Origin of the sequence: Paenibacillus sp. Root52, from assembly GCF_001426865.1 — a bacterium.
Classification (GTDB): domain Bacteria; phylum Bacillota; class Bacilli; order Paenibacillales; family Paenibacillaceae; genus Paenibacillus.
This window is the reverse complement of sequence record NZ_LMFO01000031.1, coordinates 230,686-288,356: the sequence shown is the minus strand read 5'-3', so window position 1 is coordinate 288,356 and position 57,671 is coordinate 230,686. Positions and strand designations below refer to the sequence as shown.

The 57,671-nt window shown below is 47.2% G+C and carries 47 protein-coding genes (2 of these 47 only partly in view); 18 read left to right on the top strand and 29 right to left on the bottom strand.

From position 1 onward, the window contains the following. The 6 genes from ASD24_RS26140 to ASD24_RS26115 all read right to left on the bottom strand — a co-directional run. A protein-coding gene (locus tag ASD24_RS26140) for a lysophospholipid acyltransferase family protein (protein ID WP_056702154.1) crosses the window boundary here: on the bottom strand, positions 1–638 show its 5' portion. The gene continues 130 nt to the left of window position 1, outside the view; 638 of the gene's 768 nt are visible here — the first part of the coding sequence; its start codon is at positions 636–638; its stop codon lies off the left edge, out of view. Then, positions 607–1,374: a carotenoid biosynthesis protein gene (locus tag ASD24_RS26135; RefSeq protein ID WP_056702152.1), complete on the bottom strand. Its 768-nt coding sequence runs from the start codon at positions 1,372–1,374 to the stop codon at positions 607–609. The genes ASD24_RS26140 and ASD24_RS26135 overlap by 32 nt, the downstream gene beginning before the upstream one ends. Then, positions 1,374–2,246: a phytoene/squalene synthase family protein gene (locus ASD24_RS26130; protein ID WP_056702151.1), complete on the bottom strand. Its 873-nt coding sequence runs from the start codon at positions 2,244–2,246 to the stop codon at positions 1,374–1,376. The genes ASD24_RS26135 and ASD24_RS26130 overlap by 1 nt, the downstream gene beginning before the upstream one ends. Continuing rightward, a complete protein-coding gene (locus ASD24_RS26125; RefSeq protein WP_056702149.1) occupies positions 2,243–3,706 on the bottom strand; it encodes a phytoene desaturase family protein in 1,464 nt (487 codons plus the stop codon). Before ASD24_RS26125 ends, ASD24_RS26130 begins: the two co-directional genes overlap by 4 nt. Next, positions 3,703–5,253, bottom strand: coding sequence for a phytoene desaturase family protein (locus tag ASD24_RS26120; protein WP_056702148.1), 1,551 nt, complete (start codon positions 5,251–5,253; stop codon positions 3,703–3,705). Before ASD24_RS26120 ends, ASD24_RS26125 begins: the two co-directional genes overlap by 4 nt. A gap of 337 nt (positions 5,254–5,590) precedes the next feature. Beyond that, positions 5,591–6,535, bottom strand: coding sequence for a MerR family transcriptional regulator (locus tag ASD24_RS26115; RefSeq protein ID WP_235540861.1), 945 nt, complete (start codon positions 6,533–6,535; stop codon positions 5,591–5,593). Positions 6,536–6,794: 259 nt separating this feature from the next. Here ASD24_RS26115 and ASD24_RS26110 point away from each other — a divergent pair, with 259 nt between their 5' ends. The 8 genes from ASD24_RS26110 (at position 6,795) to ASD24_RS26075 (ending at position 16,555) form a co-directional block, all read left to right on the top strand. Next, positions 6,795–8,312 (top strand): phospholipase D family protein, encoded by a 1,518-nt coding sequence (locus ASD24_RS26110; RefSeq protein WP_056702144.1) that lies wholly within the window; start codon positions 6,795–6,797, stop codon positions 8,310–8,312. Positions 8,313–8,486: 174 nt separating this feature from the next. After that, positions 8,487–9,110, top strand: coding sequence for a TetR/AcrR family transcriptional regulator (locus tag ASD24_RS26105; RefSeq protein WP_056702143.1), 624 nt, complete (start codon positions 8,487–8,489; stop codon positions 9,108–9,110). After that, positions 9,107–9,448, top strand: coding sequence for a DMT family transporter (locus ASD24_RS26100; RefSeq protein WP_056702140.1), 342 nt, complete (start codon positions 9,107–9,109; stop codon positions 9,446–9,448). The genes ASD24_RS26105 and ASD24_RS26100 overlap by 4 nt, the downstream gene beginning before the upstream one ends. Further along, the gene (locus tag ASD24_RS26095; RefSeq protein WP_056702138.1) at positions 9,448–9,762 is read left to right on the top strand and encodes a DMT family transporter; all 315 of its coding nucleotides are present in this window, start codon (positions 9,448–9,450) and stop codon (positions 9,760–9,762) included. Before ASD24_RS26100 ends, ASD24_RS26095 begins: the two co-directional genes overlap by 1 nt. A gap of 285 nt (positions 9,763–10,047) precedes the next feature. Beyond that, entirely contained in the window at positions 10,048–10,188 is a 141-nt protein-coding gene (locus ASD24_RS26090) for a hypothetical protein (RefSeq protein WP_156395557.1), read from the top strand. A gap of 151 nt (positions 10,189–10,339) precedes the next feature. Continuing rightward, the gene (locus ASD24_RS26085) at positions 10,340–11,269 is read left to right on the top strand and encodes a TetR/AcrR family transcriptional regulator (protein WP_235540859.1); all 930 of its coding nucleotides are present in this window, start codon (positions 10,340–10,342) and stop codon (positions 11,267–11,269) included. Between the two features lie 36 nt (positions 11,270–11,305). Further along, positions 11,306–14,566: an efflux RND transporter permease subunit gene (locus ASD24_RS26080; RefSeq protein ID WP_056702132.1), complete on the top strand. Its 3,261-nt coding sequence runs from the start codon at positions 11,306–11,308 to the stop codon at positions 14,564–14,566. A 294-nt stretch (positions 14,567–14,860) separates the two neighbouring features. Then, on the top strand, positions 14,861–16,555 hold the full coding sequence (locus ASD24_RS26075) for a PucR family transcriptional regulator (protein WP_056702128.1): 1,695 nt from the start codon (positions 14,861–14,863) through the stop codon (positions 16,553–16,555). A 5-nt stretch (positions 16,556–16,560) separates the two neighbouring features. On the opposite strand, the gene ASD24_RS26070 is transcribed toward ASD24_RS26075, so the two are convergent. The 11 genes from ASD24_RS26070 to ASD24_RS26020 form a co-directional block, all read right to left on the bottom strand. Then, entirely contained in the window at positions 16,561–16,788 is a 228-nt protein-coding gene (locus ASD24_RS26070; RefSeq protein WP_056702126.1) for a hypothetical protein, read from the bottom strand. A gap of 5 nt (positions 16,789–16,793) precedes the next feature. After that, positions 16,794–18,230, bottom strand: coding sequence for a dihydropyrimidinase (gene hydA / locus ASD24_RS26065; RefSeq protein WP_056702124.1), 1,437 nt, complete (start codon positions 18,228–18,230; stop codon positions 16,794–16,796). Further along, positions 18,227–19,522, bottom strand: a complete 1,296-nt coding sequence (gene preA / locus ASD24_RS26060; RefSeq protein ID WP_056702122.1) for an NAD-dependent dihydropyrimidine dehydrogenase subunit PreA — start codon at positions 19,520–19,522, stop codon at positions 18,227–18,229. The genes hydA and preA overlap by 4 nt, the downstream gene beginning before the upstream one ends. A gap of 101 nt (positions 19,523–19,623) precedes the next feature. After that, complete coding sequence (locus ASD24_RS26055) at positions 19,624–20,991, bottom strand: NAD(P)-dependent oxidoreductase (RefSeq protein ID WP_082560578.1); 1,368 nt, start codon at positions 20,989–20,991, stop codon at positions 19,624–19,626. A 98-nt stretch (positions 20,992–21,089) separates the two neighbouring features. Beyond that, positions 21,090–21,971, bottom strand: coding sequence for a nitrilase-related carbon-nitrogen hydrolase (locus tag ASD24_RS26050; protein ID WP_056702121.1), 882 nt, complete (start codon positions 21,969–21,971; stop codon positions 21,090–21,092). 17 nt (positions 21,972–21,988) lie between these two features. Further along, the gene (locus ASD24_RS26045) at positions 21,989–23,257 is read right to left on the bottom strand and encodes a M20 family metallo-hydrolase (protein WP_056702119.1); all 1,269 of its coding nucleotides are present in this window, start codon (positions 23,255–23,257) and stop codon (positions 21,989–21,991) included. Next, the gene (locus ASD24_RS26040) at positions 23,229–24,677 is read right to left on the bottom strand and encodes an aspartate aminotransferase family protein (RefSeq protein ID WP_082560565.1); all 1,449 of its coding nucleotides are present in this window, start codon (positions 24,675–24,677) and stop codon (positions 23,229–23,231) included. The genes ASD24_RS26045 and ASD24_RS26040 overlap by 29 nt, the downstream gene beginning before the upstream one ends. Before the next feature lie 17 nt (positions 24,678–24,694). After that, positions 24,695–25,759, bottom strand: a complete 1,065-nt coding sequence (locus ASD24_RS26035) for an ABC transporter substrate-binding protein (RefSeq protein ID WP_056702117.1) — start codon at positions 25,757–25,759, stop codon at positions 24,695–24,697. Positions 25,760–25,838: 79 nt separating this feature from the next. After that, the gene (locus ASD24_RS26030; protein WP_235540858.1) at positions 25,839–26,780 is read right to left on the bottom strand and encodes an ABC transporter permease; all 942 of its coding nucleotides are present in this window, start codon (positions 26,778–26,780) and stop codon (positions 25,839–25,841) included. After that, positions 26,777–27,610, bottom strand: a complete 834-nt coding sequence (locus tag ASD24_RS26025) for an ABC transporter permease (protein WP_235540855.1) — start codon at positions 27,608–27,610, stop codon at positions 26,777–26,779. The genes ASD24_RS26030 and ASD24_RS26025 overlap by 4 nt, the downstream gene beginning before the upstream one ends. Continuing rightward, complete coding sequence (locus ASD24_RS26020) at positions 27,570–28,391, bottom strand: ABC transporter ATP-binding protein (protein WP_056702112.1); 822 nt, start codon at positions 28,389–28,391, stop codon at positions 27,570–27,572. The genes ASD24_RS26025 and ASD24_RS26020 overlap by 41 nt, the downstream gene beginning before the upstream one ends. Before the next feature lie 439 nt (positions 28,392–28,830). On the opposite strand from ASD24_RS26020, the gene ASD24_RS26015 reads away from it, so the two are divergent. After that, positions 28,831–31,053, top strand: a complete 2,223-nt coding sequence (locus ASD24_RS26015; protein ID WP_056702110.1) for a methyl-accepting chemotaxis protein — start codon at positions 28,831–28,833, stop codon at positions 31,051–31,053. Positions 31,054–31,195: 142 nt separating this feature from the next. Here the strand turns inward: ASD24_RS26015 and ASD24_RS31465 are convergent, their stop codons facing one another. Continuing rightward, positions 31,196–33,907, bottom strand: coding sequence for an S-layer homology domain-containing protein (locus ASD24_RS31465; protein ID WP_056702238.1), 2,712 nt, complete (start codon positions 33,905–33,907; stop codon positions 31,196–31,198). Positions 33,908–34,264: 357 nt separating this feature from the next. On the opposite strand from ASD24_RS31465, the gene ASD24_RS26005 reads away from it, so the two are divergent. The 4 genes from ASD24_RS26005 (at position 34,265) to ASD24_RS31460 (ending at position 40,676) form a co-directional block, all read left to right on the top strand. After that, positions 34,265–36,574: an AraC family transcriptional regulator gene (locus ASD24_RS26005; protein WP_056702109.1), complete on the top strand. Its 2,310-nt coding sequence runs from the start codon at positions 34,265–34,267 to the stop codon at positions 36,572–36,574. A 141-nt stretch (positions 36,575–36,715) separates the two neighbouring features. Further along, positions 36,716–38,254 (top strand): extracellular solute-binding protein, encoded by a 1,539-nt coding sequence (locus ASD24_RS26000; protein WP_327205260.1) that lies wholly within the window; start codon positions 36,716–36,718, stop codon positions 38,252–38,254. A 169-nt stretch (positions 38,255–38,423) separates the two neighbouring features. After that, a complete protein-coding gene (gene moaA / locus ASD24_RS25995) occupies positions 38,424–39,425 on the top strand; it encodes a GTP 3',8-cyclase MoaA (protein WP_056702105.1) in 1,002 nt (333 codons plus the stop codon). 414 nt (positions 39,426–39,839) lie between these two features. Continuing rightward, positions 39,840–40,676, top strand: a complete 837-nt coding sequence (locus ASD24_RS31460) for a methyl-accepting chemotaxis protein (protein ID WP_056702103.1) — start codon at positions 39,840–39,842, stop codon at positions 40,674–40,676. A 148-nt stretch (positions 40,677–40,824) separates the two neighbouring features. Here the strand turns inward: ASD24_RS31460 and ASD24_RS30480 are convergent, their stop codons facing one another. Then, entirely contained in the window at positions 40,825–41,019 is a 195-nt protein-coding gene (locus ASD24_RS30480; RefSeq protein ID WP_156395555.1) for a hypothetical protein, read from the bottom strand. Here ASD24_RS30480 and ASD24_RS25985 point away from each other — a divergent pair. After that, positions 40,947–41,576, top strand: a complete 630-nt coding sequence (locus tag ASD24_RS25985; RefSeq protein ID WP_327205261.1) for a PLP-dependent aminotransferase family protein — start codon at positions 40,947–40,949, stop codon at positions 41,574–41,576. The genes ASD24_RS30480 and ASD24_RS25985 overlap by 73 nt on opposite strands. Before the next feature lie 141 nt (positions 41,577–41,717). Here the strand turns inward: ASD24_RS25985 and ASD24_RS25980 are convergent, their stop codons facing one another. The 6 genes from ASD24_RS25980 to ASD24_RS25955 form a co-directional block, all read right to left on the bottom strand. Then, on the bottom strand, positions 41,718–42,545 hold the full coding sequence (locus ASD24_RS25980; protein WP_056702100.1) for a carbohydrate ABC transporter permease: 828 nt from the start codon (positions 42,543–42,545) through the stop codon (positions 41,718–41,720). Continuing rightward, positions 42,542–43,426, bottom strand: a complete 885-nt coding sequence (locus ASD24_RS25975; protein WP_056702097.1) for a carbohydrate ABC transporter permease — start codon at positions 43,424–43,426, stop codon at positions 42,542–42,544. Before ASD24_RS25975 ends, ASD24_RS25980 begins: the two co-directional genes overlap by 4 nt. Before the next feature lie 225 nt (positions 43,427–43,651). Beyond that, positions 43,652–44,932: an ABC transporter substrate-binding protein gene (locus ASD24_RS25970; protein ID WP_056702095.1), complete on the bottom strand. Its 1,281-nt coding sequence runs from the start codon at positions 44,930–44,932 to the stop codon at positions 43,652–43,654. Positions 44,933–45,090: 158 nt separating this feature from the next. Further along, positions 45,091–46,188 (bottom strand): response regulator transcription factor, encoded by a 1,098-nt coding sequence (locus tag ASD24_RS25965; protein WP_082560562.1) that lies wholly within the window; start codon positions 46,186–46,188, stop codon positions 45,091–45,093. Continuing rightward, entirely contained in the window at positions 46,185–47,975 is a 1,791-nt protein-coding gene (locus tag ASD24_RS25960) for a sensor histidine kinase (RefSeq protein ID WP_327205259.1), read from the bottom strand. Before ASD24_RS25960 ends, ASD24_RS25965 begins: the two co-directional genes overlap by 4 nt. Positions 47,976–48,069: 94 nt before the next feature. Next, the gene (locus ASD24_RS25955; RefSeq protein WP_056702092.1) at positions 48,070–50,079 is read right to left on the bottom strand and encodes a beta-galactosidase; all 2,010 of its coding nucleotides are present in this window, start codon (positions 50,077–50,079) and stop codon (positions 48,070–48,072) included. Positions 50,080–50,569: 490 nt separating this feature from the next. Between ASD24_RS25955 and ASD24_RS25950 the strand changes: the two genes are divergently transcribed. Then, positions 50,570–51,553, top strand: a complete 984-nt coding sequence (locus ASD24_RS25950; RefSeq protein ID WP_082560561.1) for an AraC family transcriptional regulator — start codon at positions 50,570–50,572, stop codon at positions 51,551–51,553. Positions 51,554–51,619: 66 nt separating this feature from the next. Here the strand turns inward: ASD24_RS25950 and mobA are convergent, their stop codons facing one another. After that, on the bottom strand, positions 51,620–52,231 hold the full coding sequence (mobA, locus tag ASD24_RS25945) for a molybdenum cofactor guanylyltransferase (RefSeq protein ID WP_056702090.1): 612 nt from the start codon (positions 52,229–52,231) through the stop codon (positions 51,620–51,622). A gap of 106 nt (positions 52,232–52,337) precedes the next feature. Between mobA and ASD24_RS25940 the strand changes: the two genes are divergently transcribed. Beyond that, on the top strand, positions 52,338–53,579 hold the full coding sequence (locus ASD24_RS25940) for an MFS transporter (RefSeq protein ID WP_397338603.1): 1,242 nt from the start codon (positions 52,338–52,340) through the stop codon (positions 53,577–53,579). 965 nt (positions 53,580–54,544) lie between these two features. Here the strand turns inward: ASD24_RS25940 and ASD24_RS30475 are convergent. From ASD24_RS30475 to ASD24_RS25930, 3 genes are all read right to left on the bottom strand, one after another. Then, complete coding sequence (locus tag ASD24_RS30475; protein WP_156395554.1) at positions 54,545–54,682, bottom strand: hypothetical protein; 138 nt, start codon at positions 54,680–54,682, stop codon at positions 54,545–54,547. 154 nt (positions 54,683–54,836) lie between these two features. Further along, a complete protein-coding gene (locus ASD24_RS25935) occupies positions 54,837–54,992 on the bottom strand; it encodes a hypothetical protein (protein ID WP_162248977.1) in 156 nt (51 codons plus the stop codon). 278 nt (positions 54,993–55,270) lie between these two features. Further along, positions 55,271–57,010 (bottom strand): glutamine--tRNA ligase/YqeY domain fusion protein, encoded by a 1,740-nt coding sequence (locus ASD24_RS25930; protein WP_056702086.1) that lies wholly within the window; start codon positions 57,008–57,010, stop codon positions 55,271–55,273. 263 nt (positions 57,011–57,273) lie between these two features. Here ASD24_RS25930 and ASD24_RS25925 point away from each other — a divergent pair, with 263 nt between their 5' ends. Together ASD24_RS25925 and ASD24_RS25920 are read left to right on the top strand one after the other, a co-directional pair. Next, positions 57,274–57,531, top strand: coding sequence for a DUF2164 domain-containing protein (locus ASD24_RS25925; RefSeq protein ID WP_056702083.1), 258 nt, complete (start codon positions 57,274–57,276; stop codon positions 57,529–57,531). A 34-nt stretch (positions 57,532–57,565) separates the two neighbouring features. Next, positions 57,566–57,671 carry the 5' portion of a GNAT family N-acetyltransferase gene (locus ASD24_RS25920; RefSeq protein WP_056702081.1) on the top strand. The gene runs 443 nt beyond the window's last position, so the window shows 106 of its 549 coding nt (coding positions 1–106); the start codon lies at positions 57,566–57,568; the stop codon falls past the right edge of the window.

Genomic DNA, 57,671 nt, shown 5'->3' with positions numbered 1-57,671 from the left:
TCTAACTGCTGTTCTAACACCAATCGAAGTTTGGCCGCAATCTCTTCACTCTTCCAAGCATGCCAGTTTTCCATGATTGGCAGACCTGCACGCATAGAGATTTCCGGTAAATCATACTGAACCATGCCATGACACAGAGTCACAGGTACAGCAATAGCCTCTGGCGAGCGCCGAAGTAGCAGCCCAATTCCCGGACGGAATTGGATCGGTCTTATATCTTGATGCAGAATCTCACCTTGCGGAAAGATCCACACCCTTTTGCCTGCATTCAGTAGTTCTGACGTGTATTGCATAGACTCACGGATCGCCGATGCACTCTCCCTGTTGATGGAATAAGCACCTAGCTTACGAAAAAAAGCAAACCGCTGTAGCTGCTGTTCTTCCATCATAACGTAGTGATCGCCTACCGAGGTCTGCTGCGTTGCATGATAGAGCAGCAGACCATCCCACCAGGAACTGTGATTCATGAAATAGATCACGGGTCTCTTCGGCTCGATCTTCATCTCATATCCGGGAACCCGGTGGGGATCAAGCGAGCCTGAGAGTGTAAACGAACGAAAACGCCGACGCAGTAAATAATAGTGGTTATATCGTGAGAACACATGGTTAAACGATTTGGACTTTGCGGCGCGAATCATACAGCCAGCTCCCTTCTGCCAGAAGCACGCCAGCAAGTGCAATCACGAAGCTACCTGTAATGCCTTCCTTCAGTGCAAGCACACCGAACAGAAGGATGAACAATTGATACAACCATTTGGCACGCAGCAGGGTGCTGCGATCTCCAGGCATAGCCGGCAGGAACAACGAAAGAAAAGCGCCCATAATGAACCAGCTTACGTAGTTACTCCACGGAACGCCGTAGAATCCACCCCCAGCTCCCCAATGCCAGAATCCGCGAGCATGAGCTACTGGGTCTAGCACGAGATCCAGCACAATCGCCCAGAATCCGGTTTTGACTGCACGGATGAGCTTGCCAGACCACGTTGAACCACCACCACTTAGGATCGCCGAATTGCCAACAACAGCAATCCAAGCGAAACCTAACGTCACGGGTACGTTGAATAGATGGATGCCGAAGTAGTCCGAATACGCATACTCACCGAATGGCCACTCCGTATGAACGCCCAGCCATTCAATGCCCATTCCGCCAAGCCAAATAATGAATGAGGCCAGCCAGAGACTGGATTCTTTCCAAATGACTGACCGGTCGGACATTCCAGTTCGGTACCGTCCCTTGTAGATTAGGTCTAGCACATATAGCGCATAGAAGATTAAGAAAAGTCCGTTGGAGAAGGATAGAACATCCGGCACACCAATCGTAAGCATCAGTACAGCGCCGATCGTATACCACACCCAATATAAACCTTGAATCATTAGGAAACCGCCGTTCGGGAAGCCTGAAATGCCAGCATTGGATAACGCTTCACAATCGCTCCCAGCATCTCCAATTTCAGTTCATCGGTAACATAAGCACGTTTCGAATATACATCATATTCATTACGCTCCACCGCATGTAAGATCGTTGAATAAAATGCAGCAGCCAGTTCAATCGCAAACGCACTATCCACCGGATACGTATCAAGACGATCCATCCCCACGCGGAACCAGTCCAGTGCTGCGACCTTCAATTCATGAACGATCGCGATCCAGCGTTCGTCAATCACACCATTTTGCCAATCAAGCTCCGTATATCCATGCTTCTCCATCACTTCAAGTGGAACATAACGTCGTGCTCTTGCCCGATCTTCGCCCACATCCCGAATAATATTCACGATCTGCATGCCTTTGCCCAGAGCAATTCCGTTGACAGCCACTTCTGCACCATTATCATCACGTAGCACAGGCAGCAACATCTCGCCTACCGTTCCGGCAACAAGATAACAATAATGCTCCAATTCCTTCATTGTTGTGTAATGCGTAACTTCCAGATCTGTGAGCTGCCCTTCCATCTGACGGAAAAACGGTCCTTTATCCAGATGTGGAAAGCTTGCAAATAACCATCTCAGCGCTGGCCATATGAAATGTCCTTCTGCTTCGTCCAGTTGTGTAAACAAATCACGAATCTCATGGATGGTATATGCCGATTGTTCCGGCTCATCCACGCTATCATCAATCATGCGACAGAACGCATAAATGACATAAACTGCTTCACGACGCGGACTGGGAAGGCCTTTAAAGGCTTGATAAAAAGAAGTCGAACCTTTCTTCATCAACTCTTCGCACCTGCTCAAAATTGCTTCGTTCATGTTCCCATCTCCTTCATGAGTTGATTTACAGCCATACGCGCACCCTGCATCACGATCGGCACTCCGCCACCTGGATGTACTGATGCTCCCGCAGCATATAGCCCCTTAATTGCAGGAAACGGCTTAGGTTGTGGTCGATATACCCCGGATTGAAACAGAACCGGCGCAATACCGAAGCTTCCACCGCCATATAGTCCATCGCGCTCTGCATCTGCTGGCGTTCTTACTTTTTTCCATTGGATGGCAGCACGCAGTCCCGGGAACCCACGTTGTTCTGCTTCTTCAAGCACACGCTCTACGAGCAGCTCACCTTCCTGTGACCAATCCACGCCTTCCGCATCCGGTACTGGAATGAGGAAATATAATACGCTCTGACCTGGAGGTGCAGCTGTCTCATCTAATGCAGCCGGGTTAAACACGTAGAATGAGGACTTATCTGGAATTCGGCGTCGCTCGAACACTTCACGTAAACTCCCATCAAGGCTTGGAGGTAAGAAGAATTGATGTGTCGTAGCATCCTCCCATTTTTTGTCTACTCCTAGATAGATTAACACACATCCAGAAGAAGGACGATACGGCTTGCGTTTGCGTGGAGCTTCAGGGATCTCTCCAAGTAAACTGGATAAGTGGGGAAAGTCGCCATTGTAGATCACAGCGTCCATAGGCTCGAAACCGTCTGCAGTCTCGATTCCTTCACATTTTCCTTGGTTAATCTGGAGTCCGGTCACTTCGGTGTTCAATACAACGCGTCCACCGCGCGCAATCAGTTCCTTTTCCAATATACCTGGCAGTGCGGCATAACCGCCTTTGACCATCCATATTCCATATTCGTGCTCCGCATAAGGTAACAACGAATAGATGCCAGGTGTCCCGAACGGTGATCCGCCAATGTATAGGCTTTGTAGCGAATACGCGTCGAGTAGTTCCTCGTGTTCAAAATAATCGCCTACAGCCTTCCGCACACTTTTGTGTGCACGCAGTCTGCCCATCAACGACATGAGGGACGGAGTGAAGAAATCTCTTTTTCGAGGAAAAGCTCGCTCTAGAAATGCTGCACGTCCTGCCGGAAAGAGTGTATCCATATCCGTCATGAATCGGTAAAACCCTTTACTCTCACCAGGAAACAGACGTTCAATCTCTTCTGCCTGAAGTGAACGGCTGGTCATTTTGGTCATGACTCGACCACTGCTGTAATGAACCCTGTAGAGGGGGTCACAGCGTAACAACTCCACCTTGGAACGATCTACACCCGCTTCTTCCAAAATGCCTAATAACATCTCTGGTAGAAGTACAATGGTTGGCCCTTGATCGATCCGATATTCTCCCTCTTGTTCGAATCCTATACGTCCACCAACACGTGAACCGCGCTCATAAACCGTAACATCCCAACCTTGGCGATTCAGCAATAATGCTGACGTTAATCCTCCAATGCCTGCACCTATAATCGCCGCGCGCTTCATGAATGACCTCCAGCTTCTGCCGACTGTTGTACATAAGGGGTTGGGCGGGACTGTGTGCGTGCATCTTCTTCTTGAATAAGTCTCACGCTAATTCGTGCGGATTCAAAAATCGTAGGCAATCCGCTACCCGGATGCGTTCCACCACCAACGAGCCACACTTGCTTCAGCTCTTCGAATTGATTATGTGGTCGCAGATACATCATTTGACCAAGATTGTGAGCCATATTAAACGTTGCTCCGTTGTATACATCCAGTTCATTTGCCCAATCAAGCGGCGTAAACAGCATCGATTCTTCAATGCGACTACGAATGTCTGCCAGCTGAGGAATCGCCTCCATCCGCTTCATCATCGCTTCGCGAACGTTCTCCCGTTCCTTCTCCCAATCAATGTCTCCTGTAAGGTTCGGAGTGGGCATAAGAACATAAATTGCAGATTTTCCTGCAGGAGCTAGCGTCGAATCGAGCTTGGAGGGGTTATGAATATATAGAGATGGATCAGCGGACAACACTTTGTGCTTCGTAATCTCGTCTACGTTAACTCGGTAATCGTCAGGGAAGTACACGGAATGATGCGGCAGATCGATCTCGCCATCTACACCGAGATACAGCATCGCTGTGGAACAGGAGTACTTTTTCTGTTTCATCTTCTCAGGTGTATATTTCTTAAGGACGCCTGGCTCGAACAGATTCGTTACAGCATGTGCGAAGTCTGCATTCACAACAACATGATCTGCTTCAATGCGTTCACCGTTCTCAAGCAATACACCTTCTGCACGACCATTGCGGACAATGACCTGATCTACGGGGCAGGATGTATGTATTCTTCCGCCGAACTCTGTGATCACATCAGCCATCGCATGGAACACACGGTTCACACCACCAATTGGATGATACAGTCCATACTGATGCTCTATAAATGATAAAATGGTGAATGTGCCAGGACAATCCCAGGCAGACATACCCAAGTATTTGGATTGAAAAGTAAATGCCCAACGCAGTCGCTCATCTGTAAAGTAACGTGATAAAATCCCGTAAACGGTATTGTGGATATCAAGCTTAGGAAGAGCTGTTATCGCATCCTTGCGCAGATAGTCCGTCAACTTACCAAAGGGTCTACGAAGTAATGGCATCACTTTACCGAATTTCACTTCTTCATCTTGCATGAACCGATGATAGTTATCTTCATTACCGGGAAAAAGTTCCTTAATCTGCGCGGCTGTTTGCTCGCGATCCCGAGAAGGCGTGAATACCTTATTACCAAAGTTCAGTGCATATAGCGGTGTCAGTTCCTTCATGTCTACATAATCGGATAGCTTGCGTCCAACGACATCGAACATTTCTTCAAGCAATTGGGGCATCATCAGAAACGTTGCACCTCGGTCAAACTTATATTCGCCGAGTTCGAGTCTGGAAGAGCGTCCACCAATTACGGGTTGTTTCTCATAAACATCCACTTCGTATCCTTGACCGGATAACAACATGGCTGCTGCAAGCCCCCCTGGGCCTGCGCCAATGACAGCGGCACGTTTACGTTGCTGATTGGGCATTAAGCCACTCACCTTTCTTCATCTCGCTACTCTATTCTTATAGCTTCTAACCTACTATTAAACCATTCAACACCATTCTAAGCGGATAAAACACCAAACGTTATACAAATATAATACAAATATTATACGACCTTGTAAACTGTACATTCTACACTTCCTGTTTAATGCACATAACATCGCATTGAATGCAAAAAAACACCCTTACCGCAGCTGCGTTCAAGGATGCTTATGATCAAGCTTATCTATGGAATGTTGATACATATGACGCAAATTCACATAACTTGATCGTTTGAGCCATACATTAAACCTGTCCATTACAACATGTCGCTCTACTAAGTTAATACTGTAATCCTGGTGGCATATCAACCAAGTACTCCCGCTCTAACCAACCTTGCCATTCTGACGAATGCTCCGGCATAATCCAATCTGGATAGGTTGCTTGTTCGGCACGCTCATATCCTTTTCCTCCAAGGACAAAGTGCATATGCGGGAATTCATCTTTAATCCGACTCACCAACTGATCACAACGCTCCATCAATCCTGGGCTCGTAATGGAGAGACAGACCAGCTTGATCTTCTGCTCACGAATAATTGGAAAGATGCCCTCTTCCGGCGTGTTGGCTCCAAGGTACAGCACCTCAGCTCCATTTTTACGCATAAACAGGGAGAATAGCAGCAACCCCACCTGATGATGCTCCCCTTCTGGGCACAATGCTAGGACTTTGGGTAAGTGCGGATAGATCGGGAACAGATGGAAAAACTGATAAAACCGTTGTGAAATCAGTTGGGTCATGAAATGCTCTTGCGCTACAGAGGCTCTCCCCTGCTCCCAAGCATCACCAACCCGAACTAGAATGGGCACAAGTACATGATAGAACATCGAGTCGTATCCATACATCGTAAAGCCAAAATCAATCAGACCGTTGGCTCGTTCACCCTGGAATTGATATAGGGAGTCGTAAATTTGATCCGCAATCCGTTGGTACGATTCTTCCATGGTGGGAACAGGAGTCGTACTCGGGGTGGGAATGAACGGTTCCGCTGGCTTGGCTTTGTTCGCCTTCAACATCCGCACTGCTTCTGAAATATTGGTCTGATGTTGCTCAACCTGCTGTTTCAACCAGCGCAGATCTTCAACATTTTCATCTGTATATAACCGATAACCCGATTCCGTTCGTTCAGGAGTGACCGCGCTGTAACGATTTTCCCAAGCTCGGAGCGTTACCGTTGGAATGTCCAGCATGGCAGCGACCTGTTTGATGGAATACACTTTAGTCCCCACTCTCTTTCTTAAAATATCCAAATAAAACACGCTCTGAAATGCTTGACGTGGCCTTATCCGTCTCCGCCAGGTTCACATTTCGAGATTATATGAAATTTAAAACATTCTACAAAAATAATACACTCATTATACACAACAGCTACACCCCTGTCGATTCATCAAGACAATTTAGTAGCACCTGGCTTGTCCAATTTTTCTTCTATACCCAGTCCTGTGCGTCAACATTCATTCCAACGTGGTAATAGTAGTCAGCTAATTTATGAAAGGGGGGCATTGCTTGTTTTCTTCTCGCCACACATCAACCAAACCCAAGGCATCCGGACGCCGCTTCCCATACATACGCGCAGCGCTAGGTCTCCTTATTCTATGGCTCATCGCAGTCATGCTCTATCAGACGTATAAACCGCTGCCACCAGGCATCTCCTATGAAAGTCCGGAGTATCGTACAGATCAAGTGCAGTTTCTTCATGATCTGACGTACCCTTCCGAAGATGGACTGATGGAACATGAGCAGCAGATTTACCAACGTATGCTGCAGATCGTTGAAGATGCTGAACAATTCGTTCTCGTGGATATGTTCTTATTTAATGATTATCAGCACGAAGGGCAACGATTCCCGCCGATCAGTGCAGAATTCACAGATGCGATGATAGCCAAAAAGAACCAACATCCAGATATGGACATCTGGTTCATTACCGACGAAGTAAATACGAACTATAATTCAGCGCCGAACCCGCTATTTCAACAAATGAAACAAGCGGGAATTCACGTGGTCATCACCAATGTCGATCCACTCCGCGACTCTACGCCGGTATACTCGGCAGTGTGGCGTACCTTCTTCCAATGGTTCGGACAGTCCGGCAAAGGATGGATTCCTAACCTAATGGCAAGCGACGGCCCGGATGTTACCTTGCGGTCTTACTTAAAACTATTAAATGTAAAAGCCAATCACCGCAAAGTCGTCGTCAGTGAGAAGACAGCGATTGTATCCTCAGGCAATATCCATGACGCGAGTGCCTATCATTCCAACATTGCCTTTGAAGTCTCTGGCCCCATCATTGAGGATATCCTTCGCTCAGAACAGGCGGTATTAGACATTTCTGGGGGTGGAACTGTACCCGTATATTCTCCCACTGCCAACGATTCGTCCGTGGATTCGAGCACTAACTCCAACGAGGGCGACCTGCGTATCCGCTATTTGACCGAAGGCAAAGTAAATGATGCAGCCTTGCATGAGATTAACGCAGCCGAAAAGGGTGACGTGTTATGGATGGGCATGTTCTACATTGCCTCACCTAAAGTGCTGGATGCACTTCTCGCAGCGGCAGAGCGCGGAACAGAGATTCGGCTTGTACTCGATCCAAACGAAAATGCATTTGGTCAGGAGAAGATCGGCATTCCGAATCGGCCAGTAGCTGCTGAGCTACATGGCAAGTCAGACGGCAAAATCCAGATTCGTTGGTATAACACAACCAAGGAACAATACCATACCAAAATGATGTACATCGCCAAAGCAAGCGGTGATCACATCGTTATTGGCGGGTCGACCAATTTCACACCACGAAACTTGAATGATTACAATTTGGAAAACGACCTATGGGTTGCTGCCCCTCCAGATAATGAATTCACCCAAAATGTTGCGAATTATTTTGATCGCATTTGGAATAATGATGATGCGGAGTTTACGTTGAATCTTGATGAATTTCAGGAGAAAACAACGTTCTTGAAAGGAATTTTGTATAAGCTTCAACTCATCTTGGGCTTTACGACCTTTTAATCCACCCTCTAAAGGGTCTTTCTGTCCTCTCTGTTCTGGTGTAAATGTTAGTTCGTTTCAAATAACTATAGCTAATCCGCCTGTGTGCTATCGTGCAGGCGGATTTTCACATCTTGACACGGGATGTAAAATGTGAAAATATAATTACCTAACGCCCGTTAGGAAGGTGATATTATGACTGCACATTCGATTCGGGATGCCGCGCTCTTTCATTTTGCTAGAGATGGATATGAAGGAGCATCACTGAGAGCCATCGCAGATGAAGTCGGGATTAAGAAACCGTCGATATATGCACATTTTAGCAACAAGGATGACTTATTTTTGCACACCCTCGCCTTTGCTTTTCAGGAGGTACGGCGGCACACAATCGAATATTTCCGTGACCATGCAGATATACCACTAGAGCAACGGCTGAAGGGTTTACTATTCTGGTTTGAGGAAGAGTACCATGCCCATGCATCCGCACGTTTTATGCTGCGCAATTGTTATTATCCACCACTGAATCTCTATAGCGAAGTGATGGATCTTGTGTATCCGTTTCTAGATGGTATGGAACGCGCATTGATCCGGCTATTCGAGCGTGCAATACGTCATGGAGAACTACCGTCTGTTCCAGCAGAACAAGCAGCTATTGCGTTTATGACGTTCCTGGACGGTATTACGGTGGAAATTATTTATGGAAGCTCACGTCGATACAAACGACGCCTTGAAGCATCCTGGCCTGTCTTTTGGCATGGCATACATCATATGAACGAAGAAGCACGAGCTATCGCGCTGGAAGGAGATTCACCATCATGAACCGCAACTGGTTATATGTTTTTATCGGAGGAATTATAGAAATCGTATGGGTGAGTGGGCTAAAGCATGCTTCTAATGCATTAGAATGGTCGCTGACGGGGATCGCCATCGTGATTAGTTTCGGACTCATCATTGCCGCTTCCAAGAGACTGCCTGTCGGTACCGTATACGCCGTCTTCACGGGGATTGGTACAGCAGGTACCGTCCTGACGGAGATGGTATTATTCGGCGAGGAGTTCCGTCTCGCTAAAATACTGCTGATCGGCTTACTGCTCTGTGGTGTAATTGGATTGAAACTTGTCACAGACCAGCAATCCGCGAAAGAAGGTGCAGCATAATGGCATGGTTAGCAATCGTCGGTGCAGGCATCTGTGAAATTTTTGGCGTCATCGGTATCAATGGTGCTTCCTCCAAAAAAGGCTGGCCTTATATCGTGCTGATGTTGGTTTCATTTGTCTTCAGCTTCTCTCTTCTGTCCTACGCAATGACTTCAATTCCTATGGGCACAGCCTACGCTGTGTGGACAGGAATCGGTACAGTAGGCAGCACGCTGACAGGCATGTTCCTGTTCGGTGAACGCAAAGAAGCGAAGCGGCTCCTATTTATTGCGATGATTCTGGTCGCAGCGGTTGGTTTGAAATTAATTACGTAGTCGGCAAGAAACAGCGATATCGTATGGATCATTTTTAATGAATTATTGAATCAATTTCATAACTCATTAGAACGTGTTTTATGTAACTAGATATAGACAAATTAAACCGTTTTGATCTATATCTAGCCTTGATTTAAGCAGCAAAAGGTATTATGAAATTGATTCTATTATGTAAAATTTAATATTTTACATAAAAAAACAGGCGACTTCATCAGGAAGTCGTCTTTTTGAGATATGATGGAAGTAGAAGATATCATCATTTCGAGAAAAGAGGAGGCTGAATGGATGAAAAAAGTATGGAGACGTATCGGCGCATTCACAGGGTATACCTTCTTGATTCTATTAGCTACGTTCTTCCTCTTCTCCCTCGTGGCAGTGATCCTACTCGTCATTTATGATTTTCAGGGTGGAACGTTACCTCATTAAATAGGTATCCCCATCTTCATTTCTTCCAATTTCCTCCCATTTGAATTTAACCTTCCAGATCGTTTATACTTGTTTTGACCTTGAAGTCAATCTGAGAACTCACAAGTTCCGCAACGAGGTGAATGTATCGTTAATGAACCCTATCCATGAAATGAATGAGAAGAAAAAGCTGATTATTACCACAGCTCTTAAGCTGTTCTCTGCCAAAGGCAGTGCCGCAACGTCGATGCAGGAGATTGCTGAACTATGCGGAATGTCGAAGGGCAGCCTCTACCTCATGTTCAAATCCAAGGAGGAATTAGAGGCCAGCACGTTGGAATACTGCATGTTTGCTCTGATAGATGAAATGACCCAGATTGAACATGAAGCTGGTCTTACTTCGAGAGAACGTCTGCACAGGCAGATCGAGACATTGCTTATTCATGTATCTGAACTGAAGGAATTTCTACGTGTACAACTACGCAGCATGATGATGGATGATGAGCAGAAGCATGGCGACAAATGCAACCCGCAACATCGAGATCTAGAGGTTCGTACCCTGCATTGGTTCAAGGGAAAACTTGAGGATCTATATGGCCCGGAGATTGAACCCTACACGATTGACCTTATTATTCTCACGCATGGTCTATTTCTCTCCTACGTCAAAATCTGGTTTACAGAGATGCCCTCCCTTACGGTTGCCAAGATGGCTACTAACATGCTGCAAACGATTGATTACACAGCGCAGGGACTGCTGGAGCACAAGCCTGCACCACTCATTCTGCTAGAACATTGGCCGGCATGGACGAGTGAGTCCTATGCAGATTCCCCCATGTTGCGGCATCCGGTTCACATTATCAAACAGATGCAGGATATCATCACTTCTGATCTGCAACCAGGACAATTACGTACCGATGCGCTGGAGACCATCGCCATTCTGAAACAAGAGATGATGGAATTCACGCCAAGGCGCGCGATTATTCTGGGCATGATGCACAATCTGAATCACATTCCTGCCATTCAGCCATTGCACTCCGAGCTTCAGCATATTATGGATGCCATGTATAGCCGGTTTATCCAAGCTGACTCGTCAAACCAATAAAAAACAGGGAGAACAGAGAGGAGAAGAAACCAACGTATGAAAGGGATTATTAACTTTTCACTGAACAACAAGTTTGCGATCTGGATTCTGACCATCATCGTTTCCGCCACCGGTCTATACAGTGGACTAACGATGAAGCAGGAGACGATCCCAAACATCAACGTTCCATTTCTGGCCGTTACTGCTATTGATCCTGGTGCCGCACCAGAAGGAATTGTTGAGGATGTCACCAAACCACTAGAACAGACATTGAGGAACGTCGATGGGATTAAAACACTCACCTCTACCTCCATGGAGAATGCCTCTTCCATTACACTTGAATTCGATTATGGAACCGATCTAGACAATGCCACAGCAGCAGTTCGTGAAGCACTGAACGAAGTGCAACTGCCAGATGGCGTACAGAAACCGACCATTTCCAAATTCAGCATTAACTCATTCCCAGTTGTATCACTGAGCTTGTCCGATAAGGATGGCGGGGATCTGGAACAACTGACGAGACTCGCACAGAACGATATTCAGGCTGCACTTGAAGACATCGACGGTGTCGCTCAGGTACAAGTTTCCGGTCAATACGTTAGAGAGGTTCAACTTAAATTTGATCAGGACAAAATGAACGAACTTGGTCTGACGGAAGACACAGTCAAAGGCATCGTTCAAGGTTCCTCTGTCCGTGTACCTCTTGGATTGTTTGAACTGGATAAAGCACAGAAGGCTGTCGTTGTTGATGGTAACATCATTGATATGGATGACCTGAACAACCTGGCTATTCCGGTTATCCCAAGTGGTGCAGGCGCATCTGCAGGTAATGGTGCAGCTACTGCCCCACAAGGCACGGGAGCACCAACAGATGGCTCATCGGCTCAAGCTGGTGAAGCGGGTCAAGGTACAACACCCGGCGCTGCACAAGGATCTGACCAGGCTGCAGGGCAAGCTGGTGGCGGTAACGCTGGCGCTGGTAATCCTGCGGGCGCAGCTAATGCAGCACCTGGCATTCCAACGGTTAAATTAAGTGATATTGCGAAGATCGAAGTTATTGGTCAAGCAGAATCCATCTCTCGGACAGACGGTAAGGAATCCATCGGGATCTCTATCGTTAAGTCCAATGATGCCAATACAGTTGATGTAGTCAATGCTGTTAAGAAAAAAGCAGAAGAACTGCAATCCCAATTCAAAAACGCGGAACTGACGGTCTTACTTGACCAAGGTAAACCTATCCAAGATTCCGTAAATACCATGTTGTACAAAGCGATGTTTGGTGCTTTGTTCGCCATTCTGATTATTCTGTTGTTCTTGCGTGATATTCGCTCTACGATCATTTCGGTTATTTCCATTCCGCTCTCCTTGCTCATTGCACTGACAGCGCTGAATGTAATGGACATCACGTTGAACATGATGACCCTCGGCGCCATGACGGTTGCTATTGGGCGGGTCGTGGATGACTCCATTGTTGTTATCGAGAACATCTATCGCCGTTTAACGCTCAAAGGAGAGAAATTAAAAGGTCGTGAATTGATCCGGGAAGCAACCCGTGAGATGTTTGTACCAATCCTTTCCTCCACCATTGTTACCATCGCCGTGTTCCTTCCACTCGCACTTGTGAGCGGTATGGTCGGTGAGTTGTTCTTACCGTTTGCCTTGACGATGGTCTTTGCCCTATTGGCATCCCTTGTTGTTGCGGTAACGATCGTACCCATGCTGGCACACAGCTTGTTCCGCAAAGGGATCAAGAACAAGCAAAATCATGAAGAAAAACCAGGTAAGCTTGCGGATACGTACAAACGACTCTTGAACTGGACGTTATCTCATAAACTTATTACTGTAAGTGTCGCTGTACTCGTATTGGTCGGTAGTTTATTCCTGTATCCGTTCATCGGAGCAAGCTTCCTGCCAGAGCAGCAGGATAAATATGTAATGGTTACGTATAGTCCGGAAACGGGAGCTCTGCGTGAAGATGTGGAAAAAGAAGCTCTTGTCGCTGAGAAGTGGCTGTTGCAGCAACCAGGTCTGGAGAAAATGCAATACTCTATCGGTGGCAGTAACCCACTGAGCAGCATGGGTGGAGGAAGCTCCAACTCTGCACTCTTCTATATTGAATACAACGAAGATACCAAAGAGTTCACCCAAGTGAAGAAAGATCTTGTAGAAGGTTTGAAGAACGAAGTTACCGTAGGAACCTGGAACGAGCTTGATATGTCTGGGGGTCTGGGAGGCAGCAGTCTGAGTCTTTCCATCTATGGCGACAGTGTAGAACAGATCAAACCTGTCTCCGATGAGATTCTGAAGCTTGTACAAGCAGATACGGATTCATTCGAAAAAGCAGATACAACACTCTCTGATACCTACGGGCAATATACGCTTGTTGCAGATCAGGAGAAACTAAGTTCGCTTGGTTTGACTGCAGGTCAACTGGCTATGGCACTGAGCCCAGTGCGGGAACGCCCTGTGCTTACCGAAGTAGACATCGAGAATAAAACGTATAAAGTATATGTCGAAACGGACAAAAAGACATTTAATAGCCTTTCAGAGATTGAAAACGAAACAGTCACTTCACCGCTCGGCATCGAAGTACCCATTAAAGATGTCGCTAAAGTGGAAGAAGGCACTTCACCGAACTCCATCATGCGAATTGATGGTAAGGTCGTTGTTCAGGTATCAGCTAACATTCTCGCTTCTAATGTAGCGCAAGCTTCACAGGATCTGCAGGCTAATATCGACAAAATTGACCTGCCAGATGGTGTGGAAGTGAAGTTTGGCGGAACGACTGAACAAATTAATGACACATTTACACAGCTGGGTCTGGCCATGTTGGCAGCCATCGCTATTGTATACTTTGTGCTCGTTGTTACATTTGGCGGCGGACTTGCGCCATTTGCCATCTTATTCTCCCTGCCGTTCACCGTTATCGGTATTATGGTAGGTCTGTTCGTAACAGGAGGTACAATCGACGTATCTGCCATGATGGGTGGACTGATGCTCATCGGAATCGTGGTCACGAATGCTATCGTCCTCATCGACCGCGTCATTCACAAGGAAAACGAGGGATTGTCTACTCGTGAAGCCTTGCTGGAAGCTGGAGCAACACGTCTTCGTCCAATTCTGATGACCGCTCTTGCTACCATTGGTGCATTGCTTCCACTTGTTACAGGGCTGGAAGAGAGCGCGGGGATTATCTCCAAAGGTCTCGGAATTACCGTGATCGGTGGTCTGATCAGCTCTACGCTGCTCACACTGGTAATCGTACCGATTGTGTATGAATTCCTGATGAAGTTCAAAAAGAAAAGAATCGAAGATTAATTTGTCGCAAAGATAGACTCATAATCTAAGCTAGATTAACAATTCACACCCCTTGGGATGTATTGGAATGATTTTATATTCCAACATCAGACCAAGGGGTGGTTTTTTGTAGTCAGAGTATTTTTTGTAGTTAGAACGATGGCAATTTTGAATTAGATGACAAAACAAACTACCCATTTTGGGAAATCACACAAATGCGTGTAAGAGATCATCTCATCTGTGCTGAATGGTTTTATACTAAGGTTTACGGATCTGGGTATTGCTAGGACATACCGTGGGAAGGACGGTGAGGGTATGGGGGAAACAACGCTCCATATTCAGATGAGGGATATGTTGAAACGTCCGGTATTTCGCAAAGCAGAGGTACTCGCCAGTGAACGTGCGCTGACGAGGTACGTAAGATGGGTACATATCATGGAGGTGCCTGAAGTAGGGAACCTGCTCAACGGCGGTGAACTGGTGTTAACCACAGGCATTGGATGGCAGGATAATGCGCAGCAAGGCCTTTCTTTTCTACGTCAGTTAATTGCACATGGGGCTGCGGGGTTATGTATTGAACTTGGAGCACATACCAAATCCCAGCTTGGGGCAATGAAAGAAATCGCTTCTGCCGAGGATTTTCCACTCATCTGGTTCCATGAACAAGTTCGTTATATCGATATTACGCAAGATCTGCACTTCACTTTGCTCCGCAGTCACCAACGGTTGATCGCTGAACTCGATACCCTAACCACCTCATTCAACCAACTTCTGCTCAATGGCGATGGTGTACAGCCACTACTTCGATTGTTGTCACGTACGACGGGTTATGATGTAGCTCTCTATCCACTTGAGGGTGAGGCAAGTGCCGTGCCCTATAGTGCACCAGAACAGCTGGAAGCGCGCCGCCAGTCCTGGTTCATGCATCGGAAGTCTGAGTCACTGAGAACGGAAATTCATACGGAACCCGCGATGTTAACCGAGTTCTGCTCCTCACCGGGTACGCTCTCCCTGTCTGTGCAAGCACTAGAGTATACCTTTGCCGACCTCGTACTCACCACAGCAAAATCATCTAATCATGATCTGGATCTGGAGCACCCGCATCAACCTTCCAAGGAATTCGTCCTTCAAGCCATCGAGCGTTGTGCCGCAGCCATTGCCCAGGACTGGATGCGCACCAAATACATGGAGGAGAAGCGCCGATACAAGGAAGATATGTGGGTCATCGATTGGCTCAACGGCCATCATTCTGCCAAAGAAATACACGAATATCTATCCACCGCTAGTCCCCTTCTTGCAACAGGCACAGGCACCGTCATTTTGTTCGACCGTATCCCGGGTTATTCAGATAGCCTCAAGCTTCAGAAGCTCCTCATTCAGCGTAACATCGTCTCCCGCTCGATCTTCTCAAGAGAAGGCTTCACCCTCTATAGTACCGTGCTTAACCATCAGATCATTCTCATCATCATCGACCCTCAGCCTGGAATTCAACGCAAAAGCCATCTATGGAGCTGCATTCAACAACTCCAGCATCATGAAGCAGATCAAACGCATCGTCTATTCTCAGGTCTGTTAGGCATTGGTCAGAGCTGCGCTAACCTCGCTCGTATCAAAGACAGCTTAGATTCAGCCAAGGAAACCCTGTCGATTCAAAAGGATATCGGAGCGATGCAGCAGCCCTTCTACAGCAACCTTCACTGTTACCGTATTATTGCGGGTATGAAGCAGAGTGGCAGTTTGGAGGATTTTATTGAGGAATATTTGGGGCCAATCATTCGATATGATGCAGATAAAGGTGGGCAGCTCCTGCATACGCTCAAGCAATATTTCGTGCTGTGTTGTTCCAAACAAGAGACCGCTACCCGTCTGTTCATCGTAAGGCAGACCCTATATCACCGATTACACAAAATCGAGTCCCTTCTAGGAGAAGACTATGTTCTTCCTGAGAAAAGAGTTGCGATCGAGCTTGCCATCTATGGTTATGAATATGTCCACGGCCCGATCGCATAACTTCACTATGCACCCTGCTGCTCTCGCAGTTGCTGCACGAGAAAGTATCCAAACCACTTTCGGCCGGAGGCAGTGCCTACGTGTTGCTGCTTCCACTCTCCCGGCTGATCCGGATGCTCCCAGACGACATCCGCTCCCTCCAGATGCTCTTGCACCGTATAGATGCGGTAACCCAGAGCGACCATACGTTCAATCGCTATTTTTTCTGCTTCAAATGCCTCTGTCTCGGACATGCCTCTCAACCCCTCGTTGTTGTCGCTACTTTCTTCGCTGGAACGGGTACGCCAGCATCGTATTTGGCACGCTTCACATATTGACCTGCACCCGGCTTGCCAGCAAACTGCTGATCACGAATCACATATTCTCCCCGACACAGCACCGTAACGGGACATCCCTGAACCTGCATTCCTTCAAAAGCACTGTAATCCACGTTCATATGATGCGTAGGAGCAGAAAGTTCTCTCTCCATCGCTGGGTCAAAAATAACGATATCTGCATCCGTTCCTACAGCCAGCGTACCTTTCTGCGGAAATAACCCGAATAGCTTGCTCGCCCGAGTAGAACATAGATCCACCCACTGATTCAGGGATATGCGTCCTTTGGCGACGCCTTCTGAATACAGGATGCTGAGTCGATCCTCAATCACAGGCCCGCCATTCGGAATTTTGCTAAAATCATCCTTTCCCAGATCCTTCTGTCCCTTAAAGTTAAACGAGCAGTGATCTGAGCCAATCGTCTGGAGCTGACCATTCTTCAGTGCATTCCATAATGCATCCTGATGAGAAGCTTCCCGCAAAGGCGGTGACCAGACATACTTAGCACCCTCAAAATTCGGCTGATCCATGATCGATTGATCCAACGTTAAATACTGCGGACACGTCTCGCCCCAGATTCGATACCCTAACTCCCGCATACGAGCAATCTGCTCAACCGCTTCGGCACATGTAACATGCACAACATAGAGCTGAGAATCAGCGAGCGCTGCCAGTCGGGCCGCCCGACCTGTTGCCTCTCCCTCCAAGATCGACGGGCGGGTAAGTGCGTGGTGTATCGGCTCCGTGCGACCAGCCGCGAGCGCTTCACGCACCAGCAGGTCAATCACATCACCATTCTCGGCATGCACCATGACGAGAGCGCCGTACTCCTTTGCTTTTTGCAGCGTCTGATACAGGATGGCATCATCGGCTTGGAATTGGTTTTTGTATGCCATGAATACTTTAAAGGAAGACACACCTTCTTCTTCAATCATCTGAGGCAACTCTTCCAGCACCTGATCATTCATCTCGCCGATCATCAGATGGAAGCCATAATCAATAGCTGCCTTACCGTCTGCTTTGTCATGCCATTGCTGGAGGGATTCCAGCAGAGGTCGCCCTTTTTGCGTTAAACAAAAATCAATAATCGTAGTCGTGCCGCCAAATGCAGCAGCAGCCGTACCTGTCGCAAAATCATCGGCAGTAACCGTTCCGCCAAACGGCATATCCAGATGGGTATGTGGATCGATGCCGCCAGGAATAACGTAACAACCTGATGCATCCACAACCTCTGTCCGTTCGTCCGGCAATAGCCCTATGCCGATCTGTGTGATTTTGCCATGCTCAATTAGAATATCTGCCTCAAATGTATCTGACGCTGTAACCAACACACCATTACGAATCAATTTGCGGACACTCATGATATCGCCTCTTTCGTTGATTGATCTCGCGTCCACTGTAGCGTCGCTATTGCCGATTGGCGTTCGTTCCAGGTTAACGGTGCTTGTTCATGCTCGATCTCCACCATCTGGATTGCGCCATCCACCGGACACACAATGGAACAAAGGTTACAGCCTACACAATCCTCCTCAACCACCTCAAGATATGAACCCGAAGGGTCTGTCAGCATATCGATACATTGATGTGAAGTGTCTTCACAGGCGATATGGCATTTGTTGCAATTAATACAGACATCGCGGTCAATACGAGCGACCACTTTGTAATTCAGATCAAGGTTGCCCCAATCCGAATATTTAGGAACCGTCTGACCGATTAACTCTGTTACACTTTGCAAACCCTTCTCATCCAAGTAATCATTCAGCCCATCGATCATTTCCTCCACGATCCGAAAACCATGATGCATTGCAGCCGTACATATCTGAACGCCGGTGGCTCCCATTAATAGAAACTCAGCTGTATCCCGCCAATTGGATATGCCTCCAATACCGGATATCGGCACGCCTACTTCAGGATTACGCGCGCACTCTGCAACCATATTCAGAGCGATCGGCTTCACGGCTGGGCCACAGTACCCCCCATGCGCTCCTTGACCACCTACATGCGGAACGGTATTCCACGAATCCAGGTCTACACCCGCAAGAGAGTTGATGGTGTTAATCATGGAGATCGCATCTGCACCACCACGCACGGCGGCTTTGGCTGTTACCGTAATATCCGTAATATTGGGCGTAAGCTTCACGATGACCGGGGTCGTTGCTACTTCCTTCACCCACATGGTCTGGAGCTCTACCAGATCAGGCTGTTGTCCCGAGGCGGCTCCCATACCACGTTCAGCCATGCCATGAGGACAGCCAAAGTTCAGTTCCAGCCCATCGACACCAACTGCCTCTACTTTCTTCACAATCTCATGCCACTTCTCCCGCTTCGGCTCAACCATTAGTGAGGCAATCACCGCTCGATCCGGGAAACGCTTCTTGGTCTCCGCAATTTCTCGCAGATTCACTTCTAATGGACGATCCGATATCAACTCAATATTGTTAAAACCGGCAACACGCTGCCCACCGAAATGAATTGCTGCAAAGCGTGACGATGTATTGATAATTGGCTCGCCCAGTGTCTTCCACACTGCGCCACCCCAACCTGCCTCAAAGGCTCGCTGAACCTGATATCCCGTGTTCGTTGGTGGTGCTGATGCCAGCCAGAATGGATTCGGCGATCGAATACCTGCCAGATTAATAGATAAGTCAGCCATAACGATCCCTCCTAGATGTGGATTGATATCTTTGGATTAGTTCTTGGTTTGCGATTGATTGATGCTGGTGTCATTAAACCGAGCGTAGCGTGATTCCGAACTCATGCCGTCTCTTCTACCTTTCCAGGCCATGCCTTCATGACCGCCGCTGCTACCATCTTTCCTTGCTGCGCTGCTGATACGACCATCGCTTCACCCTGTCCCTGACCAAAGATAACATCTCCAGCAGCGTAGACCTGAGGGCGGGATGTGCGATAAGTGTGCGGCTCCACCTCCACTACACCTCCCTGGTGCTTCAAGCCAAACGCTTCAATAAGCGGCAACAACCGATTCTGCCCAATTGCGCGCACGACAGTATCACATTCAATCGTGAACTCTGACCCTTCCACCGGTACAGGCCATGCGCGTCCCCCGCCGGGCGGTGTCTCCAGTCGCATTTTCACGCATTCAATCGCGCGAACTCGGCCGTTCTCATCTCCGATAATACGCCTCGGCATCGTAAACCAACGGAACTCGACTCCCTCCTGTTTCGCAAATGTATATTCAAACGCATACGCCGTCATCTGACCCTCTCCGCGTCGATAGAGCATCTGTACTCGCTCAGCACCCAAACGTACAGAGCACGTTGCCGCATCCACGGCTGTATTGCCTGCACCAATCACAGCAACATTCAATCCATGGAGCGCCGGCGGCACACCCTGCTTCGTCGATTCGACCAGCTCAATGGCATCATAGACTCCTTCTAGTGTCTCGCCTTCAATGCCAAGCATCGGCACTGCTCCCATGCCACAAGCGAGAATCACTGCGTCATATTGCTCCATAAGCTCATCTGCCGAGAGGTCTACCCCAATACGAACTCCATAGCAGATCTGTACGCCCAATGCTTCCACTTGCTGTACTTCCCACAACGCGACGGATTCAGGTAAACGGAACGATACAATGCCATACGTGTTCAGTCCGCCACCTTTCGCCTTCGCTTCATAGATCGTCACCTCATACCCTGCACGCCCCAGCTCTCTGGCTGCGGACAACCCTGCCGGGCCGGCTCCCACAATTGCAACAGTACGTCCATTCGAAGGTGCCGGATGGAACAAAGGTTCATTCTTCGTGCGTGCCCAATCCGTTGCATAACGTTGCAGGTCACCGATGCGAATAGGCTTTGACGAATCGTTCAGAACACAGGCACCTTCACATAACTCTTCTGTTGGACAGACCCTCGCGCAACTGGCCCCCACCGGATTCGCATCCATAATGGTTCGAGCCGAGCCCTTGAGGTGACCTGTGGAGATTTTCCGTATAAACGAAGGAATATTAATATCTGTTGGACACGCCTTAATGCAAGGTGCATCATAACAATATAGACAGCGGTTGGATTCCTCCATCGCCTCTGCACCTGACATCGCAGGTTTCATCTCCGTGAAACGACTCTCCCATCCATAATCAGACATGGGGGTTCCAGGGCTGTTCATCATGCGTATGCACCTCCAAAAATTATTCATTGAGCTGTGTATCCTGTTCGTGCCTCAGGGCATCCTTTGTAATCAAAAGCGGACTTTTTGAACAACCTCTACAAGTGCACGAGGTGCTCATACGTTTCAGGCCGACGATCCCGGTAAAATTGCCATACATTGCGCACTTCCCGGATCACCTCGGTATCCATCTCCCCAATAATTACTTCATCCTGATCCCTGCTACCGATGGCAACCATCTTGCCACGCGGATCAACGAGATAGGACTGACCGTAGAACTCTCCCATATTCCAAGGTGATTCCACCCCTACACGATTGATCGCAGCAACATAATACCCATTGGCTACCGCATGTGCGGGTTGCTCCAGCTTCCACAGGTATTCCGACGTGCCTGCCACCGTTGCCGAAGGATTGAATACAATCTCAGCACCCGCTAAACCAAGCAGACGTGCTCCCTCCGGGAAATGACGGTCATAACAGATGTACACGCCCACTCTAGCGTAAGCCGTATCAAACACCGGGTATCCAAGATTTCCAGGTTTGAAATAATACTTCTCCCAGAATCCATTCGTACCCTCACCTGCTTCCACATGCGGGATGTGATGCTTGCGATATTTCCCCAGATACGATCCATCCGCATCGATTACGGCTGCCGTGTTGTAATACGAAGCAATGCCTTCCACCTCATACACCGGCAAAATAATGACTACCCCAAGCTCCTTCGCCAATGCTTGGAAACGTTGTGTAGTTGGCCCCTCTGGTACCTGCTCCGCAGAGGCATACCACTTCGGACTCTGTTCCGTGCAGAAGTACGGACCGTAGAATACTTCCTGTAAGCCAATAATCTGCGCTCCCTTGGCGGCAGCTTCCCGCACCATGGCGATATGCTTCTGTATCGCCGCTTCCTTATGTACCTCAACGGAAGCGGTGCCTTCAATGGCGTGTGAAGCTTGGATCAAACCAATCTTGATTTTGCTCATAATATTGGAACGCCCCCTTATGAAAATGTGTCGATAACTGTGTGACCATTACACATCTGCCGAACGGTACGGTATAAGACCTCGGTGCCCAGTGTAATATCTTCTGGCGAAGAGTATTCACTCGGATGGTGACTAATGCCATCCTTACTGCGGACAAAGATCATGCCGTAATCACACACATGTGATAATGCCAGCGCATCATGGAAAGGCCCACTCATGAGCTCGGGTAACGTCAGTCCCATCGCTTCTGCCGACGAGTGAATCGCAGATTTAATTCGATCCGCGCAATAACGCGGTTCACTGTTGGTATCGACAGTGAGCGAATAGCTCAGCCCATGTTGCTTGCTTACATCCTCCAGCAGTTGCATTAACCGGGCTTCCAGCTGATCTCTGCGCGCCATCTCCATATCCCGCAAATCTATGGTAAAGCTAACTTCCTCCGGAATAATGTTGCGCGAATCGGGGAACACCCTCAGGCTTCCTACTGTAGGAGCACTAGGATCCTCGCGTACCATCTCATCAAACGCAGCAATGACTTTGGCGCTGCCAACAAGTGCATCATGCCGCATTCCCATCGGAACCGAACCAGCATGACCTGCCATTCCCTTCATGGTCACCGTGAGCCACAATGGCCCTGAAATTCCGGTCACTACACCCACTGGCGCATCTATCGATTCCAGTACAGGCCCCTGTTCAATATGCAACTCCAGATATGTGCCAATCGCTCCAGGCGGATATACCGATTCGGCAAATTGTGCTGGGGAGCAACCGAAGGATTCAATCGCTTCTCGCCGCGTCACCCCATGCTTATCCTGTCGCTCCAGTTCGCCTTCTTCCAACTGCCCGGTTATCCCACGGGAGCCAAACAGGCCTTTATTGAACCGCGAACCCTCTTCATCACAAAAGGCTACGACCTCAATGGACATCAGAGGCTGGATCCCTTGCTCCATCAGACATTGAACAGCTTCGAGCGCACCGAGCACTCCAATCGCTCCATCATAGCGGCCACCATACGGCTGAGAATCGATGTGTGAACCCAGCATAAGTAGCGGTAGCGATGGGTCTGTACCTTCCAAGCGAGCAATCAAATTGCCAAACGCATCAAGCCGAGTGGTAAGCCCTGCCTCTTCCATCCAGAGACGAACCTGAATGATGCCTTCCATATCTTCCGGTGTCAGGGCTAATCGACAGACACCGGTATCTACGATGCGTCCAATGCGAGACAGTTGTTCAATTCGCTCATTCAGCCGAACCTGATTAATGGTGATCCCGGCAGTCGTCTGCACTTCGAACTCCTCCTTGTACAGTTATGGCTTCACCGTTCATGTCTAATGAATTTGCACCCAAATTACTTAGTGCAGTCAGTAGGCTGCCTGCAATGAGATCCAGCTCCGCTTCCGTTGTGACGAATGGCGGTGAGATCGTCAGAATATTTGCAAACCCTGGTACGGTATCCCCATTTTTACCGATGAGAATTCCATCCTTTTTACAGCTAGCAAGTACCTTCGCCACCTGATCGGCTCTGGCCGGAGAGCCATCCGCCTCAATCAATTCGATGCCACAGGCGAATCCGAAGGAGCGAATGTCACCGACCACCGAAAGCGACAAGAGCGGTTCGAGCTTCTCACGGAGCAATTGCCCCAGCCACTCAGCTTGACTAACTAGATTCTCACGTTCAATAATCTCTAGATTCGCCAGCGCTACCCGGCAAGAGACCGGATTGCCCCCGAAGGTGTTCACATGACGAAGGTGTGTATCCGCGCCAGGTTCCTTGAACAAATCGTACATGTCCGCTCTCACGGCGGTAGCCGATAATGGAGAGTACGCACTGGTCATGCCTTTCGCCATCGTCACAATATCAGGCTTAACACCGTAATTGTGATGCCCGAACTTTTGCCCTGAGCGACCAAAACCACAAATGACCTCATCGACGATCAACAGTACACCATAGCGCTCACAGATCTCCTGTACCGTGCGCATATAATCCGGAGGAGGCACAATCATGCCACCCCCTGTAATAACTGGCTCCATAATAACTGCGGCTACGGTCTCTGGCCCTTCCCAGCGTATGACCTCTTCATAGATCGTCGCGCACTCCAGCCCGCATTCGTCCTTACTCTTACCAAATGGACAACGATAACAATACGGCGGAGGTACGTGAGTGAAACCAACGCCGAGGGGTTCGTATTTGATCTTGCGAGCCGCTTGCCCCGTAGCGCCCAGTGCGCCCATGGAGTTCCCGTGATATGCACGGTGACGAGAGATGAACTTGTGCCGAGTAGGCTCACCATTCTGGTGATGATACTGACGGGCTATTTTGAAAGCTACCTCATTGGCATCCGAACCCGAGTTGGAGAAAAAGATCCGATACTCCCCCTCCAGCCAGTCATTCAACTTCTCTGCGAGCAGGATTGCCGGCTCATGACTCTGGGTCATCGGTACATAGGCGAGTGCTTTCATCTGCTCATAGGCACTTCTGGCAATTTCCTCCCGCCCATGCCCAACGTTCACACACCACAATCCGGACATCGCATCCAGATAACGCGAGCCATCCTGATCCATAATCCAGCTTCCTTCACCGCTGACGGCAATCATCGGATGATCGTTATGCGGGGAGATATGATGCCACACATATTGACGATCCTTCTCCAGCCATTCTTCTTTCGTACCCCCAAGTGGCTGAGGCTGCTGATCCACAGTGTTCATGCGTCATCCTCCTCCATTTATTTCACTGCATCTTCATAGATACTTCTCTCTAATGCTTCATCCAGATTTGCGGCTTTTTTGATCAAACCATAATTTAAGGCGATATCTGCCGTCCGTGTGAAGGACTCCTCGACGAAGCTGCCAACCTGCTGTTCGGTAAAACCCTCAGGGCGAATTAACTTCGCAATCTCTTCCAGCATGGTCACTTGGTGCTCACGAGTGGTGCTACCCTCGGTTACATTTTTCATTACGGCATCTACCGTCTCATCTTGGTTGTCGATTGCATAGTTCCAGCCTTTCAGAATGGCACGCGTAACTTTGACTGCCAGATCCCGATTGCCGTCTACCCAGTCTTTCTTCGCAATAAGGGTATCCTCCAACATGCCAACACCCGCATCCTCAATGTTGAATACATCCAAATCCGATTCCTTCACACCGCTCTCCAGTACCACATGAAATTCGTTATAGATGGTTGCTGTAGCCACATCCACCTGGTCATTGAAAAATTGATCCATCGTGAATCCCTGTTTAACCAGCTCGATATCCTTCTTAGGATCAAGACCATTCTTCTCCATGAAGGCGAGCACCTGGAATTGTTGACTACCAAACCATGTACTAACCTTCTTGCCCTTCATCTGAGTAGGATCGGTGATCCCCGCAGATTTCTTGGCAATTAATCGATAACTGCTCTTTTGCGATATCTGCGCGAGGGATACTAGCGGGAGTCCGTTATCCCGGCTGACCAGCAAGCTGTCTACCCCGGTTACCCCAACATCTGCAGCACCATTGACGACCTGTTGTTCTATGACGATATCCGGCCCTCCGGGAATAATCTCGGCATCGATGCCCTCATCGGCGAAGTAACCCTGCTCCTTGGCAGCATATATACCTGCAAACTGAGCCTGCGGTACCCATTTGAGTTGGATCTTCACTTTCGTTAAAGACTGACCCTCACCTTCTGCTTCCCCTGCACCCGCAGCAGCAGGAGTCGCAGCCGGCTTAGAATCCGTCGAACAGGCACCTAACATAGCAACAACCAGCAGCATCAACACTAGAAAACCAGGTTTTAACGGTCGGTACATGTGAAGAACAACCCCCTATTGATATGGATTTTGGGTTATGCCGATTGCATATAATATCAGGACTCTACTCGATGCCCAATCAGGGATCTGTGCGAACACGGCTCCAAGGGATCAGGCGTTTCTCTGCCAGCACCACGGCTTCATAGAGCACAATCCCAAGGACAGCGGCGATAACAATGCAAGACCAGGCAAGCGGCATATTCGCCAGTCGAATCTGATCAGAGAGCAGGTATCCCAGACCTTGAGAAGCAATGAAAAACTCCCCTACGATGGCTCCAATAATGCTGGTCGACATATTAATCTTCAATCCAGCGAACAGTGCCGGCAGGGCATGAGGTAAGCGTAGCTTGATAAAAACTTGCACTTTGCTCGCTGCAAGTCCCCCGAGCAATTCATGATACTGTGGCTGGATGGACGTTAGCCCTTTGAATAGACTGACAGCCATAGCGGCCATGGTAATGACTGCTACCACCGCAATGCGTGACCAGATTCCGTCCCCAAACCAGTTGTTCATAATCGGTGCCAGTGCAACGATTGGTATTGCGTTCAGCGCAGACATCACGGCAACTGCCGCCTTTCCACTCGTAGGAAAGAAACAGGCAACTATAGCGGCGAGTGCGCCTAGCGAAGAACCTAACAAGAAACCACCTAACATTTCAGTGCCGCTATACATCGCATAACGGAAGAGCATTTCTGCATTGTCTTTAATTGAGATCGCAATGGAAGAAGGTACAGGCAATTGATAAATTTCTAGGGAGAACATGTAGTGGAATAGCCTAAGTTGCCAGAGAAGAAGAAATATAAGTCCTGCAAGTGCTGGGAGCAGACGTACACCCATGGATCTTCCACGCAAGCGACGAGTCCATCGCCTCTCTTCGGCTTGTCCCTGTTGTTCCTGTAAGTGGGAAGCTGAAGCTGAAGTGGGTGTGATCATGGCGGAGCTGGACATGGATGTTCCTCCAGATACAACCGCCGTCACTCGATCCTCCTTATTCCGATGTTTCCATACATGATCATTCATGCAGCCCCTCCTCTCTTGGTTCTGAATTCAGGCTGCCATGGTGTTAACAAACGTTCAGCAAGGCTGATAACCAAATACGAGATCAAGCCGATGCCCATACTTAGCATGATCGTTGCCCAGAACATACCAACTTGGGCGTTACCATAGTACAGAGAACTTACCATAAGCACGCCTAATCCATCGGGAGCACCCATTAGTTCCACTACAATAGAAGAAGTTACAGCGAGCGGAGCGGCGATTTTCATCCCAGAGAATAAACCAGGCAGCGCAGAAGGCAACAAACACTTGATATACCGGGCTGACAACGAGGCTCCACAGGAACGCATGAGCTCCAGATGCTCCGGGGCAGTGCTTTTCAAACCTTTCAGCGTGTGAATGATAATCGGGAAAAAGGTAACGTATGCGGCCATCACGATCCGCGCCCACTCAGCGTTATGGATAATGCCGTATACAATCGGGGCAAGACCAATGACTGGAACCATCTGTGAAGAAATCACATAGGGCGATAATGTACGCTCCAGCCAGACGGCTATACTCATCAGGAGTGCTAGCGCTAGACCCAGAAGCGTACCTCCTGCAAAACCAATTGCCGCATTACCAAACGTCACACTTCCTTGTTCAGCCAGCGTGCCTGCATGTCGGAATAGCGCCATAACTACATCATGTAGGTAAGGTAGGCGAGATGATGCCTGTTGAGGGGACATGGATGCATGGAGTATCCAGGCGATGCCTTCCCATAACAGGAGTAAGAGAATAATCCAGATCGCGATCCAAGAACGATAGCCAGGTTTATAAGAGCGCAGAGGCATCAGACGGATCACGCTCCTCATAGAAACAATTGCGAATCGTCGTTATCATTTGATAGAAGGCTTCCGTTTCCCTCAGTTCACGATTACGTTCTGAGGGCAATTCAACATGATGTATGGAATGTACCTGACCCGGATGTGCAGAGAGAACGATAATCCGGTCTGATAGGAATACAGCTTCAGGGATACTGTGTGTAACAAAGAGGAAGGTCTTGCCTGTGGAACGCTTAATATCGAGCAGTTCTAATTGCAATTTTTCTTTGGTGAATTCATCCAAGGCGGAGAATGGTTCATCCATGAGTAACAATGGTGGATCAAGCGCAAGTGCTCTCGCAATCGACACCCGCTGCTGCATTCCCCCACTAAGCTGCCAAGGATAATGGTCAGCAAATCGGGTGAGACCGACTAGCTCAAGCAGTTCAGCACTCATGCGCCTGCATTCCTTCTTACTCGTACCGAGTAGCTCCAGCGGTAATTCTACATTGTGGCGCACCGTGCGCCAGTCGAACAGAGCGGGGGTCTGAAATACGATGCCGAACTGTCGCTGTAACCTTGCTTTTCCTGGCTCAGCCCCGGCAATACGGACAGAACCGGACGTGGGCTGGAGCAGATCGGCAACCAGTCGCAATAAGGTAGATTTGCCGCAGCCGGATGGCCCTAGCAAAGAGACAAATTCATTGGAACCGATGCGAAACGAAACATCTGACAGTGCCGTTACCTGTTGTGTTCCAGTTCCAAAAACAACGGACACATGATCCACTTCAATGTGGCAGACATCTGGAGCAGGAACGTTTATGGAGGACATAGGCATTCTCCTTTTCGCGGAAGTGATCTTCTTATCGCACTCAGGGTGAATGGGAGGTTATTGAACCGAGTCGTGTTCACGAACATTACAGATTTACTGGTTAGGTAATACTATATAACATTGAGCGAGGATTACATTATACAGACTGTTTTTAGAATAGGCTTGTTCATGTTACAGAGTGTAAAGTGAGGCAAATATGGAGGAGAGGTTACCTAACAAGGATATAACTCAATCATGAATATCAACTGTTAGAGGATCATCATGCCTGAAGCAGTCCTTATTTCATATTTCAAAAACGTATATTATTTGCATTTTTTGAATGAATATTCGGAAAATCCAGCATACACCCTCGTATTCTTGGTGATTTTCTTGTATAAGACTTATATAGAGAGAAAGAGAGAGAGAAGCGTTCACATTCAACAATCGGGGGGTGTTTGGCGTGTTTGACTGGCTCGGGTGGAAAAAGGGTTGGCCGCTGTGGCGGTCGTATCGGTTAAACGTACATATCAAGGAAGACGTAGAACAGATATTTGAAGGAATTGCCGAAACACGACGTCAGCTTCTCATGGACTGGGCGGATGAACAATGGGATCACCTGGATCGATTATTGCAGCAAGTTCAGTCACTTCAACCCCAAGAGTTGTTACAAGGTTCGCAGCCTCTAAGCAAACTAAGCGTATGGTTCAAGGGAAGTTATGCAAGAGCAAAAGATTGTACAGAGCTTTTTATGATGAATGAGCAAAACGAGGTTGTATTCTCTACGTATCCGAAGCATATTGGAAAGGTCTACAGCCACACCGATGAATGGTTTGAACCAGGCATACGCTATGCCAGAGCAGATATCAAGGGAAGAAAGTGCCTCTATGGCCCTTACTCTGATCCACTCACCCTGGAGATTGGCGCGCGTTCGTCTTCTTTTCATGATGATGTCACACTGATGTTTGTTGCTCCCATCGTACACGAGGGACGCTATGTTGGAGCGCTATGTAGCCGTATTCCGAACGATGTATTAGGCGATTTAATTCAAAGAGAGTCAGGCCATATCTATCCGGATTCAGGTGATAACTACATTTTCATGGCGGAATCAACGATACGGCCGCATCTGCAGCCCGGAACAGCTCTATCCCGTAGTCGATTTGAGGATCGAACCTTCACTCACGGAGAAAATCTCAAAGACGGCGTCACAACTGAATGGGGGACTGTCTCCGTTAAGGAACATACCGAGCTTGAACTTTTATTCACCGATCCTTCCACTGGAAAATTACATCCCGGGGTGGAAAATACGATTCAACATGGCTCTAACTTGTTCGTTGCCTTTCCCGGCTACTCCGATTATCGTCATATCCCTGTCATCGGTAAGGGGATTACGTTTCAGCTTCCACACTGCCCAGACCGCTGGGGTATGATGTGTGAGGGGGACTTGGAGGAAGTGTATCAGGTTCGGAACATTGGCTGGCGCCAGTTCAAGCTGCACAGTCTGTGGATTACGTTGTCGGCAATCCTCGGGGCTGTTCTCGTTTACGCTCTCTCCGGCAGTGGATGGAGCGCAGGAGCTATCGCCGCTTTCAATCTCATATGCGGGTTATTCGCAGCAAGCCAATTGCAGCGTAAGCAGTATAGCCGTGTGCATGAGGACATGCGACGTATTAGTGGGTTTATTCGAATCAATGCCGAGGGCAAAGGAGATCTGACCCAGCGCCTGGATACGTCCACTTTTGCTCAGGATGAAACCGGTGAACTGGCGAAATGGATCAATAATATGATCGATTCACTTGAAGCGATCATGCTCAAAGTTCAGCTGGCTACCGTGGATGTGATGGACAATCAATATCAGATGCGGACATCAACAGAAACGACACAAGGCACGACAGAACGTGTCAATCGTAAGCTAAGCTTCATGATTCAAGGTATACGTACACAGCTTGAGGATCTAGATCAAGCTAAGATTGCCGCAGATCACATGCGTCATACGCTGCACCAGCTTGAAGCTAGTGCAACAGCACAAATTCAAGTTGCCCAGCAAGAAGTAGAGCGTATCGGTGACAAAATGGTTCAGATCTCTGGAGCCGTGTCCGATACCAATCGCACCATCTTGTCTTTTATGGATACGATGCAGGATATCTACCGTGCACTGGCTGTCATTAATGAGATCTCGGCTCAGACCAATCTACTGGCATTGAACGCTTCTATTGAAGCAGCTCATGTTGGAGAGCATGGACGCGGCTTCGCTGTTGTCGCTGGGGAGATACGCAAGCTCGCTGAGTTGTCCCGTTCCTCAACAGAAGATATTCATCACATTCTGAGTAAAATCTCTACAGCAGCTAACACAGCATCCCAATCCATCCGAGAAGGAGATCAGGTTCTTACGGAAGGAACTACTCTCGTGCAGGCAGCCTCACAGTTATTGCAAAGCGCCACCGCGGAAGATGCTGAGCGAACACAAGTGGTTGATGAGGTCGTTATGCTCATGGAGAACATCGCAGCGATCAGCCATCAAAATCGCTCTACTTCTGCCGAGGTTGAGACGGAGATGCGGGAGCTTCTGCACGATATGTTACAGGTACAGCATTCTTCACGTGATGTCGAAGTCATTACTTTATTTTTGCAACAGGTGGTAGGACAGTTTCAGTTAACTCACCACCAGTCGAATACAAGCCTTTAATAATTGAACCGAGCAAACTTACGAGGATACAGAAAAGAGCATCTGCACATCCTTCATTGTTGTGATCCTAATAACAATAAAGGAAATGGCAGATGCTCTTTGTAACAACTAATGAGCTACTTAGATCAGATTAAATTAGATGTTATTTAGCAACAACATGTGCAATGACACGATTATCTTCGTACGAGACAGTAACCTCATAACCGTCAGCAGTTACACGATCGAATTCACCGTTAATTCCATTGGCAGTAATCAAAGTAATGTCTTTGGAGCCTTCAATTTTGTAGTTAGACAGATCAAGATTGAGGGTTCCTCCATCCAGATACAGCTTCTTGCCGACATGAATCGCATTAAGATTATTCTTCACAACAATGTCGAGCGTTCCATTATCCACGGTAAAGTTACGATTCAAGTTGAGTGAACCATCCACATCTACAACAACCGCTCCATTTTCCAAATACAGATCACCTGTACCAAATGCCATTGTGGATTCAGCTTTCAGTGTTCCGGCCTGTACCAGAGTTCCACCTGTATAGCTGTTTTTCCCTGTCAATGTAAGTGTTCCTGTACCCTTCTTAGTTAACATACCAATGCCAGAGATATTATTTCTCCACCAGTCCTCTGCATTGAAACGTCCTTTGGAAGCATCCATATCTACAATGACATTGCTTAAGAATGCACCATAACCATCCGATGCTGTTACCAGATCCAATCTACCCCAGCCCTTAGACTCGTCTAGTACAGGGTAACCGGAATCAATGGATGTCGTATACAACACTTCTCGACGTTGCTCATCCGTCAGATACGGTTGGCGAGTCTCCAGCAGCGCTTCGGCTCCCAGCGGCACAACAGGCGCTAGACCTTTTGTCCCTGTCTGTGGCAGACCATACGTCATCTTCTCTCTATAGAAAGCTTTGTTCGCGTCATGATCTTCCCATTTCTTCTCGTCGTATGCACTCTTAAAGTTGTAGTCCTCTGTTACCGTGTGCGCATATTCATACAGACTCATATTTTTTTCTTTAGCTAATGCACCAAATACTTCTCCTGCATTTTCATATGCCTTATCCAGCACTTCTTGATTCTCTTTTTTATTAAACGCATATGCTGTCATCGCCGTAGCTTGGATCCGAGCACCAATTACATCAAGTGGGGAGTGCATGCCCGTGATGACACGGTTCTCACCCATCTGCGCTGCTCTCGTCAACAATTCGGAGAATCGTTCAGGCGTAGCGTAAGCAAATGGAAGTACGGACAAGTATGACGCGCTTGTATGTCCACTTGGGTATCCTCCGTCTTTTCCTTGTCCATCCTCAGCAATTCTTCTCACATAACTTAATGCAGGAATAAGTTTCACATTGCTCTCATACTGCTGGACATGCTTCTCTCCTGATGCTTTCGTTCCTCCGGATGGCAGCGGCTCTTCTTTGGCTTCGCCCTCACCCAGTGTTTCCCATACAGGCAGTCCCTTGCTATCAACGACCTCTTTCACTTCTCCGTTCGAATTCATTCTCCACGGTCTTGGGGAAGAGAAGAAGTATTTTGCCGGATTGGATGAAGCAGGTGTTTTGAAACGAACCAGATCCACTAGAGCTGCCATGTCAGCAAGCTCTGTTTTGGACCAATCACTTCCAAGGCCTTGGCTTTCATCTTCCACCGTTTCTTCTTTCAGATCAACATTCATCTCATCCGTGCTTCGTTCAATACTCGTCACCGGCTTAATGATGTCCACATATGTGTTAGCCAGCGGGCCAAAGCCTTCCATCATACTGTAGATTTTATCGCGCTGGTCATCGTAATAGGCCGCTAACGCCTCTTCATCGGTACGATTTTGCGTTACATCTTCAACGTATTTGATATTGGCAACCCACGTTGCTTCGTTGCGAATCTCTACATTCGCAAAAGTTTTCTGATCTGCAACGGGTACGGTTGGATCATTTTTGAAGCCGTCATAATATGGAGTCGGTCCATCACCATACTTCGCTACTTTATCGCCAGCACCAGGCTTCGTCTCTGCTGTTCCATCTCTCCACTCCGGTTGGTTGATGGACCATACTTGTTCGAAACCGTCCAAAATATCGATAAATGGATTCGTTGCTACAACATTTTTGAGTGTACCGTCATCTGCATTGCCTCCATGCTCGACTGCAGATAAACGAGCTTCATCCGCAGGAGGAGCTACATTCAATACGTTGGCTGTCCCCTTAGGCTTAGCTGGTTTGATCGCTGTATTCGAATCGATGTCCTGCGCATTCACCAATGCACTTACAGCTTCTGCACGTGTGATGGAACGAAGTGGTTTGAAGCTTCCATCTGCATATCCAGCAATAACTTTGGCTGCTGCCGCTCCACCTACAGCCCCTTTGCTCCAATCTGCGATAGAGGATGCATCACTAAACGTATTAGCTGCCTCTTCATTTAGTTCGAGATTCAGAATTCCTGTAATAATTTTGGCCGCTTCTTGACGTGTAATTGGATCTTGCGGCTTCATCGTACCATCCGTATAACCATCTATATATCCAGCGGCATTCGCTATAGATACCGCTTCGTAATACCATGCTTGGTCAGAAACATCGTTATAGTTAATTGTAGCTTGTCCTGTGTATCCAAAAGCCCCATTCACCAGATTCATAAATTCTGCTCTAGTAATATACGCATTCGGTTTGAATGAATGATCCAAGTAACCTCGAATTAATCCCTCATTACCCCAAGCTTGAATGTTCGCTTCCGCCCAGTGTCCTTTAATGTCAGAGAACTGAAGTTTCTGGTCAGCTGCATAACCCCGATCCGCAAACGTCGGACTTACCAAAGACAACATTAGAAGTAATGCGAGTGATTTTTTAAGTGGTTTTCTCATGGCCTGCAATACACGCTCCCATAATCGTAATTATTTTGACTACCGCACCAGCAAATGATGAGAAGTGTTCCATCTAGATGTCTGATATGCCGTAACATTAGCATCTGGGGGCGCCTGGCATCTATAGAACAAATTCCGTTTTATATCAAATCCGTACGTTTTGGAGCTTTTTTTTCAAAAAAATAGAGAGAATCCTACAAACGTCATCTATACTGTAGTTGTTTGTAAAATCTTTTTAAATTGTAGGTAAATTTTCAGAGGTAAGTTTGTTAAATTTCGATCAACATGATCTCTCGTCCGGCGGCTATTATATAATGATTGAGTTATGTAGAAACCAATTGTGAAGGAGGAACATGGATGCGCGAGCTGTTTCAATCTGTAAGATCTAGGATGGTTTTTTCCTATATCGCTGTCGTCCTTGTCATTGCGCTTCTTTTTGGCTCAATTCTCTACCTCTTCTTCTCCCATCAATACAGTAAAGAGATTCGGAGTAACAAACAATTGCTGCTCAAGAACACGGTCAATTATATGGAGAGTTCCGTCATTCAGAAGGTGAATCAGGTCTATCTGTCTTTAGCGCTGGGTAGTCCTGTTAATATTGATATAGATAGCTTAAAAGGAAACCATGGCAAGATACTGGATATCGAACAGTTACTCAAAAATCAGGTGCAAAATTATTCCGATCTTATTGAATCCATTCATATATACGATACGAAGAATCAATTCATGATCTCGTCCGCACATGGGCTGATGCTCTATAAGGATGCGCCTGAACGGGTGGATCAGATTGCTGATTGGGCTACGGCCATGAAGGAAACAGAAGAAAGCTCCTTATGGACGCAGACGCGCATGGTTCCTCAGGATGCTTATATTGAACAATCCATAGAGAACAATAAAACGCCTTTAATTACCTATGTCCGCAGTTATCCGTTTCAATCGTCGGGACAGAGCAGTAAGGTCATGATTGCGATTGATATCAAAGAATCTACGATTAGTCAGATTATCGAAAATATGATTCCTGCCGACTATGCGAGTACATTTATCGTAGATCAGCAAGGAACCGTTATTTCGGCCGCCGACAAAACCTTGTTAGGCACCACTACCAAGGAGAATTTGTTACATTCCCTGCTGTCCACTTCTTCTTCGGATGAGAGCTTTACGCATATCTTTGACCATGATTCATATGTCATTTCCCAGGATCAATTCAAAGGCAATGGCTGGAGGATATACACGACTACACCGAACAAAAACTTCTATTACAAACTGGATAGCTTGAAGGAAGTTTCGCTCCTGCTCGGCTTGCTCGCTGTCGCCGTTGGGATAGCGATGTCCTCCCTATTTACAGTGGCCAACTACAGTCCGGTCAAGCGAATCCTGAATAATATTAAAGGACGGGTGGATAGCCCAGCCAGCCTACGGCAGAATGAGTATCGCTTCATTGATACCGCTATTAACAGCCTGTCTAGCAAAGTCGATAGTCTGGAAGAAACGTTGCAGGCCAATCACAAAATGATTAAGCATAGCATTATGCTCAACATGATCCATAATCGATTTACGCCGGAAGAGCTTACGGAGCAGCTGCAGTCTATTCACGTTTCGATGGCCTACTCTCGCTTCCGCTGTATCGTCATTGATCCCGTCAGTGAAAAGTGGAAGGAAATGCAGCCACGACAGTCGCAGCATACGTTATACTCGATGATCCAGCAGTTAGAAACAGCCGAGATAGAAGGAACAAGGCTGCTCGCAGAGGAACTGCAGGATCACAAAATGGTGGTCATTATCTGTACCAACCAACCTGAGGAGCCTCTCTCGGATCATATTGTTGAATTCATTCATTCCGAGGCAAGAGACCGATTCGGCCTAGAATTTGCACTATCATTGGGTGGCTGGGTGGATCACTATACTCAGATCTATACGAGCTATCATCAGGCTAATGCACTGATTCAATATAGCTATTTCTTCCCCGAGCAGTCTGCGATTCAAGAGCTTGGACTTCTGGACAGGGAGACTAGCAGCTTGGAAATTCCAGATTCATACCTTGTGAACTTTGAAAAGAAATTACAGCTCCGTGATGTGGATGGTACGGCTAACGCCATTCATGAGTTAGTAAGGGTAATAAAGGAAGGTAAATATTCAGCCGAATATAGCCGGATTTTTTTATTGAAAGCGGTATCAATTTACTCTAACTGCATTAATCAGGTACGCTGGCAGCCTGCTGATGCAAACGCCAATAGTTTGTACAAGCAATTTGCATCACTCTACAATATCAACACCTATTCGGAGTGGATGGTTGATCTAATCACCGAGTTTATTACACATGTAGAGAAACGAAGCGAGGTCAGGAGCCCAGATACCATCTCCGCGGTCAAAGCTTATATTCGCGACAATATCTCTGGCGATCTCACGCTAGATCATGTCTCTGAGCAAGTGTTCATCAGCCCCAAATATCTCAGTAAAATCTTCAAAGAAGATACGGGCATTGTATATTCGGAATATGTCACCAATCAGAGGATGGAACGTGCACGCGAACTCATTGCAATGCGGGAATTCACCATTGAGCAAGTTGCGAGCACCGTCGGTTACCGTACCCCTGCTTATTTCATTAAGAAGTTCAAAGAAATTCACGGCTGCACCCCGAAAAACTTCATGCGTAGCCTGACGAACTGATCCACAGCAGGAATCCAAAAAAAATGTGAAGGAGCTACTATGAACCTCAACCTTTCAAGAGCTCTCTGTCTATCTATAACAACACTTATGCTTGTCGTACTCTTGAGCGGCTGTACTGTGTCAGGAAGAGAAAGCGCACAAGTGCAGCAACAAAATCATCTCGCCAGCGCTGAGAAGGATACCGCCTCTGAATATAACATCTCTTGGACTATGCATCAGAATACCCCGGTTCCTGAAGATGCAGAAATGATTGTATATCTTGAGAAGCTATTTCATGTGAATCTGGACGTGTGGAACCTGGAGAACAAACGTTACGAGGATCTGCTCGACTTGGAGCTTGCTCAAGGGAATATCCCAGATCTATTTCGAATCAGGCAACCCCATGATCTGCTTAAATATCAGACACAAGGGGTATTAGCGGAAATTCCTCAAGATGTGCTTGAGCAACATGCGCCCAATCTTGTACAACGCATCCGCGATTATGATCCACGTTACTTCGAGTACGGAAAAATAAATGACAGCTTATATGGCATTCCCGTCATCAATGAGACTAATATTTACCGTACCCCTATCGTCTATCGAGCAGACTGGCTGAAGAAACTTGGATTAGACACCCCCACAACATTGGAAGAATTAGAAACCGTGTTATATGCCTTTGCCAAAGGTGATCCTGACGGAAATGGTAAACAGGACACGTACGGTTTGTCCAAGGAAGGTATGAATGTGGTATTCGGCGCTTTTGGGCAGACCGTTTTTACCGAGCAGCTATATTTTAATCTGAAAAATGATCAACTTGTCATCGGTGCCCTGGAGCCTGAGATGAAGCAAGCCCTAACTTATTTGCAAAAATGGTACCGGGACGGAATTATCGACCCAGAGTTTATCACCGGCGAAAATAAAGGCGGTTATAAGCATCTATCTCATGCTTTTATCAATGGCAAAATTGGCATGACGTCCATGGGAAACTACTATCATTGGACTCAAGCGGGCGATTACAACATCCTGAATGAAAAAGGCGAAGAAACCCCGATGGGAGCCTCGTTTAATGTCTATGAGCTTCAACAAAAGAACGCAGATGCCAAGGTGGTATTTGGTGCTCCTGTCGTTGGTCCTGGTGGACTTAGCGGCTCGAAGGGCAACAACCTGCTCATGAACTTTATTGCAATTGGAGCTGAGGCGGTCAACGAGCCAGGCAAACTAGAAAAAATTCTGGAAATCCTAGACTACGTCAGTGCCAATCCTGATCCGCATGAGCAGATCAGGATGGAGTATGGTGTTCAAGGCAAGCACTGGGACTGGAACGGTAAATCCACAAATACGTTCCATCTCCTCCCTCCGTATAACCGAATGGAGAACTATATTAATACAATCGGCTCCAGTATCGGCATGACAGTTCCCGGTGGCTCCATAGGCGAACGTGAACAGTGGGCTGCGTCTGTAGGACTGTCAGAGGGCGGTATCTATAACCACCTGGAGGTAGCTACCCCTGCCCTAATTCAATATTCATCTGACTTGGTCAGTATGAGAGACAAAGCGTATATCTCCATCATCACTGGTGATCAGCCTGTGGAAAGTTTCGATACCTTTGTGAAGGAATTCATGGAAGCTGGTGGAGAACAGGTGCTTCGCGAAGCCAATGAATGGTATAAAGAGCATCCGGAAACAAGTTCCGCGCAATAGATTCGTCCCCCTTTTACCGCCGTAAAACGAATGCTATCATCCGACGTCATCATTGACGCGGATTGGAGAAATAGCTAAAATTTGATGCAACTGTTCTTTTTGAATTTGTCGCATTTATTTTGGTTAGCATGTTGTAACTCCAATCTGAGAGGATGAAAGGGTGGTCTGCATGGAAATGCTCCAGGACTCATTTGGCAGAATACATGACTATATCCGTATTTCTGTTACGGACCGCTGTAATTTGCGTTGTGTATACTGCATGCCAGCCGAGGGCATGGAATTCGCCCCCCATGATGAAATTATGAGCTATGAAGAAATTGCTCAGGTACTTCGAGTGCTGGCTCCTATGGGAATGCGCAAAGTGCGCTTAACCGGCGGTGAACCATTAGTACGCAAAGACCTGCACAAGCTCGTCGCGATGATCTCCGCCATTGACGGAATTGATGATATTGCTTTAACTACAAATGCATTGCTGCTGGACAAGCAGGCTCAGGCGCTGAAGGATGCTGGATTGAACCGAATTAATATCAGTCTGGATTCCTTGCGAGCTGACCGCTTCTCCATGATTACCCGTGGCGGTGATGTGAACAAGGTGCTGAAAGGCATTGAGGCAGCTACCAACGTTGGGCTCGAACCGATTAAGCTGAATGTGGTACTGATGAAAGGCATTAATGACGATGAGATCAAGGACTTCATCGCGCTAACCCTTGACCAACCACTTCATGTTCGGTTCATTGAATACATGCCGATTGGGCATGCTTCTGACTCGTGGCGCAAATCCTATTTGCCGCTCGAAGCTGTGACTGATGTATGTGCAGAGGCCGGATGGACTGTGGATCATACCGAAGGCCCTGCCGGGAACGGCCCCTCACGAAACATGAAAATTTCAGGCTCACAAGGTACATTCGGATTAATTCATCCGGTAAGTGACCACTTCTGTGATAACTGTAATCGTCTCCGTCTGACCGCAGATGGGCATATCAAAGCCTGCTTATATTGGTCAGATGAGTATAACGTACGGCGCTTTGTCGATGACCCTGCGGCGATGGCTGCTCTTTTCCTCAAAGCACTCGGCACCAAACCGAAGAATCATGAGATGGCTATGGCACTGGAACAAAAAATGCAAAGTCATACACCAACCGCGAGACGGATGTCCCAGATTGGTGGGTAAGGGCTATAGATCGATATCTGGAACACAGGGTCAACCTGCTCCAAACATCTAAAGCTCGTATGTTGCATCCATCCAGTATATCGAGCACATTGAGTACACTGAGCACACCGAGAGTGTATAGCACGTGTACTCGCTCTTGTCGTTTGCATTGCTTAACTATATCGAATATGTAATTTAACACGATTACACTGCCCAGAGAGAACCTCTGGGCTTTTTTATAGGACATATACTCTCATTAAGGCATATATCTCTTATTTGTAGGTAAATTTTCTTTCTCACCAATTCCATAACTGTTTCAAATCTTTATGATAAAGTTAATTATACGTTTAGCCTATTTACATAGCTTCATGATTTAAGGTGATAACGTAGCACCACGAACCGAACATATCAGACATCATGTAGGAGTTGACCAAATTGAATATTGTTGATGCCCTTGTAGCAGCCTGTCCTTATTTTAAAGTTATGTTTCTCAAAGACGATCTGATGCTCGCCGTGACGGATACCGAGAAATTTGTGTATTACGTCCCGAGTGAAGATTGTGATCTGGGCATTCGAGCGGGCGATCCGATCTCATTAGAAGATCCTACTCTCCGCCGTGCATTGATTCATGGGGAAACATCCGCTAATCGGATTCCCGAAGAATTCTATGGCACAACCATTAACTCTTCAGCTACACCACTTCGAGACGAGAACGGAACCATTGTAGGCTCCTTTGCCATCGGTTTCTCACTCAAAAACGAAGAGAAGCTGGAGCACTTCACCCAACTGATTACGGACATCAGCGGCAGGCTTCAGGATATGGTGCAGACGGTAGCTGCCCAGTCCCAGCAATTATCAGCATCCTCTTCTCAAATCCTGGACAACACGCGGCAGGCGGTACAGAATTCGGGCGAGGTAACCAAAGTGGCATCGTTCATTCGAGAAATTTCTGAACAAACGAACCTGCTTGGTCTCAATGCCGCCATTGAAGCTGCACGAGCAGGTCACATGGGCGCAGGATTCGGCGTTGTTGCATCCGAAGTACGTAAACTATCCGCTGGAACAAAAGAAGCAACGGTCAACATCGAACGCTCTCTACGTGATGTTCAACAGTCCATGAAAAACATGGAGGATGAGATTACATCCATCGCACAGTCCAGCAGCAACCAAGCGGAAGTTGTCACGGAGTTCAGTGATGTTATTGAGCGATTGAATCATACAAGTCACGAGTTGAAAGTATTTATTGAATCCATGCTATTAAAAGCAGATTAAATCCCGTTCTAGCAGTGGCAACCTCCTTGAGTGGATGTTAGAACGCTAAAGGGCTGTCCCCGTCATATTCATGACTTATGGGACAGCTCCTTTTTATTACTGAATGACATATTGAACCTGACATGTTGAACAATAAATTACGCCCTATTTATAACGATTGAAGCAGTTTCCACAGCATCATGCCCGCCACACCAACTAAGATTACAGCCGAGATTCGATTGAACATCACACTCATACGCCCTGTACGATCTAACCGCCCCATGCCTCTGCCTGCCCCCGCTAGTCCCAAAAACCATACCCAGGATACCACTGCTGTCGTTAAGGCAAAATAAAACCGCTCCATGCCGTCATACTAAACCGCTAAAAGCGTTAGATCGAGAGGGACGCGTACTGCATATGGGCACACTCTCAAAAACGGTCAGTCCTGGTCTGCGCCTTGGCTGGTTGGTCGGCCCAGAACCCGTCATTCGCCGGCTCGCGGATATTAAGATGCAGACGGATTATGGGACAAGCTCTCTGGCACAAGAAGCTGCTGCGGTATGGTTTGCTGACGGATATCACGAGCGGCACATGGATCGTCTAAGACCTGAGCTACGCAGCCGACGTGACTGTATGTTGGAACTGCTGCAACGATATTTCGGTGAACTTGCTCAGTGGAATATTCCTCGTGGCGGGTTCTATATCTGGCTGCAATTAACTTGTGCTCCGCTCTCCATCAGACGACTCTTCCAGATGTGCTTAGATCGTGGTGTACTTATCCACCCTGGATACTTATACAACCGTCTCGATCAAGAGCACATTCGCCTGTCCTATGCATATTGCACACCAGAGCAGATGGAACAAGGGATAGTCATTCTTGCAGAAACGGTACGTGAGTTGCTCTCTTCTCTTGAAAAGTAAATTCAAAAGCCGCCAAGAACGGAGCGAGAATACTCTCCTCATCTTGACGGCTTGTTATTATATTTTAGATCCTTTGCTCTATATTCTGCACTCTCTGTTTCTCTTCTCTTACACCAGTTCCTCTTTTTAGTCTTCTCACGCTTACCCTTTTACCGCACCCTCAGCAATCCCCTCCATGATGAACTTCTGGAAGAAAGCATAGATCAGAATGACAGGAATTGCGGTTAACACCAAGGAGGACAGAATCAGTGGCCATTCCTTGTTGTATTCGCCAAACAGCATATTCGTGGACAAAATAAGCGTATAGTTATTCACATCGGTTAGCATCAACAATGGTAATAAGAAATCATTCCAGATCCAGAGGAAGTCCAGAATCGCAATGGTCACCGTAATTGGTAACAATAACGGGAAAATAATCTGAAAGAAGGTCTGGAACTCATTACACCCATCCATCTGCGCAGACTCCTCCAATTCACGCGGAATAGACTTCACAAACCCGTGATAGAGGAAGATTGCCATGTTAACACCAAGTCCAATGTAGATCAGAGCCAGACCATACGTACTGCCCTGAACCGAAAGCCCTCTCGCCATCCGTGTCAGTGGAATCATAATGGAGTGGAATGGAACTAACATAGATGCTACAAACAGGAAGAAGATGATATTGCTTAGTCGGCCTGATGTTCGGGACAGCTTGTATCCAGCCATCGAGGCTGTGAGTACAATTCCGCCAATGCCAAGGAATGAGACAATTGCCGAGTTCATGGAGCTGTGCAGCAAATTGATTTTGGTAAATGCTTCTGCATAGTTCTCCCAATGCAGTGTGGTCGGCAATGCGATAAAGGATTGGAACATCTCGCCTTGTGTTTTGAACGAGTTCACTACAGCCATATAGATCGGCAACATAGCGAAGAGAGAACCTATGATCAGCAGCAGTCGGATGAGATAGCTGTTCAGTCGTTGCATTCTCATGCTTCCACCTCTTTCTTCTTCATCACCGTAATCTGAATCAATGTGAAGATCAGAACGATGATGAACAGCACAACCGATTTGGCACTCGCATATCCATATCTGAAGTTATTAGAGAATGCCTCTTCATAGATGTTCATCGTAATAACCTGTGTCGCTCTACCTGGACCACCGCCTGTCAGACCATACACCACTTCAAATACTTTGAAGGCACCGTTCAATGTCAGGAAGAAACAGATGGTTATTGCATGGGTAATCATCGGCATAACGACATTACGTAACACTTGGAATGCATTTGCCCCATCGATCGTGGCAGCTTCCTTCAGGCTCTTCGGGACACCTTGTAATGCAGCAAGATAGATGATCATCATATACCCTACACCATTCCAGAGCGACACGATGATGATGGAGTAAAAGGATACCTTCGGATCACCCAACCATTGCTGGTCTAGCAGAGAAAAAGCGAGTTTCTCTGCTAGCTGCGGCAGAACTTGAGAGAATATAAATGTCCACATAAATGCACTGATGATTGTACTAATCATGTTTGGCATGAAAAACAAGGTTCGGAACAATCCTTTGCTGCGTGTCCGTGTCTCAATGAATACGGCGAGCAGTAAAGCAATCCCATTTTGCAGGATAAGCATAAACACCACATACTTCATCGTGAACCACAAGGAATTCAGAAAGTCAGGGTCTTCCTTAAATAGTTCGATAAAGTTACTTAGACCGATAAAGCTATAATCCCGATTAAGTCCGTTCCAGTCCGTCAAGCTATAAAACATACCGCTAAATGTCGGGATCAGCAGGAATATCGCATAGATGACAAAGGCAGGCGCAGTGAACGCAAGCAATGACAGATACTTCTTGAACACATTCGTAGCCATAGAATCTCCCCCTTTTACTGTAAGTGCGTGTTCAAAAAGGCGGTTTTCAGCTTTTGAACAACCTCCATAAACAGACTTAGTGTGAACGGGGGAACGAAGTACGTTCTGCCAGCCGTTTCATCTGCTTAGGGACTGCGAAGAATAAAGTACCGCTAATTTGTTGACAAAACTCCCAGACCGCGAGATTTTGCCAACAATAGCGGGTACGAAGTTACTCGCAGCTCCTTACTTGTTGACTTTGTTGTAGGACTTCCATGCCTTGTCGAGTGCATCGATAACCTGCTGCTGATTCAACTGACCGGAGTAGTAGCCTTGCAATACTTTACCAGACTCATCTTTGACCGCTTGAGGAACGGCCGGGTCTTGATAAGCCTTGCCTTCATTCACATATTTCAGCGCATCGTCAACCCAAGGGAAGCTCTTGAAGTCATGAATTTTAGCCACAGGATTGAATTTCAAAGCCTCATAGAAGCCGCTAGAATCCTTGTCATCGAGAACATAGTTTACAAAATCGAGCGCCACTTCTTTGTTTTTACTTGAAGAGGATACGGCTAGTGAAGTAGAGGTACTCAGGTTAATCTTTGTATTGTCCGGGTTGTCGTCGATCGGCATCGGTGCCACACCAAAGTTCATATCCGGGTTAGACTTTAAGATTGTCTCTGCATACCACGGTCCCTGTACCCACATTGCTGCTTTGCCTGTTGCAAAGGCTGCTGCTGCATCGTCTGGCCCTACTTCCAACGCTCGTTCTGTACCATTAGCTGTGACCAGATCGAAGATATCAAAGATTGCCTTCATGTCCGAGAATGAACCTTGATCTTGATTCATTTTATCTAAGAAATCCTTGTGATCCGTCTGTGACAGCGCGCCTACTGTAAGCGGCAAGAAGAGCTGAGGAACCCAAGCCTCTTTGTAAGAAAGTTCAAATGGTGTAATGCCTGCTGACTTCAGCTTCTCTACCACTGCTTTCATCTCAGTTAAGGTCGTTGGTACTTCCAACCCTTGCTCTTCGAAAATATCCTTGTTATAGAGGTATCCCCATGATAACGTTTCCAAAGGAACCGCTACGACTTTCCCACTTGAATCAGTAACCGATGGTTTAACCGAATCGAGCAGCTTATCCACGAACGGTTGCCCGGATAGATCCTCCAAGTACCCCGCCTTACTGAAAGGTGGAATCTCGTTAACAGCATGAAGGGCGAATACGTCTGGTGCATCATTGGAGGCAAGACGTGTTTTGAGGATCTGGGCTGCATTATCTGCTGGTGGCATCTCCAGCTGCACGTTCACTTCAATATTTTTCTCAGCTTTCTCCTTGGCTTTGAACTGTTCTATATATTTATCGTAGTGTTCTTTCAGCCGTGGTTGTGCGACGAATATTTTGAGCGAAACGGTGCTTCCTGCTGCAGTGCCTCCCTCCGAACTTTCTGTACCCGCATTGGAACCGCAACCTGCCAGCAGAACGCTTACCAGAACCGCACTCGCTACGCTTTTCCATATCTTCATCTCTTATGACCTCCCGGTGTGACTGCTTTGTCTTTCATGGGATTATTATATATCACTAAATGTAAGCGCTTCATTGGACAAAATTAGACTCATGTATTGGATTATTTTAAACCTTAATCCAAGTAACGATTCTGGAAACGCGAGTGTACGACATGTCATTAGTCGAATGAATTCGTATGACCTTTACGCATCTCACCAGGCGACAGTCCAAAGTGTTTTTTGAATACACGGTAAAAGTACGATACGTCCTCATATCCAGTCATTTCTGCAATATGTTTGAATGGAACCTGGTCATCTAGCACCCACTCCTTGGCTCTCGCCATGCGCAGTTGTACGATATAATCACTCACATTCACGCCATATTCGCGCTTGTACACCTTACTCATATATTCCTTGCTGACAAAAAAGATCTGCGCAAGCTGCTCTAATGTTATTAGCTCCATGCAATGCTGTTCGATATATTGCTTCACTTCATCCAGATTCAATCGATTCTTGAATTTGCGCTGTGCAATCAGTTGTTCCAACGCTTGTTCATAGGAAGCAGCCACCCATTCCACAGCAGTCGAGATGGAGGATAGAATATGAGCGGGAGGCAACACAGCGGAGGAAGGCTGCTGCTCACACAACGCATTGGTTCCACATAGCTCTGTAAGCAAGGTCTGCAATTCGTATACAATCCGTCCTAGTTGCTGCGGTCTGTGAATCTCCGTACCCATCAATGTGCTCTCAAGCTGTTGGAACAATTCTAGAAGTCCCGCAGTATTCAGGTCGTTGAAGCGCAGCCTGAGCTGATGCTGAAATACCGCAAACTCACTAGCAAAGGCAGATGAATAAGGCTCCCAGGATTCAGGCCCGTATGCTGTCTTTTCCAGTTCTCGTTGACACTTGGCTAATACCGCATTTAACTCTTCTGGATTCACAGGCTTCAATAAGTAATCTGCCGCACGGTGACGGATGGCATGCTTCGCATAATTAAAATCGTCATACCCACTGACCACAATCACTTTGATCATTGGATACTGTGCACTTAACGTCTGTAGCAGTTCTACACCGTCTGTACCGGGCATTCGCATGTCCGTAATGATGATATGAGGCTGAAGTTGTCCGATCAACTGGAGCGCCTCCTGACCGTCCTCTGCTTCACCAGCTACAATCATGCCTAGCTCTGCCCACGCCCCCAGGTTGCGTAAAATATCACGATTCCACGGCTCGTCGTCTACGAGCAACACTTTGTACTGCATTTGCTCTTTATTCATAAGCGTTCGCCTCCTGTAGAACAGGGAATCCGAATCATCACGCTCGTGCCCTGTCCTTGCTCACTTTCAATGCTCATGCCATATGCAGGCCCGAAATGCATTACGATCCGTGACGCAGCATTCACAAGACCAATGCTTGTACCTGTGCTCCAGACACGATCTCCCTGTTGAGACATCCTGGACAGTCTCAATTGCATCTCACTTAATTTCTCCTGATCGATCCCAACGCCATTATCACTGATTCGAATAAGTACCTCATCATGCTCTCGGATCACCTCGACGCGTAATCTCCACTCCCCCTGCTTCTTCTCCAAACCATGGACAAAGGCATTCTCCACGATAGGTTGTAGAGATAACTTAGGAATATAACAGTCACCGATAGCACCATCCATCTCCATGTTGTATTCCAGCTTGCTCGCAAATCGCTGTTTCTGGATCAACATATAGTGCTCCAATTGATCTAACTCAGACTGGAGCGGCACAAGACCATCCGGAGCTCTGACGATATAGCGGAACATCTCGCTTAATGCACGAATGACTCTGTAGCTGTCCTCCGGTTTCTGCGAATAAATCATGCCGCCGATCATCTGTAATGTATTTTGAAGAAAATGAGGATGAATCTGTGATTGCAACGCTTTGAGCTCCGCTGTCTGTTTCTCTAAATTCATTAAATAATTATCCCGAATATGCTCTCGGATGCGACTCGCCATGCCATGTAGATTTTTCTCCAGCAATCCAATCTCATCCACCCGTCCACTGCGAACCACTTCCTTATCCTTGATAAGCCGAATGCCTTTCATGGAATTGGCCAGTCTAACAATTGGTTTCGAGGTGCGCCATGCCACGAGAACAGCAATCCCAATGGAAAATACAGCAGCTAGTCCGCCCACCACAAGCCCGTATTTCATCGTTTCCAACGCACTCTCATTAATGACATGGGTAGGTACAACTTTGATAAGGCGCAGCCCTGATGGCTCAATGGAGTTATAAAATACGTATGAGTTGGCTGTACGAATCAAACCTGATTCGTCGATAGATTTCGCCACTTGTTGCAGTGCCTCCGTTGACGGCGGTTGCATGCGGTCAGGCTGATAGAGCACCGTCCCTGACCGATCTGCGATGTACACCGAGTAATCTCCCCGAGTGTCCAGCAGTTCCAGCGTTTGATTGAATTCAGCCCATTTCACTTCAAGACTAATCGCCCCGATCTGCTCCTGATCCTCAAATCGGTTCATGCTGCGAGTCATATGAAACTTATCCGGGTCACTCTCATCATTGTTGATGGTAAAGTCCTTATGCTGATCAAAAAGCTCACGATACCCCTTCGGAATTTCAGTAACGGTTTTGATGCGACTCTCCATCGAGTTGAAGGTGAACAGCGTACCTAATTCCTTCAAATACAGCTCCACACCAAATACATAATTTCCAGCGGAGTAATAGACACTGTTTAACATATTGAACATGGACTTTTGCTCATCAAACCGACTTGCCGCCGAAGCATCCTTATTTAATGCAAGGTATTGGTGAACCTCATCACTGATCTGGATGGAGTAAACGATATTATTCATCCGAGCGAATTGCTCGCCCAGATAGATCGAAGCCCAGTTCATATTGGCACGGTTCGTTTGCATAATCTCCTCTTCCATGGAAGAACGAGTATTCTCCGCAGCCATCGCCGTCATGATAATGACAGGCAGCACGGCAAGCAGTGCCATTGTGAGAATCAATTTGTTGCGAATGCTGCGTTTGAACGGATCTGTAAGTTTTCGATAAAGCTCGATTAACACGGCGCCCACTCCCAAGCAAAAATAAGACAAACGCCCCAGCATATTGCCGAGGGCGTCTTGGTCTTTTGTTTTCAATTATTATGCGGCGTGCTAGCTACCCTTGTTGCTCAATAATCTGAATTCCCCATCGCTCCAGTTCAATCGTCTGACCCTTCTCTATCACAGTTCCAGTCAGAAGCTCGGTTCCGCCGTCATGTGCGTGTACGAAGGAAACGGGCTGATCGGAGTAATTAAAATAATAACGAATGGTGTTGCCTAGCTCATTCACACCTGTCTTCACGATAATTGGGAAAGCTAACTCCTGATCTGCTCCCCATACGCCAGCTTCTTTCATCACACGCTCCAGCACCTTATGGATGACAGCCGAGCTAGTAAAGCATCCCACATAGGTTGCCTTTCCTTGACCATAGCTGTTCTGAGTAATTGCAGCGTATTGTCCCCAGTGCGGGTGATCGTACCATGCCAGCACCTCTGCTGTGGTCGGTGTAATGAGTTCCATCCACGTGTGAACTTGGTTCTGCTCTTCTCCTACGGCAAAAGGATCATCTCGCAACGCAACATGTTTTGGCTCAACGAAGAGATTATAGTTAATCCCGCACGCCTCGCTGATAATTCCCGGTTGACGGGTCGAGCGAACCTTCACATGTTCATTCGTGAACCCACTCTTGAAGGAGTAGACAACATGTCCCCCACCCTGAACGAATTGATTCAGCTTCTCCAGTAGGGCATCTGATGCAGCGTACAGCGCAGGCACAATGATGACATCATATCCTTCATAACTCTCCACGGATGGATCGATGAGGTCACAGCCGATATTCATTTTGTACAACTCATCGTACATCCAGCGCACGACGTCGTTATAGTTTTTATCGCTGGTGAAGTTAAATCCGAACCACTTAATCGCTGTGTATGACTCATTGCTAAACAGAACTGCAACACGGTTGGTCTTCTTCAGATTGATGAGCTGCGGACTGAGTCTGGCAAAATCTCTACCTATCGTTTTGGCCTCTTCATACACTGGATTAGGTTCAAAATCGTGACTAAGCAATCCTTTCCAATACGTCTCGAACGAATTGTGTAGGGAATGCCAATGCCAGTATGCAACCATATTTGCGCCAGAAGCTAGGTGGCTGAACGCCTGAAGCCGGAGTTGTCCCGGGTAAGGAACCCAGTGCCAGAATGCCTGAGCCTCCGTCTCCAACACCAGATAATTGGATTGTTTCGTCGAACGTGCAACGTCACCGCCGAACGAGATTTCAATCCCGGTAAGATCATCCTGAGACGGATGATAGATATCAACGCTGGTGATGTCAAAAGCCTTCGATGCAGCAAAATGATCTACATCCCCTTGAATACCATAAGAGTAACCGCGCCATTCAAAATCGAAGTTTTGGGTAACGAACTGCCCCTCCTGCTTGTATTCATTCACAATGCCAACCTGCCAGGCCAAGAAGTCTGTCACGAGCTGACGCTGGAACTTCGCAAATTCAGCACCGAGACTACCATTAATCGTACCTACAACCGAAGGGAAATCCTCCCAGCTATTAATCCGGTTACTCCAATAGTCGAGTCCAAACTCTTTGTTAAGCTCGTCCAAGGAGCTGAATTGGCTTCGCATATATTTGACGAACTGTAACTGCACGTTATCCCCTGCCGTATTATAGTGCTTGGTCTCATTATCCGTCTGATATCCAATAACGGCTGGGTGGGTGCTCACTCTAGAGATCAACTTGCGGATAATCCGCTCTGCATAGAATAGATAGGTTGGATTCGTGATATCCATGATCTGACGTGCGCCATATTTTCCTGGCCCTTGCACCGTTGTTGCGAGCACATTCGGATGTTCCTTAACCATCCATGTCGGAACCGCATACGTTGGCGTACCTACAATCACCTGAATCCCCGCCTGATGCATCGCATCCAGAACACGATCCACCGAAGAGAAATCAAATACTCCGTTCTGTGGTTCATGCGTGCTCCAAGTAGACTCTGCGATCCGTACCACGTTAATTCCTGCATCCTTCATCATCTGAATATCTTGGTCTAATCGCTCATAAGGCATATATTCATCGTAGTAAGCTACACCGTATAATAACTTGTCCATTGTAATTCTCCTTCTGATGGGAAAAGTATGTTACTTCCGTTAAAGATGTCGTTCAAAAAGTCCGCTTTTGATTACACAGGATGCCCTGAGGCATTTCAGCGTCGAAGTTGGGACTCAGCCGAAATAAGTGGATGCTTACGAAGCTTGTTTCCTTCAGAAACAATGTAGTTACTCACGTAGGTTTGCCTACGCTCCGCTACTCCATTTCTATCTTCATCCCATCTTCTTGGTACTGAAAACCGTCCTTTTTGAACATGCACTTAAAGCAATTAAGGCAATGCTCCACATATCCAACAGGCACTCCATGACTCTGTGAATGATAACGTTTACATAACTAGCAATAACCGTGTACTATATATGCAGGCTATCCCTAGTTTCTTACCAGAATCCAATGATTATGAATATCAGGGTTAAACTGATTATAATGAAGTATACTAAGGGTGCCGATTGTACAAAGCGAGTTGTTTTTACCCTTTTCCGAGGTGACGTTATGGAAACTAAATTACAGCTTCGAGAAATGCCGCAACACCTAATGGCACACTGGCTGCCGATTATTGATTGCAACATCAAGCTGTACGGCGCACATAGCCAGCAAGTGCAGATGGGGTGGACGATGCCAGAAGAGTCACACCCAGGCTTCGAGCTGCTCCTCATATTGGAAGGTACACAAGAGAGTATCATTCACGGATATAGACATTTGGTAGAAGAAGGCGACATTCTCTTAATTCCCCCGGGATACAAACATACCAACCAATGTGTCTCTACCACGGGCATGACTTATTTTAGCGCCCACTTCAATGTGGACGATCCTGTATTTATATTAAAGCTGATGTCCAGACACAGTCGAATCTACGAGGCGGGCACACCGGACAATCTGAAAATGCGCGCTATACTGGAGAGCTGGATGGGCATGATTAAACAAACGGAGGCTTATACTTCGACAGATAAGTTTATAATGCAGGCACGGATGTTTGAGTTATTTGCACTCTTGTCCCAGACAGCCGATCGTGAACCCGTCTCTACGATGTCTGGATCTGCGCCCAATACACCCGCACCGACGGCTATGCACTACGCAGGGGCGATTGCGGAAGCGATTAAGCAGGCTTTTCACGCTCAGCTAAGAAATAAGGATGGCAACGTATCTACGATAAAGGTAGAGCAGATTATTGCTTCGTTCGGGATCAGCCCAGGATATGGTCTGCAGATCTTCCGTAAAGTATACGGACGAGCACCGCGTGCATACCTATCAAGCCTTAAATTACAGGAAGCCAAAGTTCTCATTGAACAACCGGATCTATCCCTAGGGGAAATTGCATGGAAGCTTGGCTATACCCATCTGTCGCATTTCAGCAGGCAGTTCAAACGCTGGACAGGCGAAAGCCCGCTTCAGTATCGCAACTCTACCTTGAAAAAAAACCGCAGTGCTCCGCTCGATTCTTCCAGCGCGATTTCAGGCGTGAACGGAATCGATTAGAAGATCAGATTAATTAAACATATAAGAATAGATAATCACAAGTCATGTCAGAGCTAAGTGGCACAATTAACGTTCATGATTCCGAATAGACTGGTATTCTTGAGGTGTGTTCACATTGCTTAACTGGTCTACCGCATCAAGAACACCTACACTTTCTAGTTCTTGCACGTCGATATAGAGGGGATTCATCTCCTCCAACCAGCCTGTGACTCGTAACCGGTCTTGGTCTAAGCATTGCGTAAGTTCTGTAAGCACATGTCTGTGATATACACCGGCAAGTGGATGCACACGTCCTGCTATTCGTGGCACAATGACAGAATGTTGATCGCTGGATTCGGCCAATTGCTTCATACCTGCGAAAAAGGAAGGTTTAAGCAACGGCATATCACAAGCGCATACAAGGTTCCAATTCGTGTCCGAAGCTTGTAGCGCTGCGTGTAATCCAGCAAGTGGTCCCTTACCCGGATATTGATCCTGAACACATTCATAACCCAGTTCTGCATATGTGGTGACATGAGAGCCACCCGCAACAATAATGCGGGCGACTTCTGGTATCATTGAACTAGCGATTTGGCTGAGCAACGTCGAACCCTTCACTGGCAATAGTGCCTTGTTCGATCCCATACGCCTAGATTGACCACCTGCCAAAATGATGCCCGTCCACTCTGTTGTGCTCACGACGATCTCCTCCAGTGCTAGTATTTTCGATTCGATGCTTGATAAGAAAAAGTAGCTTTTAGTCTATACATTGAATCCCCATACAACAAATGATACATTGAACAATATGATTCTGAAAGGAATGGCTCTATTGGATAAATTTGCACCAGGAAGAGGCAATCCCTCTTTGGTCTCGCTGAAACTATATAATTTCTTCATCTATGGGGCAATCTCCATCTTCGCCGGATTTCTGCAATTATACTTGCAAGAGATTGGTATGACCAAATTAGAGATCGGTAGCCTCATGGCGATCGGCCCATTTGTCTCCTTGTTTGCGAATCCCTTCTGGGGGTTCTGGAGCGATAAATCGCGTAATATTCGTATTATTCTAATGATTATGATGGGAGGCACATTTGTGTTCTCTCAAGCTGTCTTCCATGCCCCTACCTATGCCTGGATCTACACAGCCATGATTGTTTTTTATTTTTTTCAAAGTCCGTTATTCGCTCAAACGAATAGTTTGATCCTTGGATACATTGATGGTACCTCGCAAAAGTTCGGTTCCTTCCGCCTATGGGGTTCCTTAGGCTGGGCACTAACCGCGGTAGCGGCTGGTCCACTAATTGATCGACTTGGCATAGGCAGTGTATCCATCGTCTTCGCGTGTATGATTATCGTCGCCTTTGCATTCTCAGTATTTCTGCCCAGACAGCCGGTTGCTTCAGATACGCCTGTAGTCACATTCCGCCGATTTGGAAAGGTCATGTTCAATCCCTATTTCATGGCATTCATTGGACTTGGCGTTCTTGTATCCGTGCCTAATGCAATGAACAGCACTTTCATGTCGCTCTATATTACGGAGATGGGCGGCAACAAACAAATGGTCGGCTGGGCGATTTTCACGTCTTCCATTCTGGAAGTTGGAGTGTTCTTACTGCTGGATCGGTATCTAAAAAGAAAGATGAGCTTCTTGCTCGCAATGCTTGTCCTAGTCAGTCTACTGTTTGCCATCCGTTGGCAACTGATGGCTGAGTCTACTCTTCCTATTGAAGTTGTGCTTATTCAACTGATGCACTCTATTACCTTCGGTGGATACTTCTATGTAGGCACACAGCTCACGATGCTGTTTATTCCTAGACCGTATCGATCCTCCGGTCAAGCCGTCTATACGATGGCATGGGGCGGTCTATCCGGCGTCATTGCAGGTTTGTTTGGCGGCTGGTTGTTCCAGAGCTTCGGTGCTGAACTTATGTACAACATCGGGGTATTCTTCTCCCTGATTGGTGCCGCAGGCTTCGCCATCATGTGGCTGATTAATCGGCGGAATGGATATCAGCCTGTTGTGTTGACGGAAATGGGTGATGGTTAATCTTTTGTTTGCTTAAGTTGAAACCTTGATTTACACGAGGGCACTCCGAGGACAGAATAACCCTCCGATCGCTGTTACCCCCGGATTTTTTGGATTTCCCTTTTCCAAAGGGTAAAATCCGGGGATAGCTTATGCTTCCGATGTAGCTTTCTTCCAGAAAGCTTGCAGGCGAGCGCTTCGCTTCTCCAGCTTTATTCTGTCCTCTCCGTTATGGTGTAAATAAAACTTCAAACATTCAAACAAAAGATTAAGGGGAGTTAAGGTTAAACTCTTCGTTACGGCGTAACATCATCGTCCCTTACTACTCACAAACGATATAGAAGATTAAGTCAAGAGAGTAGGCAAAGGAGATACGTATGCTTCAATGCAGCCTACTTCTCAGAAAGTTCGTAGGGAGCCGAGCACTTTGGTCTCACCTTTGTCTTGTGATCGATGATGGCTGGGGCATGGACGAGAAGACATTAGAGATATTAAAGACATTAACACTACATCTCACCTGGCACAATTCCAATGTAAGCCGTACCCATTACAACAATAATGGTAATGTACATGAGCTTCTACTTCGATTTAGTCTCTACCTCAACACACCTGCGTGCCACTCCATTAATATTATTCTAGTCTTCTAACTCCCCTACCCTCTCATTGTTGAATCCCAATTGTCTCATCCATTAGTCATGAAATAGGGCACCCCGTGCTGGGAGTTGCACGCGGTGCGAATTACGATCTAGCAATCCTCTAAGTTTAGCCTCCCTCAACCTAACCTTGTGTGTAATTCTAACGAACCCTAGGCGTCTTATTTGCCACAATTTCAGGAGATTCCAAAGCTAAGGAACCTCAGACACGTTATTGCGCGAAAAAGACCTTCAAATTACTAAAAAGATAGGTCATACGACAAAATAAGGTGTTTACGATTCGTTACGTTGCTGGAACGTCCACATACACTTAAATAGCGTGTCCTCGGTTCGTTAGGCTCCTACCTCATTCACATATTTAATGTTTGTGCTTAAGCTCATGGTCATGCTTATGTTCTGCTGATGCTCATTCTCCTGTTTTTGCTTCTGCTTCTTGCCTACGCTTCTGCTTGTGCTTGTGCTGTCACTCATGCTCATGGTCATGCTTATGTTCTGCTGCTAACGCTCATTCTCATGTTTTTGCTTCTGCTTCTTGCCTATGCTTCTGCTTGTGTTGTCGCTCATACTCATACTGACTCCCATGGGTCGTGCCCGTGTTCTGCATTTGCTTGGCTGATACTCATGGTCACGCCACTCTTGTGCTCATAATCATGTCCATGTTCTGCTGCTGATGCTCATCCTCATGTTTTTGCTTCTGCTTCTTGCCTATGATTATGCTTGTGCTTGTGCTGACAGCCACGCTCATAATCATGCCTGTTCTGCTGCTTGTGCTGGCGCTCATGCTCATACTGAATCTCATGGTCGTGCTCATGATTCTGCTTATGTGTATGCCGACTCTCATCCTCCTGCACATGTTCTACTTATGCTTGTACCGACAGCCATGCCTCTACTTACACTTATGCTCAGTCTACGCCTGAACCCGAACTTAACCCTCCCCCTAAAAAACTAAAAAGACATCCCCTGTCATGATAACCATGACAAAGGATGCCCCTTCTTTATCTTATAACTCGGCTGCTCACCAGCACGCTGATGAACAGATCCTCAATTCATCCATCAACCTTATGCTTTTGGCAGTTGGAATGAGCTTTTGAGTGATACCACGCGGTTAAATACCGGGCGACCTGGCTCGGAATGCTTCGGATCTACGCTGAAGTAGCCGTGACGGAAGAATTGGAATTTATCTTGAGGCTTCGCCTCTTTCATCTCCTGTTCCACGTATCCGTGTACAATCTCAAGCGAATTCGGATTCAGTTGATCCAGGAATGTTTTTTCAGGTTGTTCTTCCACAACTTCAGCTTCAGCCCCAGCTACGACTACCTCTGGCTCGCTGTCTACTTCTGGTGCTTCAGCCGAGATCAGTGGCTCGTACAGACGGAACTCCGCAGGTACCGCTTGGGTCGCTTCCACCCAGTGGATTGTGCCTTTTACTTTACGACCTGTAAATCCGCTGCCGCTCTTCGTCTCCACATCATAGGTACAGTGAATTTCAATCACATTACCTTCTGCATCCTTAATCACATCGTTACATTTGATGAAGTAAGCATGTTTCAGACGAACCTCGTTGCCAGGGAACAAACGGAAATATTTGTTCGGCGGATTCTCCATAAAGTCATCTTGTTCAATATAAATCTCACGGGAGAATGGAATTTGACGGTTACCCATCTCTGGATTCTCCACATTATTCTCAGCTTCAAGCCACTCCACTTGACCCTCAGGGTAGTTGGTAATAACAACCTTGAGTGGGTGCAGAACTGCCATCGTACGCGGAGCTTTCAGTTTCAAGTCTTCCCGTACAAAGTGCTCTAGCGTTTGAATATCGATAACCCCTTGGCTCTTAGAGATGCCTGTCTCAAATACGAAATCACGAATAGCTTCTGGAGTATAACCCCGACGACGCAGACCCGAGATTGTTGGCATACGTGGATCATCCCATCCATCTACATGACCTTCGTCTACAAGTAGCTTCAGCTTCCGTTTACTGGTCACCATCTGGGACAGATTCAAGCGACCAAACTCATATTGATGTGGTTGACTCTCCATCTCGCACTCAGCAATTACCCAATCATAGAATGGACGTTGATCCTCAAACTCTAGGGAACAGAGGGAGTGCGTCACACCTTCAATAGCATCTTCGAGCGGGTGTGCAAAAGCATACATCGGGTAGATGCACCATTTGTCACCTGTGTTGTGATGGTGTGCATGAGAAATCCGGTAGATCACTGGATCACGCAAGTTGATGTTTGGCGAAGCCATATCAATCTTGGCACGCAGCACTTTCTCTCCGTTCTTGAATTCGCCTGCACGCATACGTGTGAACAGATCAAGATTCTCTTCTACCGAGCGATCACGGTACGGGCTGTTCTTGCCTGGCTCCGTCAGCGTTCCGCGCATTTGACGAATTTCGTCGGCGCTTTGGTCGTCAACGTAAGCTTTTCCTTTTTGGATCAACAAGACCGCACGATTGTACATCTCATCGAAATAATCCGAGGCAAAACGCTTCTCGTTCCACTCATATCCGAGCCATTTCACGTCTTCCTGGATGGATTGAACATATTCTACGTCTTCCTTAACCGGGTTCGTGTCATCAAAGCGAAGATTTGTCTTGCCGCCAAACTCGCCGCCCAGCGCAAAGTTAATCCAAATTGCTTTGGCATGTCCGATATGCAGATAACCGTTCGGTTCCGGAGGAAAACGGGTAATAACTTCCTGGACTTTTCCAGACCGGAGATCTTCGGTGATGATATTTTTGATAAAGTTAGGTGGGGTGGTACGATTGTCCACAGCTATCAAACCTTTCATAAATGGATTGGAGCTTCAGGAATTGCAGCAATTCCGCTATCATCCTTTGGATATACGAAGACATCAACCAGATTAATGTTGCTTTCTGGAAAGTTTCGTACGCGTTTCATTTAAATATACCTTTAACGGAGGATGAGTTCAATAAAGAACGGCACCAAAGTCAGGATCAAACGCATTCAAGATAGGCCTATAACCATTTTGACGGGTGCGCACGAATCATGTAGCATGGTAGTAAAACCAGAATTTAAGGGAGGGTTTCCCAATTGAACACGCTAAAACTGACCAAAGAACAGCAGGATGACGCCATACGCACCATCCAGTCGTATTTCGAAGAGGAACGCGGCGAAGAACTGGGCGATTTGGCAGCTTGGGGTGTACTGGATCTGTTCATGACCCAGCTCGCTCCCTACATATATAATCAGGCCCTCGCTGACGCACGCACTACGGCGAATCAACGCATGGCCTCGCTGGAAGAGGATCTGTTTGCATTAGAACGCAAACTGCCCCTTAAGTCCCGTTAAAACCCTAAATTGACTAAGAAAGAAGGTTGCACTCATGTTTACCTATTCATTGGATGAATATACCGAACTACGCCCTCTCTCGATGGAGCACACGAAGCCATTATTTGAACTTACAGATCGTTCACGGGATCAATTAAGAC

Bases quoted from the DNA above. Each gene is read 5' to 3' on its own strand.
- ASD24_RS26135 (WP_056702152.1), bottom strand. From the start codon at position 1,374: ATGATTCAAGGTTTATATTGGGTGTGGTATACGATCGGCGCTGTACTG.
- ASD24_RS26130 (WP_056702151.1), bottom strand. From the start codon at position 2,246: ATGAACGAAGCAATTTTGAGCAGGTGCGAAGAGTTGATGAAGAAAGGT.
- ASD24_RS26125 (WP_056702149.1), bottom strand. From the start codon at position 3,706: ATGAAGCGCGCGGCGATTATAGGTGCAGGCATTGGAGGATTAACGTCA.
- ASD24_RS26120 (WP_056702148.1), bottom strand. From the start codon at position 5,253: ATGCCCAATCAGCAACGTAAACGTGCCGCTGTCATTGGCGCAGGCCCA.
- ASD24_RS26110 (WP_056702144.1), top strand. From the start codon at position 6,795: ATGAAAGGGGGGCATTGCTTGTTTTCTTCTCGCCACACATCAACCAAA.
- ASD24_RS26105 (WP_056702143.1), top strand. From the start codon at position 8,487: ATGACTGCACATTCGATTCGGGATGCCGCGCTCTTTCATTTTGCTAGA.
- ASD24_RS26100 (WP_056702140.1), top strand. From the start codon at position 9,107: ATGAACCGCAACTGGTTATATGTTTTTATCGGAGGAATTATAGAAATC.
- ASD24_RS26095 (WP_056702138.1), top strand. From the start codon at position 9,448: ATGGCATGGTTAGCAATCGTCGGTGCAGGCATCTGTGAAATTTTTGGC.
- ASD24_RS26090 (WP_156395557.1), top strand. From the start codon at position 10,048: ATGAAAAAAGTATGGAGACGTATCGGCGCATTCACAGGGTATACCTTC.
- ASD24_RS26085 (WP_235540859.1), top strand. From the start codon at position 10,340: ATGAATGAGAAGAAAAAGCTGATTATTACCACAGCTCTTAAGCTGTTC.
- ASD24_RS26080 (WP_056702132.1), top strand. From the start codon at position 11,306: ATGAAAGGGATTATTAACTTTTCACTGAACAACAAGTTTGCGATCTGG.
- ASD24_RS26075 (WP_056702128.1), top strand. From the start codon at position 14,861: ATGGGGGAAACAACGCTCCATATTCAGATGAGGGATATGTTGAAACGT.
- ASD24_RS26070 (WP_056702126.1), bottom strand. From the start codon at position 16,788: ATGTCCGAGACAGAGGCATTTGAAGCAGAAAAAATAGCGATTGAACGT.
- hydA (WP_056702124.1), bottom strand. From the start codon at position 18,230: ATGAGTGTCCGCAAATTGATTCGTAATGGTGTGTTGGTTACAGCGTCA.
- preA (WP_056702122.1), bottom strand. From the start codon at position 19,522: ATGGCTGACTTATCTATTAATCTGGCAGGTATTCGATCGCCGAATCCA.
- ASD24_RS26055 (WP_082560578.1), bottom strand. From the start codon at position 20,991: ATGAACAGCCCTGGAACCCCCATGTCTGATTATGGATGGGAGAGTCGT.
- ASD24_RS26050 (WP_056702121.1), bottom strand. From the start codon at position 21,971: ATGAGCAAAATCAAGATTGGTTTGATCCAAGCTTCACACGCCATTGAA.
- ASD24_RS26040 (WP_082560565.1), bottom strand. From the start codon at position 24,677: ATGAACACTGTGGATCAGCAGCCTCAGCCACTTGGGGGTACGAAAGAA.
- ASD24_RS26035 (WP_056702117.1), bottom strand. From the start codon at position 25,759: ATGTACCGACCGTTAAAACCTGGTTTTCTAGTGTTGATGCTGCTGGTT.
- ASD24_RS26030 (WP_235540858.1), bottom strand. From the start codon at position 26,780: ATGAATGATCATGTATGGAAACATCGGAATAAGGAGGATCGAGTGACG.
- ASD24_RS26025 (WP_235540855.1), bottom strand. From the start codon at position 27,610: ATGAGGAGCGTGATCCGTCTGATGCCTCTGCGCTCTTATAAACCTGGC.
- ASD24_RS26020 (WP_056702112.1), bottom strand. From the start codon at position 28,391: ATGTCCTCCATAAACGTTCCTGCTCCAGATGTCTGCCACATTGAAGTG.
- ASD24_RS31465 (WP_056702238.1), bottom strand. From the start codon at position 33,907: ATGAGAAAACCACTTAAAAAATCACTCGCATTACTTCTAATGTTGTCT.
- ASD24_RS26005 (WP_056702109.1), top strand. From the start codon at position 34,265: ATGCGCGAGCTGTTTCAATCTGTAAGATCTAGGATGGTTTTTTCCTAT.
- moaA (WP_056702105.1), top strand. From the start codon at position 38,424: ATGGAAATGCTCCAGGACTCATTTGGCAGAATACATGACTATATCCGT.
- ASD24_RS30480 (WP_156395555.1), bottom strand. From the start codon at position 41,019: ATGGAGCGGTTTTATTTTGCCTTAACGACAGCAGTGGTATCCTGGGTA.
- ASD24_RS25980 (WP_056702100.1), bottom strand. From the start codon at position 42,545: ATGAGAATGCAACGACTGAACAGCTATCTCATCCGACTGCTGCTGATC.
- ASD24_RS25975 (WP_056702097.1), bottom strand. From the start codon at position 43,426: ATGGCTACGAATGTGTTCAAGAAGTATCTGTCATTGCTTGCGTTCACT.
- ASD24_RS25970 (WP_056702095.1), bottom strand. From the start codon at position 44,932: ATGAAGATATGGAAAAGCGTAGCGAGTGCGGTTCTGGTAAGCGTTCTG.
- ASD24_RS25965 (WP_082560562.1), bottom strand. From the start codon at position 46,188: ATGAATAAAGAGCAAATGCAGTACAAAGTGTTGCTCGTAGACGACGAG.
- ASD24_RS25955 (WP_056702092.1), bottom strand. From the start codon at position 50,079: ATGGACAAGTTATTATACGGTGTAGCTTACTACGATGAATATATGCCT.
- ASD24_RS25950 (WP_082560561.1), top strand. From the start codon at position 50,570: ATGGAAACTAAATTACAGCTTCGAGAAATGCCGCAACACCTAATGGCA.
- ASD24_RS25940 (WP_397338603.1), top strand. From the start codon at position 52,338: ATGATTCTGAAAGGAATGGCTCTATTGGATAAATTTGCACCAGGAAGA.
- ASD24_RS30475 (WP_156395554.1), bottom strand. From the start codon at position 54,682: ATGAGTGACAGCACAAGCACAAGCAGAAGCGTAGGCAAGAAGCAGAAG.
- ASD24_RS25935 (WP_162248977.1), bottom strand. From the start codon at position 54,992: ATGAGCGCCAGCACAAGCAGCAGAACAGGCATGATTATGAGCGTGGCT.
- ASD24_RS25930 (WP_056702086.1), bottom strand. From the start codon at position 57,010: ATGAAAGGTTTGATAGCTGTGGACAATCGTACCACCCCACCTAACTTT.